Here is a 57,432-nt window from a genome sequence, read left to right as displayed (position 1 = left end):
GTGTACAGCACAGCTCTTAAAACAATGCTTTTCTATCAGGACGATGTGCTTAACGTTCGCTGCTGTCGGTTCGATAACGCACATTGCGTGCATAACCGTTATAGGGCGATCTTAAATGCTAGCGTAGGGTCCAATAGCCTCCCCATAGCCGCGTGGCAGTCGTGATTAGACAACCGGCTGCAAAGAGACCCGCTAACCATGGAAAATACTGAGGAAACAAGCAGAAGAGTACTAACGCAATAACGGTTTCTGTGCCTTCGGTTAACCCCTCTAAATAGTAAAATGCCTTTTGTGGAAAGTTTGGCCGTTCAACATTGCGTGCTTTCGCCGCAATAGCAAAGGCTAAAAACGATGTCCCTGTGCCGATAAATGCGAATAGCAATACCGCTGCTGCCAGCGCATTTTGCCCAGGGTTAGCCAGCGCGAATCCCAGTACTACCGCCGCATAAAAGACAAAATCTAACCCAATATCAATGAACCCACCCGCATCGCTTTGCTGGCCGCTTAGCCGGGCAAGCGCACCATCAAGCCCATCACCGAGGCGGTTCAATAAAATCGCCATTAGTGCCAAAACATAATATTCAAAGGCTAATAGCGGTAGCGCGCTCATACCCACTAAAAAAGCCACTAAGGTAACTTGGTCAGGGGTAATCTGCTGGTTGTTGAGATACCGAGCCATACTGGCAAGTGGCCGATGGGTCAACGGCATAGTAAAACGGTCGAGCACGTGAGCATCTCCTTGGAAAAAGACTCAAACCTACCGTGATAAAAGTGCAGTGTCACATCAGGGTAAGGAGCGCTAAAAGCTACAACTAAAGTTGTTAGACTTTGGTTGTAGTTTTCGTCAATTCGCTGGACTAATACCTGGCTGCAGTGAATAAAGGGCACCAAAAAACCAGCTAGGCTGGTTTAAATACGCCATAGGGGGTTGCTGAGAGAAGCTCCCTTTCGATCACCTGACTGCGAACGGTACTTTGATAATGCGCAGAACTGCCACCATGACACTCTGGGAGTCGCTTTGGCACTCCCATGACCAAGTCAAAAACCTACTTATGTGTGCGTTGCCAACCTCCGGCGCTGGACGCTCATCCTCTACTACGTCAGGTGAGCAACAACACTCGGGTAGCAGACCACCAAAGCCACCTGCCTATACGACAGCTCAAAAGGTTGGGCTAGTGCTAGGACCGATGCTGTTTGCCTTCGTGCTGCTGTTTTTTCACCCGGCGGAGCTTAGCTTAGAAGGCCGCATGGTACTTGCCACCACGCTTTGGGTAGCCGTGTGGTGGATTACCGAAGCCATACCTATCCCTGTTACGTCACTTTTGCCCATTGTATTACTGCCAATCACTGGGGCGCTTGAGAGTAGTGCGGTTACGGCAGCATACGGCAATCCTATTATCTTCCTTTTCCTCGGCGGTTTTATGATTGCCCTGGCGATGGAGAAGTGGGATCTGCATAAGCGTATTGCCCTCACCATTATTTCAGTATTGGGCACCAGCATTAACAGTATTGTGTTCGGCTTTATGGCGGCCACTGGCTTTTTGTCGATGTGGGTATCCAACACGGCGTCGGTCATGATGATGCTGCCTATTGGCACCGCGATTGTGTATCAGGTAACCCAGGAGCTGAATAAGAGCGAGGGTGATCACAGCGAAGACATCGATAAATTCAGTAAAGCGCTGATTTTTGGCGTTGGTTACGGCGGCACTATCGGCGGTTTGGGCACCCTGATTGGTACACCTCCCAATATCATTCTGGCAGCGATTGTGAATGAGCTGTTTGGCGTTGAGATTACCTTTGCCAGTTGGATGATGTTTGCTTTCCCGGTCGTTGTGGTGCTGCTGTTTATTGGTTGGCTAATGCTGACACGCTTTATTTACCCGATTAACTTCAGCAACCTTCCGGGTGGCAAAGCGCTCATTGCTAAGGAAAAGGCCGCGCTGGGTAAGATCACCTTTGAAGAGAAAGCCGTGCTGGTTGTTTTCCTGTTAGCGGCATTTTTCTGGATTACCCGTTCTTTTCTGTGGCAAGGCCAAATACTCACTATTCCGGGGATTAACGACACGATGATCGCCATTGTGGCGGCAATTGCGCTGTTTTTAATTCCTTCGCCAAGCAAAGGCGGCTGCCTGCTGGGGTGGGATATTGCCAAAGACGTGCCTTGGGGCATTCTGCTGCTATTTGGCGGTGGCTTGGCGATTGCTGCTGGCTTCGGTTCCTCTGGATTAGCCGCCTGGATTGGTGGTCAGATGAGTGTGCTGGAAGGTGTTAACTTCTTGCTGGTGATCTTGTTAGCCGCTGGCATGGTGTTGTTCTTGACCGAAATCACTTCCAATACAGCAACGGCCACGATGATTCTTCCGGTGCTTGCCTCGCTGGCGCTGGCGTTGGATATCCATCCGTTCGTGCTAATGGTACCTGCGGCCATGGCAGCTAACTGTGCTTTTATGCTGCCGGTGGGTACTCCCCCCAATGCGATTATTTTTGCGACCGGAAAAATCAAAATTATCGAAATGGTACGCAACGGCTTCTGGCTAAATATTTTCGCACTGCTGCTTATCGTTGCGGCGGTTTATTTCTTATTGCCTCTCATGTGGGGTATTGACTTAACCACTTATCCGGATGCGTTCCGCGACTAACAGCCAGTCACTGCTGTTGCTTCAGCCCCGCCATGTGCGGGGCTTTTTGTAGGGAGCTTTGGTAGAAAGCTTTGGTAAAAAGCTTTTTGTGCTGCGTGACGGACAGTTTGGAATGCAGATTGCTATGATGGGGCATATTTTTTGCGTTGAGCCTGCCATGCGACTACTTCATACCGCCGATTGGCACTTAGGGCGGCTGTTTCACAACCTCTCCCTGCTGGAAGACCAGCGCCATGTATTGAACCAGCTACTGGATATTATCGACCGCGATACGGTGGATGCTGTGCTGGTTGCAGGCGATATCTACGACCGTTCGGTGCCGCCATCCGCTGCCGTCACGCTGTTAGATGAGGTGCTTGGTGAGCTGTGTGAAAAGCGTGGCCTACCGGTGATTATGATTTCCGGCAACCACGACGGCGCTGAGCGACTTGGCTTCGGGGCGCGCCACCTGCGCCAAGCAGGGCTGCATATTCTGTCTGATCTATCTGCCTGCGATCATCCCGTGACACTGTCGATTAATGGGGAAGAAGTGGATGTGTTCGGTATTCCCTACGCTGACCCGGAGTATGTACGCAGCCAGTTTTCGGTGGATGTCCGCGATTTCGACAGCGCCCACCGTTTCTTAGTCGAACGTATCAACACCCAGCGCCGAGCGGGTCGACCTACTGTGCTTATGAGCCACTGCTTTGTGGATGGCGGCAGTGCCAGCGATTCAGAGCGCCCGTTAACCTTGGGGGGCGCGGAAAGTGTTGCTTGGGAGCCGATGCAGTCGTTTGACTACGTCGCCTTAGGCCATCTTCATGGGCCGCAATATCGCGGCGGTAACCATATTCGCTACAGTGGCTCGCTGCTTAAATACAGCTTCTCAGAGGCTAACCAGCGCAAAGGCGTCACGCTGGTGGATATTGGTCCCGAGGGCGTGAGCCAGATCGAGCACCGCCCGCTGACGCCGCGCCGAGAGGTACGTGTGCTGGAAGGCGAACTGGCCGAACTGCTAGCACAAGGCAGAACCGATACCCAAGCCGATGACTATTTGTTAGTGCGTATGACCGACCGCCACGCGATTCTTGACCCCATGGGCAAGCTACGCGAGGTCTACCCCAACGTGCTGCATTTAGAAAAGCCCGGCATGTTGGAAGCCCAAGGGCGTCAGCAGTTAGATCGCGAGCGGCTGCAGTTTAGCGCGTTGGATATGTTTAGTGATTTCTTTACCCAAACCAGCGGGGACACCATGAGTGATGAGCAGGCCAGCGCCATGCGCGAGCTCATCACCGCCCTAAGCCGTGAGCAGGAGAGCCAGTCATGACGCCGTTAATGCTCACCATGCAGGCGTTTGGCCCCTTTGCAGGCAGCGAAACGATCGACTTTACTGCGCTGGGCAAAAGCCCATTGTTTCTGATTAACGGCCCCACGGGCGCAGGGAAAAGCTCGATATTAGATGCCATCTGTTTTGCGCTTTACGGCCAAACCACCGGTAATGACCGCGATGCCGGCCAAATGCGCTGCGACCAAGCTGCTGCTAGCTTGTTGACCGAGGTGAGCTTGGATTTTCGCCTGCGCGATAGTGCTTACCGAGTGCGCCGGGTGCCCCAGCAGGAGCGCCCCAAGGCCACTGGTGAAGGCACAACCACACAAAGTGCTGAAGCCCAGCTGTGGCGGCTGACCCCGGAAGGTGATGAGGATGAATGTTTGGTGGCGCGTAAGGTCACTGATGCCAACAGCCAACTGCACGCTTTAATAGGTCTGGATGCTAACCAATTTCGCCAAGTCATGGTGCTCCCCCAAGGGAAGTTTCGTGAACTGTTGTTAGCGGAATCGAAAGACCGCGAGAAGATTTTTTCGCAGCTATTTCAAACCCAGATTTTTCAGCGCATTGAAGAGCGCCTGCGTACCCAGGCGAATCAAATTGAGCGAGCGGTGAATGATCACTGCCAGCATATCAGCGGCATTTTGGCCGGGGGCGAGCTGGAAAGCGAAGCGGCATTAGCGCAAGAAGTAGAGGCGCTAACCCCGCAAGTAGGGCAAGCGCGTCAGCGTTTTGAAACCGCTCAGCAGCAGCGCCGTAGTGCTGAACAGCGACGAGATGAAGCCCAAGCGTTACAGCGCCAATTTGAAGCGCGGGACAGCCTCGCCGCAGAGAAAGCACGCCACCTTGAGCAGCAAGCGCAAATAACGGCCTTTCAGAGCCGCTTGACCCAAAGCGACCATGCTCAAGCGCTGCGACCTTACAGTGCTGCGTTAGTCCAAGCGCAGCAGGCACTCACTACCGCCCAAGAAGAGCAGCGACAGGCTGATGCCGTGCTGACTACCCAGCGTACCAATACTGAACAAGCCAAGCGTACCTTTGAAGCGGCCCGCCAGCGCCAGACCGAACTACCTGCACTCCGCGAGCGCCATCGTCAGTTGGGCGAGTTTATCCATAAAAGCCAGCAGTTAAGTGAGCTTGAAGCGCGCTGGCAAGCGGCACAAACCGCTTGGCAGCAAGCCGATGGCATACTTAAGCGTGATGAAGCTCAATTAGACGGTATTCGTCAGCAAGGTGAAGCGCTAAGCGTTACTCTTGAGCAGCTGCAAACGGAAAGTCAGCAGTTGGCCAGCGCCCCTGCAGAGCTGAGCCGCCATGAGAGCCTGCTAGCTCAGCGACAGGAGTTGGAGGAGCTGATGCGGCAGGGGCGTGAACTTGCCGCTCAACAACAGCAGGTAACGACGGCGCTTAAAGGTCGGCGAAGGGAAGCAGAGCAGGCTAAGCGCCACGCAACTGAGCAAGAGATGCGCTGGCATCAAGGGCAAGCCGCACTGTTAGCGCTCACCCTGGAAGAGGACGCGCCTTGCCCGGTGTGTGGCAGCCTTGAACACCCATCTCCAGCGGTTCAGCATGCTGATATCGTTACCCAAGCGCAGGTAGAAGAAGCCCGCTCGGCTGAGGAACAGGCTCGCCACGCCTTACAAACCGCCGAGCGTCAGGAGCAACAGTTAGCACAACAGCTTAGCTATAACGCTGAGCAGGCGCAGCGCCTTAGTCATCAGCTAGGCGATTGGACCAGCCAACCACCGTTTGAGCTGCAACAGGCCTGCGAACAATTGCGCCGCCAAGTCGCGCGTCGGCAGCATGTTGAGGGTGAGATTAATCGGCAAAACGCTGCCCGTGACGAGCGTCGCCGTGACTGGGGCATGCTGGACAAACAGCTCAAAGCCCAGCGGCCTGCGGTTGAAAAGGCCAAAGAGGAGGCGTTACGGCTAGAGAGCCAGCGCGATCAATTAAGCCAGTCACTGCCAGAAGATGCCCGCAACCCGTTGGCCATGCGCCAAACGCTCACTGAACTTGATAACCAAATTGCTGAGCTTGAACAGGCCTGGGAGCGTGCACAGCAGGTGCTTTCGACGAGCGAAACTCAGCAGGCGCGGACAGAGGAGCAACTGCGCGGTGCAAACCAGCAGCTGGCGCGTAGCCAGCAAGCGCTTGAACAGGCTCAGGCTGAGTGGCAAACGGCGCTACAAGCCAGTTCATTTGAAAGTGAAGCTGCTTATCAGGCGGCTCAGCTAGAGGATAACCAACGGCAAGACCTGGCTCGCCAAGTAGAGGCCTATCAACGCCGGTTGGCTGAGCTTGACGGCGCGCTACACAATTACCACGCCCAGCTGGCCGAAAAAACGCCGCCAGATCTCGTCGCACTCACCAAATTCACTGAAGCTGCCCAAGCGGAGGAGCATACCCAGCTCGAAGCGTGGCGAACACTAGATGGGCGGTTAAATACGTTGCAGGGTATTCGCCAGAAACTTGCCGCCGCCCGTGCGGCCCAGGCCGAGCTTGAAGCCCAGTATCGGGTGTGGGGGACATTAAGCGAAGTGGCTAACGGGCGCACCGGTAATCGCATTAGCTTGCAGCGGTTTGTGCTAGGAGTGCTGTTGGACGACGTACTGATCCAGGCATCTGAACGGCTGGTGCGTATGAGCCGCGGGCGCTACCAGTTGGTGCGACGCGAAGACCCATCCAAGGGCAACAAAGCCTCGGGATTGGAATTGGACGTGGCCGATACCTACACCGGCAAAAGTCGCTCGGTAGCGACGCTTTCCGGCGGCGAGTCGTTTATGGCGGCGTTGGCGTTGGCACTAGGGCTTTCTGACGTGGTGCAGGCCTACGCAGGCGGGATTCAGTTGGATACGCTATTTATTGATGAGGGCTTTGGTAGCCTTGATCAGGATGCATTAGACCAAGCAATTGCTATGCTCAGTGAGTTACAAATGGGCGGGCGAATGATCGGGATTATCTCTCATGTCAGCGAACTCAAAGAGCAAATGCCTGTCCGTGTTGAAGTGCGTGCCAGCCGACTTGGTAGCTCGGTGGAAGTGAAGGGCGCGCTTCTTTAATGCCTGGGGTGGCGTTAATTCATGCTGCGTTCATACAGCATGTTTTATAACGGAAGTGAATCGTCTAGCGAGCCCTAGAGATACTATCCACTTAGATACTATCCACGTAGGAGTGCAAGGATGAACGCAAGCAAGATTTTACAACAGTTGATGAAGCAGGCCGGCGGTAGCAGAAGTAGTGGAAACAGTAGTGGAAACAGTGGTGGAAACAGTGGAAGCGGTATCGATGTTAAAGGCGTTATTGATGGGCTATCGCGCCAGCTAGGCGGTGGCAGCAGTAGCGCAGGCCAGGGCTCGCGGCAAGGGGGCGGCTCTAGCGGTTTTGATATTAAGAGCCTGTTAGGTGGTGGCGCAATGGGCATGCTTATTGGCTCTAAGCGTGGTCGTAGCATTGGCGGTAAAGCGCTCAAGTACGGCGCAATTGCTGGTGTGGGCATGCTGGCCTGGAAAGCATGGCAAAGCTCTCAGGAAGGGAAAAATGCGGCTAACTCGTCTAATGCTGCTCAAAATGCATCCGAGGGCGAACGGGTAGAAGTGCTTAGCGGTGAGTATCAAGAGCGGCGCAGCCTTGAGCTGTTGCAAGCAATGATTATGGCCGCCAGGGCCGATGGGCACATTGATGAGCAAGAGCAGGCACTCATCACAGAGCAGATCGATGCGCTAGGTGCCGATCAGGAGATGCATCGCTGGGTCGAGCAGCAGCTCAATGCCCCGCTGGATGCTCAGACACTAGCCCGTGAAGCTGACTCTCCCCAGGCTGCCCGCGAGATGTATCTGATCAGCGTCGCTGTCACTGATGATCAAAATCCCATGGAGCGCGCCTGGTTGGATCAATTGGCAAGTGCGCTGAATCTCTCGCCCGACATGGCTGCCGAGCTTGAACGCCAGGCGCAGCAGGCAGGTTAATGCTGGATACACTTAATTTTTGGCTAGCCATCGGCTTTGGGCTGGGGCTAGCGCCAGTCGCGCCGGGTACGGTTGGTTCGCTGCTGGGCATTCCCTTAGCGTGGTGGTTGTTGAGCCGACCACTGGTGCAGCAGGGCGTTATCATCGCTGTTCTGCTGGCACTTGCAGTGCCGATTTGCCACGTCGCTGCGTGGCACTACGCAGGATTAGATCATGGCAGCATTGTTGCTGATGAGTACTTGGCGTTCCCGCTAGCGGTTATTGGGCTGCAAGCAGCTCGCCATCCACTGGTGATGGCGCTGGCATTCGTTATTTATCGCTTCTTTGATTCGCTGAAGCCGCCGCCAATTCATTTGGCAGAGTATGTGCAGGGTGGCTTTGGAATTGTGTTAGACGATGTTATTGCGGCGTTAGTGACGTGGGTAGTGATGGCCCTAATAGTGAAGTTTTGGCAGCGCCGAACCGCTGAGCAACGTTTAAACCCATAACAATATCAGCAACAAAAAAAGCGCCGCTAGCCTGTTGAAAGCTAGCGGCGCGCTCTTTTTATGACCTATGACTCTGAGCGTTTACCACCTCACTCTTTAACAACAATTACCGACTTTACGTTAACGAACTCAAGCATGCCAAAACCGCCATGCTCACGCCCATAACCAGAGTCTTTAACGCCACCAAACGGCATTTCCGGGGTAGCGACGCCAAAGCCATTGATAAACACCATGCCAGTGTCGAAGTACTTGCTGGCAAGCTCAGTAGCACGCTTCACATCTTTAGAGATGATGCCACCGCCGAGGCCATAACGGCTGTCATTAGCAATGCGCATGGCGTCTTCGTCGTCTTTAGCGCGAATCAGCGCCGCGACGGGTCCGAATAGCTCGTCATCGTAGGCGGGCTGGCCGGGTGTCACGTTATCCAGCACGGTCACTGGGTAAAACGCGCCTTTACCAGATGGCTTTTCTCCGCCGCAGAGGATTTTTGCGCCTTTACGCACACTCTGTTCCACCTGCTCGTGGAGAGCATCGCGTAGGTCAACCCGCGCCATAGGGCCTAAGTCGGTATCATCTGCCCTGGGGTCGCCTACTTTCAGCGCCTTCATCTTTTCCACAAAACGCTCTTTGAACGCTTCATAGTTGGCATCGGTCACCACGAAGCGTTTTGCAGCCACGCAGGTCTGTCCGGTATTAAACACTCGGCCAGTGACGCAGGTTTTGACGGCAACGTCGAGATCGGCATCATCCAGCACCAAATAGGCATCGTTTGAGCCCAATTCCAATACGGTTTTTTTCAGGTGTTCGGCTGCTTTTGCCGCCACTTTACGACCTGCACCATCGCTACCCGTAAGGGTGACGCCACGAACCGCCTTGTGTGCAATCACCTCATCAGATACATCGTGAGAGATAATGATCGTGCGGAAAACGTTTTCCGGTAGGCCTGCCTCGCGATAAATCTTTTCGAGCAGTAGGCCGCTGCCAGTGACATTTTCAGCGTGCTTCAGGAGTACGCTGTTACCCGCCATAATGTTGGCGATGGAGTAACGTACTACTTGATAAGCGGGGAAGTTCCACGGTTGTATGCCGTAGATAACACCCATGGGAGAGTAAGTGACAATGCCACGCTCGCCATTGCTGGGGTTGCGCTCTTCGTCAGCTAATGTGGTGGGGCCATGCTTAGCGGTGTAATCGCATATACCTGCGCAAAGCTCGACTTCCTGGCGGGCTTGGTTGGGTAGCTTGCCCATTTCCTTCACCATCAGTTCGGCAAGCTCTTCTTTATTGGCGTTAAGCGCTTCGCCAATGGCTTTCACTACCTTAGCGCGCTGTTCAAGTGGTTTAAGCCGCCAGTCGAGAAACGCTTCATGGCTAGCCTCGACAATCTGCTTGGCATGGCTGGCATCCATTAGCGCATAAGTCTCAAGCGTTTCGCCGGTGGTTGGGTTGACGGTTGTAATGCTGTTGCTCATAAGATCTCCTATCTTTTGATCAACGGGGCGTTAAAGAATAGACCAGCTATTAGCCGACTGGTCTATTAATACTGACTCTCCACTCTAGTAGAAAAACGCTGCTTTGCCCAAATTGATTGTTAGCGTCTTAACTAAAGCGCTACCTCTAAGGCAGTCACCGATAAAATACGTTCCGTTAAGCTCGCACGTTTATGGTGGGCTACTGAAATGTTGGGCCGCCTGCTTCTTCACCCCATACTTCTTCCAAGCGATCATCACGACCACAGCTCAAGCGATAAAATCGGTAGCGCAGTGGATTTTTTTCATAGTAATCCTGGTGATACTCTTCAGCTTCCCAGAACTCGCTGGCAGGGGCTATCTCAGTCGCTATAGCCTGGTCAAAGCGTGCTTCCATTTCAGCTTTCGACGCTTCTGCTAGTTCTCGTTGTTCATCATTATGGTAAAAAATGGCTGAGCGGTACTGGTCACCGCTGTCGCAAAACTGGCGGTCTACGGCGAAGGGATCAATATTGCGCCAGAAAATCTCTAGCAGCTTTTCGTAGCTGATTTGGCTGTCATCGTAGGTAATTTGCACCACTTCGACATGGCCAGTTCCACCGCGAGAAATCTGCTCGTAGGTAGGGTTTTCAAGCTCGCCGCCCATATAACCAGAGATGGTGGCGCTGACGCCGGGCTGCTTATCGTAGGGCGGTTCCATGCACCAAAAACAGCCGCCAGCAAAGGTGGCTTCCGTATTGGATTGGGCATGGAGTGGCGTGCTGGCGAGACCTGCGGCCGCTATGACAAACAGCGTTAAGGGCTGAGATAAGAGGCGAAAACGGTGGTATCGAATCATTGTAAGCACTCCAGTAGACGTGGTGAGTTATCGCGCGATGTCTAGTCGCTTAGTGGCAACGTTGGCTAATACCTTACATAACCTATTCGCTACCCCAGCCGGTAAGGCCATACTGTGTCTAACGTATCCAATGCCGCTCTGATAGTCGGCTCCGCGGCACGTTCTTTGCGCCATATCATGCTAAGTGCGCAGGGCAGACGAACATTTTCGGCTACAGCCAAACCGCTTTCCTGGCGTTCGGCCATTGCCAGCGCGTCCCTAGCTAAGCTTAGACCCACTCCCGCACGTACTAAATCCAGCATACAAGCTTCTTGGTCTACTTGGGCAACCCTATTAGGTGTGGCGCCACTTGGGGTTAGGACGCGCTCTAGCAGCCGGTGGTGTGCCGAGACCGAGGGCGTGACTATCCAGGGAAGTCTGGCTAGAGCTTCCCAGCGAGTATCTAACAGTTTGGTTTCCCAGCCTGCTGGGGCAATTACGTGATAGTGGAAGTGGGTCAGCTCACGGCAAGCAAGGATTTCGCTTCCTGATCCTTCGCCGGGAGGGGCGAGAAAAAAGCCCACATCCAGTTCGCCTTGCTCTACTTTCGTTAATACGTTGCCACTCATCCCGTGGTGCAACTCGGTTTCCAATTGAGGGGCGCGAGCCATCAATCGGCTGAGAAATTTGCCCAGCCGAATAAATTCCGGGTCAACAATCGTGCCGATTTTTAGTTTTCCTCGCAGGGTGCTGTGCAAAGCGCTAGCGCGTTGCTCAAAGGCCAGGGCGCTGGCCAGGGCATTTTCTGCGGCGGGCAATAATGCATAGCCATCGGCGGTTAGCGTTAACCCCTGAGGGCGACGGGTGAATAGGGTTAACCCTAAGTGCTGCTGAAGTTGCTTCAACTTTAGACTGACGGCGGGTTGAGTCAGGTATAGCTGGTCAGCTGCCCGTGAAACGCTTCCGGTACGTGCGACGGCTACAAATGCCCGTAGCGCTGAGTTTTCTTGCATAAGCGAGCACCTGTTGTCGTTATGTTATTTGAAAAGCTTATATCTGGGTTAAGAATTACTCAATTGATTGCCTCGCAGAGCTGGTTAATCTGTCGATACTTAATTCGTTATTTTAATCTGCTTATAAAGGTAGCCAAATGACAACAACCACTATTCATCATTTCATTAACGGGCAGATCAGTCAGGGTAGCTCGGGTCTTTCTCAAGATGTCTTTAATCCTGCGACGGGTAACGTTACCGGAAACGTGGTTCTTGCCTCTGCATATGATGTAGATAGTGCTGTGCAAGCCGCTAAAGCGGCATTTCCTACTTGGGCCGATACCCCGCCCATTCGCCGGGCACGGGTAATGTTCAAGTTTTTGGAGCTGCTCAACGCCCATAAAGATGCATTGGCGGAAGCAATTACTAAAGAGCATGGCAAAGTGTTTACTGATGCCCAGGGCGAAGTTGCCCGAGGGATTGATGTCGTTGAATTCGCTTGCGGTATCCCTCAGTTGTTAAAGGGCGACTATACCGAGCAGGTAAGCACCGGTATTGATAACTGGACCATGCGTCAGCCATTGGGCGTGGTGGCTGGCATTACGCCGTTCAACTTCCCTGTCATGGTACCGATGTGGATGTTCCCCGTGGCGATTGCTGCCGGTAACACCTTTGTTCTTAAGCCTAGTCCGCTTGACCCCAGCGCCTCGCTGATGATTGCCGATCTGCTCAAGCAGGCTGGTCTGCCGGATGGTGTGTTCAATGTGGTTCAGGGCGATAAAGACAGCGTTGAAGCGTTGATCGACCATCCGGATGTTAAGGCGTTGTCGTTTGTTGGCTCTACGCCGATTGCTAACCTGATTTACGAGCGCGGCGCTAAGCACGGTAAGCGGGTGCAAGCACTGGGTGGCGCTAAAAACCATATGGTAGTGATGCCGGATGCCAACTTGGATAAAGCCGTGGATGCCTTGATTGGCGCTGCCTACGGCTCGGCGGGCGAACGTTGTATGGCAATCAGCGTGGCGGTGCTGGTGGGCGATGTGGCGGATGGCGTGGTGGCTCAACTGGCGGAACGTGCCAAGGCGCTGAAGGTTAAAGACGGCATGCAGCTGGATGCGGAAATGGGCCCGATTGTCACCCGTCAGGCTCACGAGCGGATTACCGGTTACATTAATAAAGGTGTAGAAGAAGGCGCACACTTGGTGGTGGATGGCCGAGAATTCGATGCCGCGCAAACCGGTGACGGCTGTGCCGAAGGCTTCTGGATGGGCGGTACTCTGTTTGATCATGTCACCCCCGAGATGACCATTTACAAAGAAGAGATATTCGGACCAGTGCTGGCCTGTATTCGGGTGCCGGATATTGCCACTGCCATTCAACTGATCAATGACCATGAATTTGGTAACGGAGTGAGCTGCTTCACTGAGAGCGGTAGCGTTGCGCGGGAATTTGGTCGCCGTATTCAGGTGGGCATGGTCGGCATCAATGTGCCCATTCCGGTACCCATGGCGTGGCATGGTTTCGGCGGTTGGAAGCGTTCGCTGTTTGGCGATTCGCATGCTTATGGCGAAGAGGGCGTGCGCTTCTATACCAAGCAGAAATCCATTATGCAGCGCTGGTCAGACTCTATTGATTCAGGCGCTGAGTTTGTGATGCCTACGGCGAAGTAACGCCATTACGTTACGGGAGCCCGTTCATGTCACATGTTACTAATAATAACTTCGATTATATTGTGATCGGCGCAGGCACCGCAGGGTGCCTGATGGCAAATAGACTCAGCGCCAATCCAAATAATAAGGTGCTGCTAATTGAAGCGGGCGGGCCAGATAACTACCACTGGATTCATATTCCGGTGGGCTATCTTTACTGCATCAACAACCCGCGCACTGACTGGCTGTTTCGTACCGAACCAGACAAAGGGCTCAATGGCCGCTCACTGATTTATCCCCGGGGTAAAACGCTAGGTGGCTGTTCCAGCATTAATGGCATGCTTTATCTGCGTGGTCAGGCACGGGATTACGATCACTGGGCCGAGTTGACCGGCGATGACGCCTGGCGGTGGGAGAACTGCTTGCCAGATTTTATGAAACACGAAGACCATCACCGTTTGGATGAAGGCGGTGATGGCGATGCCGATCATCGCCGTTACCATGGCCATGGTGGCGAATGGCGGATCGAAAAACAGCGCTTAAGCTGGCAAGTATTAGATGATTTCGCCGAGGCGGCGGTGCAAGCGGGTATTCCGCGCACTGACGATTTCAATCGTGGTGATAACGAAGGCGTTAACTATTTTGAAGTCAACCAGCGCAATGGCTGGCGCTGGAATACTTCTAAAGCGTTTTTGCGGCCGATCAAGCAACGCACCAACCTAACGATATGGCACTCTACCCACGTCAATCGTCTGTTATTTGAACCGCAAGATGGCCAACCGCGCTGCGTAGGCGCAGAGCTTCTACGCGAGGGCAAAACGCTTAGTGTGGCGGCTAATAAAGAAGTTGTACTGAGTGCCGGCGCTATCGGTTCGCCACAGATTCTACAGCTTTCCGGTATTGGCGCGCCCGAGCTATTGCAACAACACGGTATTGATGTGGTGGCAGCGCTACCTGGCGTAGGCGAAAACTTGCAGGACCACTTGCAGATTCGCTCCGTCTATAAAGTGAAAGGGGCAAAAACGCTTAATACCATGGCCAGTACTCTACTGGGTAAAGCCAAGATTGGTTTGGAGTACGTGCTGAAACGTAGGGGGCCGATGAGTATGGCGCCTTCTCAGTTATGTATCTTTACGCGCAGTTCTGACGAGTATCAGCACGCCAACATCGAGTACCACGTACAGCCATTAAGCCTTGACGCGTTTGGCCAGCCACTGCATGGGTTTCCTGCGATTACCGCCAGTGTCTGCAATCTTAACCCCACAAGCCGTGGCTCGGTAAGGATCAAAAACCGTGATCCACAAACGGCGCCCGCCATTGAGCCTAACTACCTGAGCACGGAAGAAGACCGCAATGTGGCGGCAGACTCATTACGGGTTACGCGGCGGATTGCCGAGCAGCAGGCATTCGCTAAGTATCAGCCAGAAGAGTTTAAACCTGGGTTGCAGTATCAAAGCGACGAAGAACTAGCCAAATTGGCGGGCGATATCGGTACCACGATCTTTCACCCAGTCGGGACGGCGAAAATGGGCCGCGATGACGACCCGGGGACCGTGGTGGATTCCAAGCTGCGTGTTAAGGGAGTGAGCGGTCTGCGAGTAGTGGACGCCAGTATTATGCCGACCATTACCAGCGGTAATACCAACTCACCTACCTTAATGATCGCCGAAAAAGCAGCAGGGTGGATGATGGCCGCGGACCAGTCATTACCCTGACATTTTTTTTAACTATAGTATTGACGTGCGGCTAAGTTAAGCGCATGCTGGATGCAGTTGGTTAGCAAGTCGAACGTTGTCAGCAGTATCGAAACGCCCAAGCGTTTAGTCTGGTGAAAGTTTCTTGTTCTACCCACTGCAACTCGGGTATTACCCGGCTCTACATCAAGCTACATCGAGGATTTCGATCATGGCAACTGGTACCGTTAAGTGGTTTAACGACACTAAAGGCTTCGGCTTCATTTCTCCGGACGACAATGGCGACGACCTGTTCGCGCATTTCTCTGAAATTCAAGCTGACGGCTTCAAAACTCTGCAAGACGGTCAGAAGGTTTCCTTCGACGTTACTCAGGGTAAAAAAGGCCTTCAGGCTTCTAACATCAAAGTTCTTTAATTAGAAACGATGATGTTCGCTGTTAGCGCGTAACGCTAATATGCTAAAAAACCCCGCGAAAGCGGGGTTTTTTCGTTTTTATCTAATCGGTATCCTGTTCACGCCTCACGCCTCACGCCTCACGCCTCACGCCTCACGCCTCACGCCTCACGCCTCACGCCTCACGCCTCACGCCTCACGCCTCACGCCTCACGCCTCACGCCTCACGCCTCACGCCTCACGCCTATATTCTTTTTTGTTCTTACTGTGTTTCTAAAAATAACTTTTTAGAATATCTTCGAGGCGGCACAATGCTCCTAAGATTTTAGGTTAGGGATGCAGGATATGTCGCTGGATGCTTGGATAGCCGTGGGGGTAGTGCTGACTATCTTCCCGTTAATGACACTGTCTCGACTGGGGCCAGACATTATTCTGCTTGGTGCCGTCGTGGTGTTAATGACCTTGGGGGTCATTGACCCGCAGCAGGCGCTGGGCGGTTTTTCTAACAGTGGCTTGTTTACCGTGGCCTTCATGTATGTGTTGGTTGCCAGTATTCGTGAAACGGGTGGTATTGACCTGATTATTCGCTATGTACTGGGTCGTCCTAGCAGTGAGCGGGGTGCACTTGTTCGGCTTTTGCTACCCGTGGCATCGCTGAGTGGTTTTCTTAATAACACGCCCGTAGTGGCTACCTACATCCCTGCTGTCATGAGTTGGAGTCGGCGACTAAGGCTTTCTCCTCAACGGCTTTTAATGCCGCTCAGCTTTGCTTCCATTCTAGGCGGTACCATTACACTGTTTGGTACCAGTACTAACTTAGTTGTGCATGGTTTGTTAGTAGAGCGCTATCCCGCGCTTGAGATGGGGCTATTTGATTTAGCGTGGGTAGGTGTCCCTGTTGCGCTGGCGGGCCTTGCTTACCTTATCTTCTTGGGACCACGTTTATTGCCTTCACGAGAGGGGATGTCAAAAGCGTTTGCTAACCCTCGTGAGTTCACCATCGAAATGGAAGTTGATCCTGCGGGTGTGCTGGTCGACCGTACGGTGGAAGAGGCTGGTTTACGCCACCTTCAAGAGCTTTTTTTAGTTGAAATTGAGCGTGCAGGTAATGTGGTGAGTGTAGTGGGGCCAGGCGAGCAGCTAAAGGCAGGTGACCGACTCGTTTTTGTGGGCACCTCGGACGCCGCTGTAGAGCTACAGCAGATTCGTGGACTCATTCCTTCTCGTGATGCGGCGTCGAGTTTGGAAAAAGAGTTTAAAGAGCGGCGCTTGGTTGAAGCGGTGGTATCGAACCAGTGTCAGTTTATTGGACAGCGGATTCGTGACGGCCGTTTTAGAACGCTGTATGGTGCTGCTGTATTAGCAATCTGTCGTGGTGGTGAGCGGGTAACCGGCAACTTAGGCCAAGTCCGTTTGCAACCTGCTGATGTGCTGCTGTTAGAAGCACGCCCTCCGTTCATTGAGCGCCACCGCCAATCGAAAGACTTTCTTTTAATTAGTGAGTTGAACGGTTCAGCGCGGCCTGTTCATGAAAAAGCCCCGCTGGCATGGGCGATTTTGTTGGGGGCGGTGCTGTTGGCGGCATTAGGTGTCTTAAGTATGCTCAATGCTGCCATGTTGGGCGCGGCGCTAGCGTTATTAACCGGTTGTTGTTCCGTGGGGGCTGCTAAGCGTGGCCTGGATACGCAAGTGTTGCTGACCATTGCAGCATCTTTCGGGGTAGGGGCTGCGCTGCAAACATCCGGCGCGGCGGATTTCCTGGCGGGCAGTGTTCTATCGTTGGTGGCGGGTAACCCGCTGTTGCTATTAATTGCCACTTATTGCGTCGTGGCAATGTTAACCGAGTTGGTGACCAATAATGCTGCTGCGGTGATCATTTTTCCGGTGGTCATGGCAGCAGCAGAAAGCCTGGGGGTTAACCCGATGCCCTATGTGGTGGCGGTAATGTTTGCTGCCTCGGCGAGTTTTTTGACACCGATTGGTTATCAAACGAACCTTATGGTGCATGGCCCTGGCGGCTATCGGGTCAGTGATTTCTTGCGTGTTGGTGGTGGCTTAAACCTATTGACGGGGGCCATTGCCTTAACCCTTATTCCAATGGTTTGGCCGCTTTAAGCAGGCAAATGACTCGCCCAACGCGTCACTTTACGCTAGGGTGGCGCTTTTAACGTCAGCAAGGAAAGAGCCCATGACAGCCCCAGGCGAACTGATTATTGAACCGCAAAATGGTCAACCCGCCGATGCGTGCGTGTTTATTATTCACGGGTTGGGTGCCGATGGGCACGATTTCGAGCCGCTAGTGCCAGCCCTTACGCTACCGGACTCAGCGCATGTGCGTTTTATTATGCCTCACGCGCCGCGCTTGCCGGTCACTATTAATGGCGGCATGGTGATGCCCGCGTGGTACGACATCCTCGCAATGGATTTGGGGCGTCGGGTGGATGAAGCGCAACTAAAAACGTCTGCTGAACGCATTCAGGCACTGATTGAAGAGCAGATTGATCAAGGAATCGACAGCCTCCGCATTATCGTAGCGGGGTTTTCTCAGGGAGGCGCAGTCGCTTATCAGGCGGCGCTTTCATTCCCTCAGCCTCTTGGCGGACTGTTGGCCATGTCGACCTATTTTGCGACGGCCGATAGCATCAATTTAGCTGAATCCAATCGTGATATTCCCATCGAAGTACATCATGGGAATTTCGACCCCATCGTTCCTGAAACTTTGGGCCGCAGTGGTGTCGAACGCCTAAAAGAAATGGGCTACACGGTTAATTATCGCCAGTATCCGATGGCGCATGCGCTATGCCCGCAGCAGGTAAATGATATTGGTAAGTGGCTGAGCGAGCGGTTGGGCTAAGTGGGTAAGCAGTACCGAGGTCGTGGAGCTGGCGTACCTGGTGATATCCCTCGTGAGGGGTGGCTCGATATTATTTGGCGTGTAGTGCGTGCTGCACGTCGGGACCGGATTACTATCTTTGCAGCGGGCATCGCTTTTTATGCCCTGCTGGCGCTATTTCCGACCATTGCCGCCGTTATTTCTCTTTGGGGTTTGCTGTTTGATCCTGTTGAGGCAGGCCGTCAGCTTTACGAAATTAGCCGTTTTATGCCACCGGATGCGGCAAATTTGATTGACCAGCAGGCTCAAGAGGTGGTCGAGACGACGGAGTCTGGCAATGTGACGACAGCACTTGTGGGGCTGTTAGTGGCCATGTACATCGCATCGAAAAGTGTTTCCATATTAGTGGTTGGCTTAAACGTAGTGTATGGCGAACACGAAAAGCGGCTGTTATTACTGCGTGGTGTCGTGCTGGTATCGTTGACCTCTGGTTTGATCATAATGACGCTAGTGTCACTGGGGTTTATCGCCATTGTGCCGATAGTGGTTGATGCGCTGACGATTGAGCCACCGGTGGATAGTGTTTTGAAATGGCTGCGTTGGCCCGCGCTGTTGTTACTGATGAGCGTGCTTATTGCTTTGCTGTATCGTTACGCGCCTTATCGACGTTCTGCCCAGTGGCGCTGGTTAAGCTATGGCACGCTGTTTGCCACCACTATGTGGTTACTAGGCTCAGGTGGCTTGTCGCTTTACGTACGTTACTTTTCTACCTTTAGTGAGCTGTATGGCTCTCTTGGTGCTGTTGTGGCGCTAATGCTGTGGTTTTGGCTGTCAGCGTTTGTGGTGCTGTTTGGTGCTGAACTCAACTGCGAAATGGAGCGCCAGACCTGCAACGACACAACGGTGGGGGCTGCTCGCTCACTTGGCGAACGTCAGGCATTTGCTGCCGACACGGTAGGTGTTGAAAACCCCTGGAATAGCGAAAATGTTGATACGCGACACCAGTTGCAGGATAAATGACCCCGACAGCGATATGCACCAATCAACATCGCCCAGCAAAGCTGGGCGGTGTTGTTTAGTGGAAGTGTGAATCGGTAGGGTTTTTGCGGAAAACGTTACAAAAGCTCTTCGGCAGCCAGTGCCAAGCGTGAACGTTCAACGCTTTTCAGGGTGATATGCCCAGCATGGGGCCAATCCCTAAATCGTTCTACAACAGCAGCCATGCCACAGGTGTTGGCGGTGAGGTAGGGCGTGTCGATCTGGCCAACGTTGCCTAAACAGACAATTTTGGTATTTCGGCCCGCTCGGGTTACCAATGATTTAAGCTGTTTGGGGGTAAAATTTTGCGCCTCGTCAATAATCAAGAACGTATCGTTTAAGGTGCGCCCACGCATGAAGCTCGGTGCGCGAATCTGAACCCTGGAGCCAATTAACTGCCGAGTAGCACCATTATCCCAGCTAGATTCCCCTTCTTCGTTACGCAACAGGTTGTCCATATTGTCGTGGAAGGCACCCATCCACGGCGACATTTTCTCCTCTTCGGTGCCCGGTAAGAAACCGATATCTTCGCCCATGGGAATCGGCGCACGGGTAAACACAATGCGCTCAAATAGTTTGGCATCCAGTGTTTGCTGGAACGCTGCGGCGAGTGTCATAAAGGTTTTGCCGGTGCCTGCATTACCAGCAATGGTGACCAGATCAATGTCCGGGTCCATTAGTAGGTTGAGGGTGAAGTTTTGGCGACTGTCGTGGGCATGAACGCCCCATACGCCCGCATGGTGACGGTAGTTGGTAAGTAGCTGTAGTCGGGCAGATGACGGTGAAAGCTCACGGACAATGGCTTCAAACTCGGCGCCATTTTCGCTATCGGATACCAGCATGCCGACATGCCAATGGCGAGGCATGTTGCCACTTAGCTGATAAAAGGTGTGGTGGTCGATACGCTCAACGGTGACGTCGACATTGAGCGCTTCCCACAGCGAAGCACCATCCTGTCCCGCGGTGGCGTAAACCTGCGCACCTTCAATCATCGCATCGCTGTCAGAGAAAGCGCGGTCATTCAGGTAATCTTCCACCGGTACTTTTAGCGCGGCGGCTTTTACCCGTAGGTTGATATCTTTGGTGATCAGGATAACGGAAGCATCCGGACGCTCATCGCGTAGCCGGCAGGTCTCCGCCAAAATGCGGTTATCGGGGCTGTCATCAAGGGAGTCGAAGGGTTTAAGGTCGTTGTAGCACAAAAAATGTAGGCGGCCCGATTCACCACTGATGCGGGGAATGGGAATGCCTTTCTGGATTTCGTCGAAGGTGACTTGGCTGGTTAAGTCGGAAAGCGTGCGGCTAATTTGCCGCGCCGTACGGGCGATCTCTCTGATGCCGTTTTTATGCTTATCTAGCTCCTCGAGTACAGTCATGGGGATAACGACGTCGTGCTCATCAAAGTGGTAGAGCGCGGCGGGGTCGTGGATAAGGACATTCGTGTCTAGGACATACAGCCTAGTCGCTTTCTTATCGAGTCGTACCATCGTGGAAACTACTCCTTAGTTGACGGCAACATCGACACTGGCAGATGCACTTTACGCTTAGATGACACTCACCTGCGCCGGTTCTCTAGCGTGTCCTTTTGATCTCCTTATGTAGCACTTTTTTACAAGTTCCTTAACAGAGTGGAAGGCATGAGCAATTTTTTCCAATGCTCTATTTCAACGTTATTACAAAGCATCAACGGGTAGTGCCTAAAAAGCGTGACACTTTCGTTAGCAGTGCGGTGGCGACCACTCCCAGGCTTTCTCCTTCTACGTAGCGATAATAGTGGCTGTCCAGGGCGAGATCATGATTTAGCGCGCAAAGCTGATGGCTTTCTATGGCTTCTTTCACCAATGGGTAGGGTAGCAGTGCCCAGCCAGTGCCATTGATGGCGGCATCGCGAATGACCTCAAACATGGTTAGCCCTAGATAATTTGTCGAAAAAAGTGCCTCACTGACTAGTTTATCGCCCTGCTCATAGGTTAAGCACACCTGAGTATATTGGGCGAGATCGTCGCGGGTAACACTGGGTAAGCGGCTTAGCGGGTGCGACGTTGCCGCTACTAGGCACATGCTCACCGGTGCAAGGTTACTGGCATTTACGTCGGCACCCTCAGCGGTATACAACCCAAAGGCGATATCAACGGTTTGGCGAAGGACGAACTGTGGGTGCTCTTGGGGAGGTAATAAATATACCGAGATGGCCGTAAGCGGATAGCGCTGCTTTAAATCGTGCATGACTTGTCGCCAAAATGCTTCGGGCAACGCATCATCCCTGGCAATGCACAGCTGGCTTTCTACGCCTTGCAGGTGCTGTTGGCAGTGTTTTTTGATTCGGCTGGCACTTGTCAGCAGTCGGTAGCAGTCCGGCAGCACGCTTTCACCTACCGCAGTGAGCTGTAGGCTATTGCCTGAACGCTCGAACAGCACGACCCCAAGACTATCTTCTAAGGCATTCACTGTGGCACTTAGCGTGCTGCGTTTTATCCCTGTGTGTCGCGCGGCCGCCGCAAAGGAGCCATGTTCAGTAACGTCAATAAACGCCTGCACTTGTTCTGCGCGCATAGGTTACTCCGTGGAGAGCCAAAAAAGTTGGCGCTGAGCGATTGGTGAAACGTTAGTGTACTCACTATTATGCGTTGGGTTTAACACACTTTACTGGAGTATTTCGCGTGACCCCCTTTGTCGCCGAGCGCCGTGCGCTCAGATTTTCTGCTGTCTCTGCCAGCCTGTTCGCCTTTACCGGCCTTGCACTCGGGCTTGCCAGTGGATCAATTACTATTTTATTCGATAGTGGCTATTCGCTATTAAGTTTAGTGCTGGCGTCGCTGTCGTTGTTTGCGTTAAAACAGGCGCGCAAACCGGCAGATAATCATTACCCCTTTGGGCGGCTGACCGTAGAGCCGTTGGCTGTGCTGCTTAAAGGCGTAGTGATCGCGTTAGTGTGCCTGTTCTCAATGGTGTCTGCTGTGTGGAGTCTTGCGCAAGGCGGGCGGCTGGTAACGTTAGATCTTGCGTTGATGTTTGGCGTGGTGAATGTGGCAGGCTGTTTACTGACCTGGTGGTGGTTGAGCCGTTATGCCCGAATTGCGCGCTCTTCACTGCTAGCTGCCGAGCTGCGTCAGTGGCAAATGGACACATGGCTTAGTGCCGCCGTGATGCTGGGCTTTGCGCTCACGTGGGGATTAACGCTGACCCCTTGGGCTCATCTGGCGCGTTTTGCCGATCCTGTGATGGTGCTGATTATCGCCGGCTACTTCTTGCCGATGCCTATTCGCATGATGCGTGGTGCACTGCGAGAATTGATGTTTGGCGAGCCGTTGGGTAGCGTTCGCCAGGACGTAGTGCAAGAGGTGGCAGACTTCGATATTGCTAATGACGACGTACGTTTAGCTCAGGTTGGCAGCTTCTTAATGGTTGATATTCAACTGGATATGCAACAAATCAATGATGCGGAGGAGATTGTTGAAAGTGTAGAACAGCATTGCAAACAGCGTAATCTGCGTGCTGTGACCAGCATTACATTGGTAACTTAATTTATTAGCAGCAGAATAGGCAGCAGTGACAGCGCTGCCGCAACCTGAGACGTTGCCGATAGGCGTTTAGTCGTTTGCTCTCTTTTGAGGCTTACCTTTGCGCTGGGTGCTTGCCATCTCTTCAAGTTCCTCTTCGCTCATTGAGTCATACATGTCTTTAGAGGAATCATAAAGTTCACTAGGCTTTGTTTCACCACGCTTGGCAGAAAGCGCCGCCCCCGCAGCTTTCTGCTGTGCTTTGGAAGTTGCTTTCATAGGTCGACTCCTGTCAGTTGACTTCCTTAAACCAATCACGATATTAAGCTTAGCAGAGAGAAGTGTCCTTTCCAGACGAGCTGGCGATGTTAACTTAAGAGAATTCCATGACACCGGCGATTAATAGCGCGAAACACGCGGGAATTGCATTTCAGATCCATGAGTATCAACACGATGCTGCTGCGCAATCTTACGGGCTGGAGGCAGCTGAAAAACTGGGTGTTGCCGCTCAGCAAGTGTTTAAAACCTTGGTAGTTACCCTGGATGGTAAGCAGTTGGCAGTTGGTATTGTACCGGTCACCAGCCAGCTGGGGTTAAAGCAAATTGCTAAAGCGGCAGGGGCGAAAAAAGCGTCAATGGCGGCGCCAGGTGACGTGGAACGGACCACGGGGTATGTGCTTGGTGGTGTTAGCCCGCTGGGCCAGAAAAAGCGTCTGCCTACGTTTATCGACGACTCGGCGCAGACATTTTCGACACTGTATGTAAGCGCGGGGCGACGTGGGCTGGAGATTGAGCTTGCTCCGAACGACTTAGCAGCGTTATGCCAGGGGCGTTTTGCGGCGCTAGCAACGACGCTTTCCTAATATCTGATTTACTATCTATGGGGCTAGCAACCACTCATCTATGAGCCTAGCAACCACCCATGTTGTACCGTTCGCCTATCCTTGCCAAGGCATAGGTTGGCGCTTTCTGGTATGGTGCTTCACATTATAGGTTTGCTGGGCAATATAGCCCCTTCAGGATAATTTTGTGTCTGACACTTCTTTTGCATCGCTTGCGCTCTCTCCTGCGCTTTTAAGCAACTTAGATTCCCTTGGCTATCACGCAATGACGCCTGTGCAGGCGCAAAGCCTGCCACCGATGTTGGCGGGTCGTGATGTGTTGGCTCAGGCCAAAACGGGGTCGGGAAAAACCGCTGCCTTTGGCTTGGCACTGCTGGCTGAGTTGCGCGTAGAAGCATTTGCTGTACAGGGCCTTGTGCTGTGCCCCACCCGAGAGCTCGCCGACCAGGTGGCCGAAGAGCTACGCCGTTTGGCGCGTGGGTTGCCCAACGTTAAAGTGCTTACCCTATGCGGCGGAGCGCCGTTTGGGCCGCAGCTAGGCTCCTTGGAACATGGTGCGCATATTGTCGTGGGTACGCCGGGACGTATCGACGAGCATTTGCGCAAAGGCTCGTTGACACTGGGGTCGCTTACCACCTTGGTACTTGATGAAGCCGATCGTATGCTCGATATGGGCTTTCAAGACACCATTGATGCGATCATTGATGAGACCCCAGCTGATCGCCAAACGCTGCTGTTTAGTGCGACATTCCCAGACGATCAGGCTTCAGGTGGCCTGACTGCTATGACCCGAGGCATTATGCGTGAGCCAGTGATGGTCAAAGTGGCCGAGGTTCATGATGCCACTACTATTGATCAACACTTCTATGACGTTGCCAATGAAGAGGCGCGTTTCGCGGCCCTTCAACAGCTGCTACTGGTTTATCGGCCAGCGACCAGCGTGGTGTTCTGCAACACTAAACGCGAAACTCAGGCGGTGGCTGAGCAACTGGTGGATGCTGGTTTTAGCGCCGTGGCGCTCAACGGCGACTTAGAGCAGAAAGATCGTGATCGTCGCCTAATTCTGTTTGCTAACCAAAGTGCGTCTATTCTAGTAGCAACGGATGTTGCTGCGCGCGGTTTAGATATTGCTCAATTAGATGCGGTGTTTAATTATCAGATTGCCCGTGAGCTTGATGTTCACGTGCATCGAGTAGGGCGAACCGGGCGCGCAGGGGCTAGCGGCATTGCCTGTACGCTGGTAACACCTAAAGAGCACTATCGGCTGGAGCGGTTGGAAGGTTTGCTAGAACAACCGATTACCACTGAACCCTTGCCCAAACCCAAGCATTCAGTGCCATTTGAACCGCCTATGGCAACACTACAGTTAGCGGGTGGTAAGAAAGACAAGCTGCGCCCGGGGGATATCCTGGGGGCCCTAACCAGCGAAGGTGGCCTGCGTGGTGATCAGGTAGGCAAAATTAAAGTGCTGGCCCGCAGTGCCTATGTGGCAGTGGAGCATGGGGCTGTTCAAAAAGCCCAGGCCAAACTTGAACGTGACAAACTTAAAGGGCGCGCTTTCCGCGTCCGCCGTATTCGCTATTGATCGATTAATGATTGTGCACAGATAGTAAAGAGGAGCCGACGCAGCTAACCATGAAAATCCCTAAGCGATTACAGCCTCTGGTCGATGATGGAATGATCGACGAGGTGCTGGTGCAGTTAATGAGTGGTAAAGAGGCGCAGGTGTATGTCGTGCGCTGCGGTGAAGAAGTACGTTGCGCCAAGGTCTTTAAAGAAGCTAAACAGCGTAGCTTTAAGCAGGCCGTGCAATACCAGGAAGGGCGCAAGGAGCGCAATAGTCGTCGTTCGCGCGCCATGGCCAAAAAGACCCGCTACGGTCAAAAAGAGCAGGAGCAGGCGTGGCTGAATGCGGAAGTCGATGCGCTATATCGTCTTGCTGCCGCTGATGTCCGCGTGCCTGAGCCACATGGTTTTGTTGATGGCGTACTGCTCATGGAAATGATCAGCGATGCCGAGGGAAACGTAGCGCCACGTTTGGACGAAGTGACCCTAACCGAGGAGCAAGCGCTGCGCTATCACGCCAAAGTGATTCAAGACGTAGTGCGAATGCTTTGCGCAGGTTTGATCCATGGCGACTTATCTGAATTCAACGTGCTGGTTGACGCCGAAGGGCCGGTGATTATCGATTTGCCCCAGGCGGTGGATGCGGCGGGCAACAATAGTGCGGCAGCAATGCTAGAGCGCGATGTTGATAATATGCGCGCCTACTTCGGTCGTTTTGCCCCCGAGCTACTGACTACCCACTACGGTAAAGAAATGTGGGCCTTGTATGAAGCAGGCAAGCTACACCCTGATATTAAGCTGACTGGCCATTTTGAGCTTGATAGCCACATAGCTAATGTCGATGAGTTATTGGAAGTGATTGATGATGCTATTGAGGAAGAGGCTGATCGTCAGGCGCGCATGCGCGGCGATGATGACGAAGATTAAAAATAGAGGTACTTGGCGCCTAACATCAGGTACCTAAAGCCTAGCGCTTAACAATCGGCGCTTGATAATCGCTACTTAACAAAAGGCACTTTACACCTAGCTCTTAACACCCTAAAGCCCTTAGCAGTGGTAAGCTAACGTTTACGCTTAGCAGGTTAATAATTGCGTTTTAACGTTAAAGGTTAGGGTGGAGAAGAGCGTGAAAGGCATCCGTGTCAGCGCAGAAAGTGCAAAGGGACTTGTAACATCGCTTGCCGTAGGCGCCGTGGGCGGTGTCGTTTTTCACCTAACCGGTTTACCGCTTGCCTGGATGCTAGGCCCGCTGATCGCTAACCTGCTGGTATCGGCAAAAGGAATTAACGTTGGCGTACCGGAGCCGCTGCGCAACGTGTTTTTAGCGGTTATGGGATTGGTGCTGGGCAGCCAAGTAACCCCTCAACTTGCCCATCGTGTACTGGACTGGCCAATCTCGGCAGCACTCTTGCTGGCAGGTGTTGCGGCATCCACCGCTGTTGCTGCGGCGTGGTATCGTCGCTGTGGCTTCGACCCGGTCAGTGCTTGGTTTGGTGCATCGCCAGGGGCAATGACGGCAATGATCATGCTCGGCGATCAATGTGGCGGTGACCCGCAACGCATCGCCATTGCCCAGTCGCTACGAATTATTCTCGTCATCCTATTTCTTCCTCCCCTGTTTTGGGCATTTGAAGGCGGTGCTGGTGACATTGGGCCAGCCCAGGCTATCCTTGAGCACGGCTGGATGCTGCTAACTATTCCTTTCTTATTACCCGTGGGTCGGTGGCTGCGCATTCCAAGTTCGGCGTTACTTGCGCCGCTTATTATGGCGGCCTTGCTATCTGGGTTTGGGCTGGCAAGCCTTACGTTGCCTAGTTGGGGAATGAACCTCATGTTATGGGTGCTAGGCAGCGCGATTGGCTCGCGTTTTCAAGGCATGACACGACGCCTGCTCGGGCGTTATTTATGGCAGTCGGGGGTGGCGACGCTGCTTGCACTGGTGGTGTTAGCACTGTTTGCTGAACTTATCCATCAGCTGTTGGGCGTGCGCCGTGACGTAGCCCTATTAGCGCTGGCTCCCGGTGGCATCGGTGAAATGGCTATTCTTGCTGTCGCGCTTAATATCGATCCTGTGTTTGTAGCATTTCACCACTTACTGCGTATGGTCACACTGATGATCTTGGCCCCTTTTTGGGCTCGTTGGCTATTGCGTCGCCAATCTTCTTAACTACATCTGTCTATTAAGGTAACGAAAGGACTTTCTATGTTGTCACGTACGCTAGCGCCGCTGTTCCGTTACTTTGAAAGGCGGGTGAATCCCTATCCCGAAGGCGAGGTTGCCACGCCACCGAAAGGACTGCTGCCGTTTATTTGGCATTTTTCGCGCCCTGTATGGCCGTGGCTATTGCTGATGTCGGTCGCGACTGCCTTGGTTTCTGCGGCGGAGGTGGTGTTTTTTAGTTATATGGGCGACTTGGTCGATTGGCTGGGTAACGTAGAACGCGCGAATTTCTGGTCGGATCACGGGCTTTGGCTGGCAGGCGTGGGCTTGTTAGTGATTATCGGCCTGCCGCTACTGGTACTGGCGCAGTCTCTGGTGACCCACCAAAGCATCTTCGGTAACTACCCGATGATCGGCCGCTGGCTTTCTCACCGCCATATGCTTAGCCAAAGCTTGGCCTTTTATCAGGATGAGTTTGCAGGGCGAGTGTCGCAAAAAGTCATGCAAACAGCGTTGGCTATTCGTGAGACTGTCACCAAAGTGATGGATCTAATGGTTTACGCCATTGTGTACTTCACTGGGGCGGCAATTTTATTAGGCCGCGCAGACCCGTGGCTGTTGCTGCCGCTGGGGCTTTGGTTGATCGGTTATTTAGGCATTATGCGCTTTTTTGTCCCGCGCCTGCGCGACGTTTCGATGGCTCAGGCCGATGCTCGTGCCCAGATGACGGGGCGCGTGGTTGATAGTTACAGCAATATCCAAACGATTAAGCTGTTTGCTGATACCGAACGTGAACAGGGCTACGCCAAGGATGCGATGCAAGGTTTTATGGACACGGTGCATCGTCAAATGCGGCTAGTCACCATCATGAGTGTTTGCCTGACGCTGCTCAATACGCTGCTACTGGTGGGAACGGCGGGTATGGCGATTAGCGCTTGGTATTTTGACGCTATTTCTCTGGGCGTGTTAGCGATTGCGATAGCCCTGGTCATGCGTATCCGCTTTATGTCGGATTGGATTTTATGGGAAGTGGCCGGCCTGTTTGAAAATATTGGTACGGTGCAGGATGGTATGAATACCATCGCCCAGGAGCCCACGATCAAAGATGCGTCGAATGCCAAAGCGCTTGCGGTGCCCTATGGCGAAATTGTGTTTGATGCGCTGCGCTTTCAGTACGCCCAGGCTAAAGGTGAAAGTAAAAACGTCTTTGACGGGTTGAGCCTGACGATTAAACCTGGCGAAAAAATTGGCTTGATTGGCCGATCCGGAGCGGGTAAATCCACCCTGGCCAATCTGTTGCTGCGCTTTTATGACTTACAGGGCGGGCGTATCCTGATTGATGGACAGAATATTGCTGACGTCACCCAGACTTCATTGCGTCATCAGATTGGCATGGTGACTCAGGATACCTCGCTGCTGCACCGTTCGTTGCGAGATAATATTCGCTACGGTAGCCCTCATGCCAACGATGATGATGTGTGGCAAGCGGTGTGTCGCGCCCATGCAGATACGTTTATTAACGAGTTGGTTGACCCTAAAGGGCGGCGCGGTTTAGACGCCCATGTCGGCGAGCGCGGCGTTAAACTCTCCGGTGGACAGCGCCAGCGTATTGCCATTGCTCGCGTGTTGCTTAAAAACGCCCCGATTCTGGTGTTGGACGAGGCCACCTCAGCGTTGGATTCCGAAGTGGAAGCCGCGATTCAAGAGCAGCTCGATTCGCTGATGGAAGGCAAAACGGTGATCGCCATTGCGCACCGACTCTCTACCATTGCGATGCTTGACCGGTTAATTGTGGTCGATGAAGGTCGTATAGTGGAAAGCGGCACACACCAGGAGTTGCTGGCACAGAACGGCATTTACGCCAGCCTGTGGCAGCGCCAGTCCGGGGGCTTTTTAGGGCACGATCTTGATCTTGGCCTTGATACTGACCCCAGTGCCCTCATTTCATATTAGACCAGTCGTTTACTAGGCTTTTTAGTACTCTTTTAAGTACTAGGCGTTTTAAACGACATGTGTTCAATAGGAGGTAGTGATGCAAGCCATTCAGCTTCGAGAGCCCGGCGGTTTAGCTAAACTGGACGTGGTTGAACTAACGGCGCCAGGTGAGCTTGGTCCCGGTGAAATTAAAGTACGGCTGCGCGCCAGCTCACTTAACTTTCATGACTATGCCGTGGTGGCGGGGATGATTCCCACCGCAGATGGCCGTATTCCCATGTCGGATGGTGCCGGTGTGGTCGAAGCGGTTGGGGAAGGCGTTAGCGAGTTCGCAGTCGGTGATGCAGTTGTGTCGACGTTTTTCCCTGATTGGCTGGAAGGGCCCGCGCGAGTAGGCGACTTCACCACCACGCCAGGGGATGGCATTGATGGCTATGCTCGCGAGCAAGTAGTGGCCGCCGCTACCTCGTTCACCCATCAGCCGCAAGGTTATAGTCATGCGGAGTCTGCGACGCTAACGACCGCAGGCTTGACCGCTTGGCGGGCATTAGTCGTTGATGGTGGGTTAAAAGCAGGAGACACCGTGCTGGTGTTGGGCACTGGGGGTGTTTCCATTTTTGCGCTACAGTTTGCCAAAATGATGGGCGCGCGGGTAATTGCCACATCGTCTTCTAATGAAAAACTAACCCGCCTGCGCGAGCTGGGCGCTGAACACACCATCAACTATAAAGAAACGCCTGACTGGGGTAAGGCCGTTAAGGCGTTAACGAATGGTGAAGGTGTCGACCATGTTGTTGAAGTAGGCGGCCCTGGTACGCTGCCGCAATCAATTGAGGCGGTGAAAATTGGCGGGCATATCGCGCTGATTGGTGTGCTAACCGGTCGGGAAGGCGAAATACCAACAGCCAAGCTGATGGCTAAGCAAGCTAAGCTGCAAGGTCTTATTGTGGGAAGTCGTCGTCATCAAATCGAGATGATTCGTGCTATCGAAGCGGCTAATTTGAAGCCGATTATTGACCGTGAGTTTGCACTGAGTGACATTGCCGACGCTTTCCGCCATCAGGAGTCCGGTGAACACTTCGGTAAGATTTGCCTGACTTTCTAGCTAGGCAGTACTTATTACTGGATTGAGTTAACTTTTTTGATTTTGGAGTGTTGCCATTGCACGCCCACCGAGGGGTGGGTGTGCAAAAAAGATCACGTTTCCAAGCGGCTGTACACGACCCCCTTGACTTCAAGTTCCCAAATATCATCATAAGGAACGGTTACTCCGTCGATATCGCCTGGGTCACCCGTGCTGTTTTTGATCTGCGTTTCAGGAATGACCTTTAACCCCGTGAAGCCTACATGTTGAATACGTGCGCTAAATCGATTTCCCTCATGGTCGATCAGCACCCGTTCGCCTGCAATGCACTTTGAAAGCTTTTCATGCAGTTCTGCCATAGTGACGTTAACTACGCTCATTGTCGCCTCCTGCGCTTTGCTCTCATATTAGTTAGCTACTGTATAACGACTTTATTTTAGTCGATAAGTTCGGCTAACCCCTCAATGACAATATGAGGCATGCTAACCTTAATCCACTAATTTATGTTCGAGGCGGCATATGACGCAGCGCTCAACGAAGACTGCTTTTTCGCCATGGGAAATGGTGGCACTTGAGTCGTTTCAAACACCAGAACACACCCAAGCCAGCCAGTGGCGGCGTAGTTGGCGAGCAGCGACTACGTGGATAATGGGCAGAGAAGCCTCCGAACACCAAGCAAAAGAAGAGAGTGAGCTACGTAAGTTATCTGAAGTCGCACTTTCGCACTGGGTGCCTGCTATTGATTGGACACCGGCGGCTCGTGCTCTCAGCCAAGTAACGGAAGGGTATGTTGATGCGCCAGTCGTGTTGTTTATTTCACCACCTCATGGTGGCCACGCAGCTGTAGTTAGCCATTGGGCGCAGCAGCAGGGCGTCAATTGCATATCTGCACCCACCCTCAACGAGCTCACAGAGGGTTGTCTAGAGTGGGTCGAGCGCTGTGGTTCCCAGCGTCAGTGGGTAATTCCCGCCTTAGAGCGGCATTTTTTACGCCATACCCAAGGACTGCAGGGCGTCCGTGAATTGTTAGAGCGGGCGTTAAGCGGTCGTTTGGGGCAGGGCGTGATTGGTTGTGATAGCTGGACGTATGCTTATTTGCAGCATGCGGTGGGGTTGGAAGGCGTACCCGTGGTTACCCTTCAGGCATTAGAGGGTGAGCAGCTGGCACACTATTTTGCCCAGTTGGCGGGTGATGGTGGCGTCCGCCCGACGGTGTATAGCTCCCGTACGGGGCAGCCGATTCTTGCTGACGTTAGTGAAGATAGCGCTGATGGTGAGCGTTCCTATAAAGAGTTGCAACGTCTAGCAGCCCATTGTCGAGGGCATTTAGGTATTGCTTGGCACTACTGGCGAGAGCGACTGCGCGAACCGGTGGGAAATGACGAAAGTGGCCGTTCACAAGAGCAGTCTGAAGGGCAGCCAAAAGAGCCGTCAAAAGAGTCTTCAAAAGAGCTATGGCTATTGGATGCGTTGGCAGAAGCGGAGTTAGCGTCGGATACGGGGGATGTGGCAACGCTGTTGCTGCATACACTGCTCATTCATGGGGGACTAGAGGATCAAGCGTTAGGGTATGTGCTGCCATTCTCAAGTCATGAAGCGCTAAACGCACGGTTAGCACTTGCTCGCCAGGGAATTCTCCGTTGCCATCAAGGGCGCTGGCAAGTCGCCCCATTAAGCTACGCAAGCGTGCGACAACTGCTGGAATCGCGAAACTATCTAGTTGACCCGCTTTAGGAGCTTATATGGACGATCAAAAGCAGTACGCCAAGCTGTTTAATGAGTTTGATAGTCAAGCGCTGATTACCTTAGGAGTCATTCTAGCGAGTACGGTGCTATTGATTATTGTCAGCCAGAGAGGATTGAACTGGTTAGCCAATCGCTTGCATGGCCAAGTACGGTTTAGAGTATTTGCGCTGGTGCCACTCACCCGGTTATTGATTTTAATTACCGCACTGGCTGTGGCTGTACCTATCGTTATTGAGCCTTCATTGCGCAATATGGTAACGCTGCTGGGGGCCATTGGCCTAGCGATTGGCTTTGCCCTAAAAGATTACGTAAGTAGCTTGATTGCCGGAGTAGTATCTGCCGTTGAATTGCCCTATCGGCCAGGGGATTGGGTCAACATTGAAGGGACTTACGGCGAAGTAAAGCACGTTGGTATGCGCACAGTAGAAATAGTAACGCCCGACGATGATTTGGTGGCGGTGCCTCATCTTAAACTTTGGGATTCTGCTATTTATAACGCTAACAATGGCGACGTTAGTCTTCAGTGCGTGGCAAGTTTTTATCTTCACCCGGAGCACGAAGCTGGCTGGGTGCGTAAAGCGTTACGAGACGTCGCGTTAACCAGTGCTTACCTTAAGTTTGATAAGCCGATTATTGTCGTAGCGGAGGAGAAACCTTGGGGCACGCATTACCGTATTCGCGCTTATCCGGTGGATCCTCGGCAGCAGTTTTTATTTATCACCGATTTGACCGTGCGCGGTAAACAAGTGCTAAGCGCAGCGGGCGTTACTCCGGCGTTGTTACCGCCTGATGCAGCCTTGGACTCACAGGGCGCCGCTAGTTAATGACAGGCGACCTGTGGTCGCCGACGATATAGGTGCCGGCGACCACAAGGGGGCTAACCGAATGACGGTTTAAGCAGTTGCTTCCGGTAGTTCGGCACTGTGGAAGACACTCTGAACATCGTCCAGCTCTTCGAGCATGCCCAGCAGTTTCTCAAACATCACCACGTCATCGCCGTCGATGGGCGTGGGGGTTTGTGGTAAGAATTGGATTTCGTCTACTTCGAAATCAATCTCACCGAAAGCATCCAGCAGCGCTTGTTTGGCTTTAGCGTAATCGGTATGCGGCGCAAACACCGTGATACGTTCCTCTTCCTGCTCAATGTCGGTAACGTCGACATCGGCTTCCATGAGTGCTTCAAGCACAGCTTCTTCATCACTGCCCGCAAACGAAAAAATCGCGCAGTGATCAAACATGTGACTAACGCTACCGGGAGTGCCAATTTTGCTTTTCGTTTTGGTAAAGCAGCCGCGCACATCACCAAAGGTGCGGTTGGGGTTGTCGGTCAAACAGTCGACGATCACCATCACGTTACCGGGACCAAAGCCTTCATAGCGCGCTGGTGAAAAGTCTTCGCCGCCTGCGCCGCTCGCTTTATCCAAGGCTTTATCGATAACGTGAGACGGCACCTGATCTTTCTTAGCACGCTCCATTAAACCGCGTAGCGCAAGGTTACCGTTTGGATCTGTGCCGCCTGCTTTAGCGCAGACGTAAATTTCACGTCCATACTTGCTGTAAACCTTGGTTTTCGCAGCGGCCGTTTTGGCCATGGATTCCTTACGGTTTTGAAACGCCCTACCCATATTGAAGTCCTTTATTAGCCATGAACCGCCTGCATAGCAGGCGTCATCGTTTTCAAAAAGGGGAAAATTTTACCCAACAGCGTACCATGCTAACAGCGTTATTTAAGGGGATGGATTTATTCGCTAAACGCTTGTGCGACTGTCGTATACTCAGCCAACCTACATTGTTGTCTTTCAAGGAGAGAAAAATGCCGTTGTCACTCTGGCTATCGCTGGCCGCTATCTGTGCCATGGGGGCGATGTCACCAGGACCTAGCCTGGCACTGGTACTGCGCCATACGTTAGGAGGTGGTCGCTTACCCGGCATGACGGCTGCGATCTTTCATGCGCTGGGCGTTGGGTTCTATGCGTTGCTCACCGTATGGGGCTTAGGTGCGCTTATTGTGCGCCATCCAGATTTATTTCAACTAGTGACATGGTGTGGGGCGGCCTATTTAGCCTGGCTTGGAATAAAAGCACTACGGGCGGGCAGAGGTGGAGCGCTATCCCCCGATGCCGCAGTGACGACGCCGCGACAAGCTGCCAAGGAAGGGGTGCTGGTGGCGCTGGGTAATCCCAAGTTGATCATTTTTTTTGTGGCGCTATTAAGTCAGTTCGTGACGCCTGAAATGAGTGTCCTTGCCAAGGCAATTATCGTCGCAACTGCGATTATTATTGATGGGGGCTGGTATGTTTTAGTAGCAGTAGGGCTTTCACACTCTCGTGTATTGCCTTGGCTCCAGCGCCATGCCCACTGGATCAATCGAATCACTGGGGTGCTGCTTATTGCACTGGCGCTGCGCGTTGTTGCAGGGCCGATTAGTTGATAAGCCGCACTGGTGTAACTGCCAATGCCGTGGCATGGTAAAGCCTATGCTGGTGGAGTCATTTAGGGGGCCTTGCGATGATGATTTATGAGCAGGATTGTTATACCCATCAAGGCAAGCCATTTAACTTGCGGGCGCTGCGCGGGCAAGTGTTGTTGGTCGTTAATGTGGCCAGTAAGTGTGGCTTTACCCCGCAGTTAAAAGAGCTGGAAAGTTTGTACCAGCGCTACCGAGACCGTGGCTTTACGGTGCTTGGCTTCCCCTGTAACCAGTTTGGTAAGCAGTCGCCGGAGAGTGCAGAGGCTTTCTGTATCTTCGGCGAACAGCAGTTTGGCGTCAGCTTTCCACTAATGGAAAAAGTGTCAGTGAATGGTCCAAACGCCCACCCACTGTTTGTGGTGCTTAAACAACAAGCACCGGGCGTGTTAGGCACCAAAGCGATCAAGTGGAATTTTACCAAGTTCTTGGTGGGACGCGATGGCAGGGTGATCGCGCGGTTTGCTCCCAAGGATCATGGTCTGTCACTGCGGCTTGCGCTGGAAGCCGCCCTTGATAAAGAGTAAAGAGCAAGCTAAACGGTTAGAGCTCGCCACGGGTAACCATTAGTCGCTGCATTAACTCTACCCAGCGATGACGAACCATCATCGTGGTTAATCCAGAAAACAGCGCCCAACTTTTGCGCCGCCAGCCTTTCAGGCGCAAGTTGTGGCTTACCAACTGCTTCATCAGCGCATAGTCATCGAATTTTCGCCATTCACTGGCAATAGACAGCTGGTGCCTCGCCATCACTGGAGCAAGCTCCAAGCGGAACATCCACTCTAGCTCTTTCAGCGACATATCATGCTGTTCGATCATCTCAATCATATGGGCGTAGTCACGCTCGCTCGGCTCACGGTCCAGCCATAGCGGCGCAAGAGCAAGCCATAGGTCGCCGCGTTCATCGACTAGCTGCTGTGCGTTCATCAGGGTCTCGTCGGCAAGGAGTTGTCTGGTCGCTATCCTGCCGTGAATGGCGAAGAAGCTCAAGAGCGGACAGGGCGCGTCTAGACCGCTAGAATACCCCCACACGGTAATGGCACTGCCATGCTGATAGCGACATCAATCTGATAAAGGGGTCCAATGTGATCATTAAACCAAAAGTGCGTGGCTTTATCTGCACCACCACTCATCCTAAAGGCTGCGAGCAAAACGTTCTGGAACAGATCGAAGCGACCCGTGCTCGTGGTTTAGATAGAAGCCAAGGCCCAAAAAAGGTATTGGTGATTGGTGCTTCTAGCGGCTACGGCTTGGCAGCGCGTATAACGGCTGCCTTTGGTTATGGCGCTGATACCCTAGGCGTCTTCTTTGAAAAGCCTAGTAGTGAGAAAAAAACCGGCACTGCTGGTTGGTACAACAGTGCCGCATTTGACAAGTTTGCCAAGCAAGAAGGCCTGTACAGTAAATCAATCAATGGTGATGCGTTCTCTAACGAAGCGCGTGAAAAAGCCATCGAGTTGATCAAACAGGACATGGGTGAAGTTGACCTGGTGGTGTACTCCCTAGCTTCACCAGTGCGCAAGTTGCCAGATACTGGGGAAGTAAAGCGCTCGAGCCTGAAGCCGATTGGTGAAACGTATCGCGCTACCGCGATTGATACGAATAAAGACGCCATCATCGAGGCAGAAGTCGAGCCTGCCACTCAGCAAGAGATCGACGATACCATCACAGTAATGGGCGGTGAGGACTGGGAGCTATGGATGAGCGCCCTGGACGACGCGGGTGTGCTGGCGAAAGGCGCGCGTAGCGTAGCGTTTAGCTATATCGGTACTGAAATTACCTGGCCGATTTACTGGCACGGTGCGTTGGGTAAAGCGAAAGAAGATCTTGATCGCGCCGCGGCTGCGATTGATGCCAAGCTGAAAGAGACAGGCGGTGGTGCCAATGTTGCCGTACTTAAGTCGGTCGTTACCCAGGCGAGTGCCGCGATTCCAGTCATGCCGCTGTATATCGCCATGGTCTACCGCATCATGAAAGAGCAGGGCCTGCATGAAGGTACGATTGACCAATTAAACCGTTTGTTTGGTGAGCGTCTCTATTCTGGTCAGCATGACGATATGGCTACTGACGACCAAGGCCGCCTACGTCTTGATGACTGGGAGCTGCGTGACGACGTACAAAAAGCCTGCCAGGACCTATGGCCAGCCGTCACGACAGAGAACCTATTCGAAATTACCGACTATGCTGGATATAAGCACGAATTTTTGAAGCTGTTTGGCTTCGAACGTGATGACGTAGATTACGACGCAGATGTGAACCCTGATGTTCACTTTGATGTCGTTACACTATAGCGCTAAGCGTGACGAGGAGAGTTAATCGCCGCGCTGTTGATCATCTAACCGGAAAGCGAGAGGTGTTGTATGGATACCAAGGAAAGCAAAACCCGGGAAGAAGAGATAGAGCACGTAATGAATGAACGTCTGCCTGAGGACTATGAAACATCTCAGCCGCAACGGCAGCCAGAAGCGAAAAAGTCCCCTAACGGGCTACATAAGGTGCTTCCTTTAGTCATTATCGTGATGGGCATTATCGTTGCGGGAATTGTCATCCTGGGGCTTGGCAATAGCGGCGGTTAACCAAGACACATACTCCTTCTGTTGCCGGGCCTAGTGCCCGGCAATTTTGTATTTATGCCTCCTATTTTAGTTTTAAGAGCCATAGCGCTGCCTTCACTTGCGCAATTGGGTAAGATGGCTTTTTCTCTAGCAATTTATCTAAGTTGGCGGCGATTTCTATGCAGCAAAGCAACTTGTTATGTCCTCAAGTACGTTGATGTCATCCGCCAGTGAACGTCGGCGGGTGGCCTTTGTGTTGCTGCCTGGTTTTTCGCTGTTGGCCCATGCGAGCGCTATCGAGCCGCTGCAGATGGCCAATCAGCTAAGCGGGCAGATGCTTTACCACACCGTTACGTTAAGCTTAACCGATGAGCCTGTGCGCAGTGGCGCACAACTTTCCTTACTCGCTCAACATGTCTTAGGCGCGCCGCTTGGTCCGCTTGATATGCTGTTGGTATGTGCCCCTACACCACTACCCTATGCACTGCCCGCCAAGCTAAATGAGTGGCTGCGCAGTCATCAGGGCAGAGGTGTGGCTATTGGTGGCCTTGCGGGAGGCACGGAAGTGCTTGCCCGTTGCGGGCTATTAGAAGGCTACCGCGCCACATTGCCCTGGCAGCGCTTCGATGCGTTTGCACAGGCTTATCCTCAGGTCACGCTTTCTCAGCAACTGTTTGAAATTGACCGCGATCGGATAACCTGTGCCGGTGGCACTGCGGCAATGGATATGATGCTAACGCTGATTGGCAAGCATCACGGCCAGCGCCTTGCCGAGCAGGTTTCAGAGCAGTTCGTTTGTGATCGCATTCGCTTAGCCGATGAACGCCAGCATGTACCACTGCGTAATCGCCTTGGCCATGCGCCACAAAGCCTGGTAGATGCCGTCACGTTGATGGAAGCTAATATTGAAGAGCCGCTTTCTACGCTAGAGCTGGCCGAGCATTTGGGTATTTCTCGACGCCAGCTAGAGCGACTGTTCAAAAAGTATCTGCAGGCAGTACCTAGCCGCTATTACCTGGATTTGCGCCTACAAGATGCGCGTAAACAATTAAGAGAGAGTGATCGGCCGGTAGGTGATATCGCGCTGATGACCGGATTCTCTTCTGGTGCGCACTTTTCTACTGCCTATCGTAATCACTTTGGCATTACACCGCGGGAAGAACGGCTTGGATAAGCGCGGCTTTTCATAATTTACCGTCCCAATACTGAAAGCACGGCGTCTATTGCCCCCCGTATACTGAATCAATCCTTTACTCCACCGGAGGTATCGTCCCATGAGCTACACCCCAAGCCGTCAGGATTTCGATAACTACATGGCGCCAAACTACTCGCCACAACAGATTATTCCAGTGCGTGGCAAAGGCAGCCGCTTGTGGGATCAGCAGGGGCGTGAATATATCGACTTTGCTGGTGGTATTGCAGTGAACTCGCTTGGCCACTGTCACCCGGTGCTAGTGAATGCGCTTAAAGAGCAGGGCGAAAAGCTTTGGCACCTGTCTAACGTATTTACCAACGAGCCAGCACTGGCGCTTGCCAAAACACTCACTGAGCGTACTTTTGCCGATAAAGTGTTCTTGTGCTCATCCGGTGGCGAAGCTAACGAAGCGGCGCTGAAGCTAGCTCGCCGTTGGGCGGTAGATCACCATGGCGAGCAGAAAGATAAAATTATCTCGTTTTATCAGTCTTTCCATGGCCGCACTTTCTTCACCGTGAGTGTGGGTGGTCAACCCAAGTATTCTCAAGGCTTTGGCCCAGTGCCAGGCGGCATTCTGCATGCCAACTTCAATGACCTGGAAAGCGTACGCAAGCTAGTGGGCGACGATACCTGTGCCATTATGGTTGAGCCGATGCAGGGCGAAGGCGGCATTGTTCCCGCGACCCAAGAGTTCCTTCAGGGCCTGCGTGATCTGTGTGACGAACACAACGCGCTGCTGATTTTTGACGAAGTACAAACGGGCGTTGGCCGCAGCGGTGAACTTTACGCCTACAAAAATTTCGGTATCACTCCGGATATTCTCACCAGTGCCAAGTCATTGGGCGGCGGCTTCCCGATTGGTGCCACCTTAACCACGGATGCGATTGCGAAATCTCTGGCAATTGGCACTCATGGCTCTACCTATGGTGGCAATGCGTTGGCATCTGCGGTTGCTCTAGCGGCTGTGGAATTCATTGATACTCCTGAAGTACTTAACGGCGTTAAGCACCGTCACGACCTGTTCCGCGAGCATTTAGAAACCATCAACCGCAAATATGGCGTATTTAAAGAAATTCGCGGCATGGGAATGCTGATGGGCGCACAAATGTCAGATGCCTTTGAAGGCCGCGCTAAAGACATTCTGCCGTTGGCTATTGAAGAGGGTGTGATGGCCCTGATTGCTGGTCCCAACGTGCTACGCATGGCGCCATCTTTAGTCATTCCGGAAGAAGATATTGCTGAGGGTATGGCGCGTTTAGAGCGTGCTATTGAGCGGCTAGTTGCCAGCGCATGAGTAGGCAAGAAGCCACACAAGAGGGGGCGTTAAGGATGCTGGTAATTCGACCGGTAACAATGGCTGATCTTCCAGCCCTGGAGCAGTTGGCTGAGCACGCGGTGCCGCGGCTCACCAACCTGCCCGCCAACCGTGATCGGCTTGAGGAGCGCATCGTGCGCTCCCAGGAAGCCTTTAATAGTGAAATAGAGTTCCCTGGTAACGAGCATTATATGTTTGTGCTGGCGGATGATGACCGCGAGGAAGTGCTAGGCACGGCGACTATTCGTGCCCAGGCAGGCGCAGCAGAAGCCTACTACACCTATCGCCAGGAAACGCTGATTCATGCTTCTCAACAGCTGAATGTGCGCCGGGAAGTGCAAACCTTGGCGCTTTCTCATGAAGCCTCTGATGCCACACTGCTCTGCGCGCTATCGCTTAACCCGCGCTACAAAGGCACCAGTGCTGAAAGCCTGTTACGCCGTGCGCGACTAATGTTCATTGCTCAATACCCCGAGCGTTTTTCACGCATTCTGGCGGTCGCCTTTCCGGGCTATCTGGATGGTAAAAACGAATCGCCTTTTTGGGAAAGCGTCGGTCGCCACTTTTTTGCGCGCAGCTTCCAAGAAATGAATCACATTGCAGGCGTTCGCTCGAAAAGCTTTATTGCTGAAGTGATGCCGCAATTTCCGCTTTATCTACCGCTGCTAACGCCTCAGGCACGCGCTGCCATTGGCCGAGAGCATCCCGCCCATGAAGATGCACTAGCAGAAATGCTGGCAGAAGGCTTTGTGCGCTCTCGCCATGTCGATATTTTCGACGCAGGGCCGATTGTAAAAGCCGAGCGTGAGCGATTGGAAACCTTCCGTCGTGCTGCCTGGCATCCTGTCAGGGTACGCCCTGAACACGCATTGCCCGATGCAGAGCCAGCGATGATTGCCAACCAAACCTTAGGTGATTTCCGCTGTATTGTGGCGCGTTATGCGCTTTCGCCTACTGGGCAATTAATGCTTTCACCACAGCACGCTAAACGGTTGGCTGTTGAAGAGGGGCGCGCGGTGCTGGTAGCGCCGTTAAGCCTGCCAGGCGCGGTAGATGCGCTTGATGAAGGAGAAATGTAATGCGCATTCGACCCATTGCCCGAGACGATTTGGATGGGCTCCAGGCGCTTGCGCAACAGGCAGGCGTTGGCTTTACCTCACTGCCGGATAACCGTGAGTTTTTGGCTGGAAAAATTGAAGCCGCTGCCCGTGCCTTTGAAGAGCGCACGCCAGCTGATGATCGACTCTATTTCTTTGTACTGGAAGATGAACAGAGCGGAGAATTAGCGGGCTGCTGTGCTATTGAAGGCCAAGTAGGTCGTGAAGTGCCATTTTATAATTACCGGTTAGGTACATTGGCGCACTCCTCGGTGCAGTTAGACTTGCACCGTACAATCGACACGCTATTTTTAAGCTCTGATCATACCGGCGATGCGGAAGTATGCTCGCTGTTCTTACGCCCTGAATATCGCGGCGAAGCAAATAAGCACCTACGTAATGGTGCGCTGCTTTCCAAAGCTCGCTGGCTGTTTATTGCTCAGTTTCGTGACCGTTTTCCGCAAAAAGTGCTGGCGGAAATGCGCGGTGTGTTTGATGAGAATAACACCAGCCCCTTTTGGGAAAGCCTGGGTAAACACTTTTTTCCCATGGACTTTAGTGAGGCTGATCGGTTAACCGGGCTAGGCCAGAAAAGCTTTATCGGTGAGCTGATGCCTAAGTTCCCGATCTACACCACCTTTATGTCTGAAGAGGCACGTGCCTGTATTGGCCAAGTGCACCGCCATACTCGGCCAGCCCTTGAAATGCTTAAGAAAGAGGGACTGCGCTGGGAAGGCTATATCGATATTTTCGATGGTGGCCCCACGGTGGAAGCCTATATTGACGACGTGCGAGCGATTCGTAATTCGCAGCTCTGCCAAGTGGAAGTTTCTCAAAATGCTCCCGACGAAAGCGTCAGCCGCTGGCTGGCAGCCTCTACCGAGATGCTTAACTTCACCGCCAGTTGGATAGGCCGCGGACCCAGCGAGGAAAACACCATCGTGCTTAACCCGCAAGAAGCGGATCGCCTGGGCGTGACGACGGGTGACTACCTACGCTTATTGGAAACCTAGTTTTTCAAGAACCGTTTTTCAAAAATAGCTTTTCAAGAACGGTTTTAAACAGTCTTTCAGAATAAATATACATAACAAGCTCGCACAACAAGCACGCATACGGGAAGGAGATAAACATGCACGCCCAACAGCAGCAACTGATTAACGGCGCCTGGGTAACGGGCGATGCCGATACCTTCACAAAGCACGATCCGGTTTCAGGAACACTGCTGTGGCAAGGTGCTTCGGCTTCAAGCGCACAGGTTGGCGCCGCTATTGATGCCGCGCGTGTAGCTTTTCCTGAATGGGCGCGCACTACGTTTGCTGAGCGCCAAGCACTTGTTGAGCGTTTTGTTGAGGTACTTACCGCCCGTCGTGAAGAGTTAGCGGTAGCGATTGCCTCTGAGACCGGCAAGCCGCTTTGGGAAGCACGCACTGAAGCTGGCGCGATGGTCGGAAAGGTGGCGTTGTCTATCAAGGCTTATCATGAGCGCACTGGTGAGCGGGAAAAAGAGGTGGGTAGTGCGAAAGCTGTACTGCGCCATCGCCCCCACGGTGTCATGGTGGTCTTTGGCCCCTACAATTTTCCCGGCCACCTGCCCAATGGCCATATGGTACCCGCGTTGCTCGCCGGTAATACCGTGGTGTTTAAGCCTAGCGACCAAACCCCGCTGACCGCCGATTTAACCCTGCAGTGCTGGGTGGAAGCGGGGCTGCCTGCAGGGGTGATTAACTTAGTGCAGGGTGGTGTCGCTGTAGGCCAAGCTTTGGCAGCGCACCCCGGCATTGACGGCCTGCTGTTTACGGGCAGCGCTAAAGTGGGTGGCATGTTGCAGCAGCAGTTCGCCGGGCAGTTGGATAAAATCCTGGCGCTGGAATTGGGCGGCAACAACCCGCTGGTGGTGAAAGATGTCGACGACGAGCGTGCTGCCGTACTGACTATTCTGCAATCGGCATTTTTATCCGGTGGTCAGCGCTGCACCTGCGCCCGCCGCTTGATGGTGCCGCAAGGGGACGTTGGCGATCGCCTGATCGACGCGCTTTCCGACGCTATCGCCAAGCTACACGTGGCAGGGCAATTTGAAGAAGCACCGGCGGCGCCGTTCTATGGCGGCTTGGTCAGCGTGGCGGCTGCCGATGGCTTGCTTAAGGCGCAAGACGAGTTGGAAGCCCTGGGCGGTACGGTGATTAACCGGATGCAGCGCCTTAAAGAGAACACCAGTCTATTAAGCCCGGCGCTGATTGATGTCACAGGGTTGGACGTGCCCGATGAAGAGCATTTCGGCCCACTGCTGAAAATCCATCGTTACAGCGATTGGGATGAAGCGTTAGCCCTTGCCAACGATACACGCTACGGCTTGTCTGCAGGACTCATCGGTGGTGATAAAGCTGACTGGGACGACTTCCTGCTGCGCATTCGTGCGGGCATCGTGAACTGGAACCGCCAAACCACTGGGGCTTCTGGCGACGCTCCCTTTGGTGGCGTAGGTGACAGCGGTAACCACCGCCCCAGTGCTTACTATGCGGCGGACTACTGCGCTTATCCAGTGGCGTCGATGGAGGCCGATAGCTTGGAAATGCCGGAAACGCTACCGCCAGGAGTCAACCTATGAGCGACGTGGTGAATAGCAACGCGGTTAATAACAGTGTCAGAGAAGTCAATTTTGACGGCTTGGTCGGGCCCACCCACAACTACTCAGGGCTGGCTCATGGCAACGTGGCGTCGATGAGTCATGGTGGCCTGGTGTCCAACCCTAAAGAGGGCGCACTGCAAGGGCTTCTGAAAATGAAGTCACTGATGGATGCTGGCTACGCTCAGGGCGTATTACCCCCTCAACAGCGCCCTGATGTGGGCGCATTACGGGATTTAGGCTTCAGCGGTAGCAATAGCGACGTGCTGAACCGTGCCGCCAAAGAGGCACCCCAACTGCTGAGGGCGGTCTGCTCAGCTTCCAGTATGTGGACGGCCAACGCAGGCACCGTTACCCCGAGTGTTGATGCGCCTGACCGCCGAGTGCATTTTACGCCGGCTAACCTGCAGTCCAGTTTTCATCGCTACCTCGAGCCGCAAACCACCGGCCGTGTGCTGCAGGCTATTTTCCATGATGAGCAGCACTTTGCTCATCACCCGGTACTGCCAGCAACGCCTGCTTTTTCTGATGAAGGCGCGGCCAATCACACCCGGCTATGCGGGGAACATGGCGAACCAGGCGTTCACCTTTTTGTGTATGGTCGTCAAGCATTTGGTGACGTGCGTAGCGGCGAACGTGAGCCAAAACGCTTCCCTGCTCGGCAAACCCTGGAAGCCAGTCAAGCAGTGGCCCGCCAGCATGGGTTAACGGATGCACAAACGGTGTTTGCTCAGCAGCATCCGGATGCTATCGATGCGGGTGTCTTCCACAACGATGTCATTGCCGTGGGTAATGGCCCCGTATTGCTCTATCACGAAATGGCCTTTTTGGATGAAGCGCGCACCTTAGATGAGCTGCGTAGCAAAATGTCCACACCACTGATTCCTGTGCGGGTGTCGCTAGATGCGGTGAGTATGGAAGATGCGGTAGCGTCGTACCTGTTTAACTCCCAGCTCCTTTCCAATCCGGATGGCACCATGACGCTGGTCGTGCCCAGCGAATGCCAAGAGCGTGACGCGGTTTGGCGCACGATCCAGGACTTTATTCTGGCGGGCAATAATCCGATTAGTGATGTGGTCGTTAAAGATGTTAAACAGAGCATGCGCAACGGCGGAGGCCCCGCTTGCTTGCGCCTGCGGGTTGCCCTATCCGAAGCCGAACGGGCAGCGTTGACCGGCCGCGTATTAATGAATGATGCGCTGTACGATGATCTGACTGCTTGGGTCAATCGCCATTACCGTGATCGCCTTGCGGCAGATGACCTGGCCGACCCTAAGCTCGCCACAGAAGTGCTCACGGCGTTAGATGAGCTGACGCAATTGCTAAAAGTGGGATCAGTTTACCCGTTTCAGTTGGGGTAAGAAGTACACCCAGCAAAAACGCCAAGGCACAGCCTTGGCGTTAATCGTATATGACTGCAACTTATTGGTCTTGCAGGTTTTTTTATTGCGTGGTAAGCCTATGGCGCACCTGCAATGTTCTCGGCTCAGGGAGAGTGGTTAGGAGGGGAGTGATAGTATTCGCTAAGTGCTCTAACGACTAACCACCAAAACTAGAGATCGATATTTTGAAAAAAGTATTAATGAGTGCCTGCCTCTTAGGGAAAAAGGTTCGCTATGATGGTGGAGCTCTTCCCGTGGCTGACCAGATTATTGAGCAGTGGCATTCTGAAAGGCGAATCGTTTCTGTCTGCCCTGAGGTTGAGGCGGGGATGAGTATTCCCAGACAGCCTGCAGAGATTTTTGAAGGCAGTGGTCAGAGCGTAATAAATGGCGAAGCCGATGTGATTGAAAAAGAGGGAGCCAATGTCACTGCCGAGTTTTTGGCGGGGGCTTCCGTTGCTCTAGATTTATGCCTTAAATTTAATATAAACGTCGCGGTACTCGCTGAATCTAGCCCATCATGCGGAAGTTCCGCTATCTATGATGGCAGTTTTTCCGGTAAAAAAGTGCCAGGCATGGGAGTAACCGCCGCACTGCTCCGCCAGCATGGTATACGGGTGTTTAATCAGTATGAAATAGCGGAAGCCAATCAAGCGCTTCTCGCTAAACATGATGATTAAAGCGTCGAGAGCTAACCAGAGGCTCCCTAGCACTCGGTGTACCGCGTCTTATCGGCTTAATATCCTACGGTAAATGCCTGTTGAATATGTGTTGGCGTTTCTGCTTCATCAAGCATCGCCACTGCAAAATCCTCCATTGAAATACGCGATTCCCCGTTCTTATCCATGACAAGAGTGTCCGAGCCAAGACGAAAGGTGCCTGTCCGTTTTCCAGGGACGAGCATGGCGGCAGGAGAGAAGTAGGTCCATGCTGTGCGAGTTTCGGCAAGGCACCGTTGATACTGTGCTTGGCAAGCCTTGGCAATTTCTAGTGCCGTTGCCGGTAGAAAGTCGGGGGCGGTTAACACCGTTTCTCCGTTGCGTCCGGGAATTAGCAATCGAGCGGCTCCGCCCACTAATAGCACACGTTGTTCGGCGAGGGCGCTGTTGAGAACCACATCCGTGAGTGTCACCAGCAGCGCTTCCTGCCCCTCTGGTGGGCGAACAGCGCTGATCAATAAATCCTGGCCTTCGACCACCTGTGCTAGCTGGCGCGGGTCTGATATATCGGCAACACAGTAGCTTGCCTCAGCAGGTAGCTTATTACGCTGACTTTCAGCTCTTACTACGCCTGTGACGTGATGCCCCCGCGCTAACGCCTCACTCATAATGCGTGTTCCGACGTCACCTGCGGCACCCAGTATCGCGATTTTCATGCTAGTTATTCCTTGGTTTAGTGGATCTTGATTGAGTAGATATTCAGTTAGTACGAGAAAGCTGTTTGGCTTTGCCAATATTGAGCAGGAGAATACCTGCGCCAATTAAGACAATGCCTAGGAGTAGGCCCTCTGGGGCGGCTTCTCCCTGCAGGAAGATAGCAACAGGCACCCCCACGACAGCGCCGACGGAACCCAATAAGCTCAGGAATACGGGGCCACCGCTTTTCTGTAGCAGGAACAGTAGAAAGAACTGGCCAGCGAACACTAGCGCTTGGAGTGCAATCAGCATGATGGGCAAGTGGTGTTGAGTTGGAACACGCAACGAAAAGCCTGGTAAGAAGCCTATTCCTAGCAGGATTACAACGGCGGCAATCAGCATGCCGGGGGCCAGAGCACCGCTCGACACACCTGCAGGCCAGCGCAGAGTCCGGTAGATGTTGCCGGTGGCTAAGAGTACTGGGCCAGCCAGGGCAATCAGAATCCAGAGGTGATTGGCATCAGGTGACGATAGCTTATTGGCTGCTAAGGTGATGGCACCCAACAGCGCAGACATAACACCAGCCGCTCGAATAAATTGAAATTTTTCTATTTTCAATAACAGCGCACCAATGTAGGTGAGCAGCGGCGGTAGCGTAATGATCAAGGCAACGAACCCAGCACCCACATGTGGGATAGCGGAGAAAAAGATCAAGTTAGAGCCAGCCACGCCAAGCAGTGCAGATACGGAGTAGTACTCAACCGAACGCAAGCTAATAGGCGGTAAATGACCACGCAGTGCTGAGACGGCCAACAGAATTAACGCCGCCCCAGTGATTGACCAAAACAGAAATGCGAGTGCAGATAGCTGCATTTCACCAGCAAATTTAGCCAAGTTTGTTGATAGGCCTAGTAGTGCGCCGCCTGACAGTAGGTAAATCAGTGGTGCAAGCCAGACCCTTTTTGGTGAGTGTGTAGCAATTGTGTTTGATAATGCCATTAGATATGCTCTCAATTAATGTCTTGATATCAAGATATATGCAGGTTATCTTGACGTCAAGATAAATGAGCTAAGTAATAATCAGGAGCGCGGTACTTATATGGATAATATGGATATAGATCATGTAGATAGGGATCATGTGGATAGGGATCATGTGGATAGAATTCTTAATCAGTGGCGACAGGAAAGGCCTGACCTTAATGTTGCACCGATGGCCACCCTTGGGCGGATTAAGCGACTGAGCTACTGCTTAACCCGTGAACTGGAAAAGACCTGGACAAAGTACGGGCTGAACGGTGCAAGTTTTGACGTTTTGGCGACCCTTCGTCGAGAAGGCCCCCCTTTTGCGCTATCGCCAGGGGGGTTAATGGCTTCCACGATGGTGACCTCTGGCACCATGACTCACCGTATCAACCTGTTGGAAAAGGCTGGTTTGATTGAGCGGGTCAAAAACCCAGAGGATGGGCGCGGTTTTTTGATCTCTCTTTCACAGCGTGGATTTGAATTGATTGATGAGGCGGTTACCGCTCATGTGGAAGCGCAGGCGCAACTGGTGAGTGGCCTAAGTGAAGAACAATTGGCGCAATTAGATGCTCTGCTGAAGCAGTTTTTAGCGGGATTGGAGCAGTAGTGATGTGTGCCATAACTGCTTACACATCGATATCTGCTGCGCCCATTTGTTAAAGCGTTGAGGTGTTGGAATGAGCGAGCAGATATATCTCGAAAAGTCACTCAGCGCTGCGGTTTATCCGCCATTAAAGCGGGCGCTTGGTGTTGTGGACACTACCTTGCCTATGGTCGCCGTTGATGCAGGCTGCGGAGCAGGGCGCGATGCACTATTCATGGTAGAACACGGCTATACAGTGCATGCCTATGATAAAAGCGATGAAGCGATAGCGCGTCTGGAGGAGGTTGGAGGGCGTTATATTCATCAAACTCTATTTCCTAACGTGTCCTGCTTTGAACAGTTTGTGTATCCCAGAACTGCGCTCATTAATGCATGCTCAAGCCTGTTTTTTTGTGACCCTGGGCTATTTGCCAGCGCTTGGCAAAACCTTACGCGTTCACTACTGAAGGGCGGTGTATTTTGTGGCCATTTCATGGGGCCTGATGACAGCTGGGCAAAAATGGGGCGAGGAGATTTATCGATACACACCCATTCTGACATCCAAGCGCTTTTTAAGGATGCGTTCGCCCTGGCCGGTGATGTTGGCGGGCTGGGGCGTTAGCAGGTATATGGCAGTTGATAGAGCGTGTATTCCAGATCATACGACTCACCGCTGCTTGGAATCTAACTCTGTATTGCTCTATTCATGAACGCAGCGAAGTTCTGGGGTAGGCTGCACCTATATTTGTATTATCAAAGGCCTTACACCCAATGAGTACCCCGAGTCACCACTTTTCAGATGCTGAGAAGCGCGGGTTATACCGCGCCATTTATGAACGGCGCGATGTGCGTTCACAGTTCTTGCCCGACCCGATTGCCCCGGAAATTCTGGCCAAGCTTTTAAAGGCAGCCCACCATGCTCCCTCGGTAGGCTTTATGCAGCCCTGGGATTTCATTGTGATCGAAAGCCGCGAGGTTAGAGCGGCGATAGTGGCGATGTTCGAGCGAGAAAACCAAAAAGCCGCTGAGCGGTTTGAGGGAGAGCGCAAGGAGCGCTACAAAGGATTGAAGCTCCAAGGCATATTAGAAAGTCCGATTAACCTCTGCATTACTTGTGACCGCAGCCGGGGAGGCCCCCATGTGCTAGGGCGCAATAGCATTGTGGATACCGACCTATTTAGTACGTGTTTAGCCGTGCAAAACCTCTGGCTGGCAGCGCGGGCAGAGGGCATTGGTGTTGGCTGGGTAAGTATTCTTGACCAAGATCAGCTAGGCACGGCGTTGAAGTTGCCTGAACATGTTTATCCGTTGGCTTATCTTTGCCTTGGCTACGTCAGCACGTTTTTAGATCAGCCCGAGCTGGAGGCAAAAGGCTGGCGCTCCCGGCTTTCATTAAATGAGTTGGTGCACAGCGATGGCTGGGGCGGTTCGTTGGCAGAAAGCCCGCTTTTAGCTGCTTTGCAAGAACACGAATAGCCGAGCTTTTGAGCGGTGGGGCGTTCGTGAGTGTCTGCGTTGATTTGCTGTCGTTGTGATGGGGGCTCATCAACAGAATAATCGAGGCTCAAGGAAAGGAGCAAAACACTCATGTTGAATAGAAAGGCTAGCGCACCTCGGCACGTGAAAGGCACTGTGGGGCGGTCACTGGTCATAACGCTGACATTTTTTGCGCTACTGGCCGCCGCGGTCGTCATCGAAAAGCTACCTATGTGGTTGCTGTTCATCTACCTAGCGGTCAGCGTGGTGACATGTCTTACTTATGTGGTAGATAAATCCGCCGCACAAAAAAACGCGCAGCGGATTTCCGAAAATACCTTGCATGTGTTGTCACTATTGGGCGGCTGGCCTGGGGCAATGGTTGCACAGCAATGGCTTCGCCACAAAACACAAAAGCGCGCCTTCAGGCGTATATTCTGGATGACTGTTTTGGTCAATCTGGCGGTGCTAGTTAGCTGGACATGGGCATAATCTGCTAATGACTTATTCTGTTAACGTTTATCGCCTACGCTAATAGCAGACTGCTTTTTACGCACCGATAAAGGCACCGCGATGAGCCATGCATTAACCGGGCATAACCGCCCACAACAAGTGATTGAGGCAATTCAGCAGGTGAATGCGCCGCTCAATGCAGCGCACCGCCAAGCAAAGTACGCCAAAATGGCCGTGTCTCCCTACCGATTCTTTCGTGGAACTAATCACTTGTATTGGCAAGACGTTTGGCACGACTGGCGCTTTGCGCTATTCGGTGGATGGCCTAATACCCAAACGTGGCTTCAGGGCGATGCGCACGTTTATAACTTCGGCGCTTATGGTCATCACGATGACCAAGTGCGCTACGGTATGGATGACTTCGATGACGCGTTGATAGGTGACTATCAATACGATGTATGGCGGTTGGCGATCAGCGTGGTACTGGATAGCCGTGAAAACGCCGCGTTAAGTTCTAAAGCGACGAATAAAGCGCTGAAAAAGCTGTTAGAGGGGTATATCCATACGCTAGCTGTTTATAACCAAGAAGCTTATGAAAAAGATAAGCTGACAAACGAGCAACCCATTGAAGCGGTGACTCTGGATAGCGCCAAGGGACCATTGAAGGCCTTCATGGGCAACGTCGCAGATAAGCAGAGTCGGGCGCGTATGCTGGAAAAATGGACAACCCTCGATAGTCAGAAAGGGCGCATGTTCGCTGAGCGCTCTGGGAAGCTTGCGAACTTACCAGCAGATGTCGCCAGCCAGCTGCGTCGTTTGATTGAGCAAGAATATCAACAGACGTTACAGCACCCGATCAAAGAGAGTGACCCAAAACATTTTCGTGTCAAAGACACCGTTCGCCGCCTTGATGCGGGAACGGGGTCGTTAGGCGTAGAGCGTTATTATGTTTTGATTGAGGGTGGCGCGGATCATGAACACGACGACGTTATATTAGATGTTAAAGAACAAGTAGCACCGGAAGCTTATGGCTTAATGAATAAAGCCCAGCAACAGGCGTGGCGAAAGTTATTTCCTAATGAAGGCATTCGCCATGCAGCGGCATTTCATGCCATTGCCGAACACCCCGATGCCTACTTGGGTTGGCTGACCATGAATGGCAAAGTTTTTTCGGTGCGGGAGCGCTCTCCGTTTAAAAAAGATGTGCCTACTCATAAGCTTTCAGGGGGAAAGTCTTACCGTAAATTAGCGCGCCAATGGGGTGAAATTCTCGCACGTGAACATGTGCGCGGTGCTCAGGCGCTTCACCGTGGTCAGTCAGCACCATTTGCTAACGCGGTATGCCAACGTTTAGAAGGTCGCGAAGCGCAGTTTATTGAGGTAGTGACGACCCTGGCAATTGCCTATGCCGACTGTGTATCTCAAGACTATAAGGTGTTTGTGGAGCACTTTTTGAAGACAGATTCTGCTTAACAATCCACGCCATTAACGTTCATAGTGTTTGCTGTTTACTGAATAAAAAGCCTTTATCTTCAAGAGAGTCTTCCCAAACAACACAGCGGTTTCGCCCGCTGTGTTTTGCTTGATAAAGTGCCTCGTCGGCAAGTCGTAGCAATGTCTTGGGGTCTTGGGTGTGATCAGGGTAAGTGGCGATACCGCAGGAAAGCGTGATCTGCCGAAGCGGTATACCCTGATGAGCAAATGCCGCTTGCGAGATGGATATTAGCAGTGCTTTTGCTCTGGATTCGGCAACAGTTCGCGATGTGGCAGGCAGCAAGGCAACAAATTCCTCCCCACCAAAACGACAGATGACGTCGAGATCACGTAGATGTTGTCGCAGCAACTGTGCAATATCCACCAGAACGGCGTCTCCTGCATCATGACCAAAATCGTCGTTGATCTGTTTGAAATAGTCCACATCCAGCATCAGTACAGAGAGTTGGCTGGTAGGCTGTCGTACTCGCTGGCACTGGTGCTCAAATGCTGAGTCGAAGTGGCGACGATTATGCAGACCCGTCAATGGATCTTTGCGGGATAGGCTATCTAACTCCTGAACGAGTCGGTCAAGATCAGCGGTACGGGACGCTACTTGTTGCTCAAGAGTTTCATTTGCAAGGGCAAGTTGTTGTTGAGTATGGCGATAGTGCCACAGAAAAATAGCAGCGTTGGCGACAGTGAAAGCTAATGTTCCATAGCTTAAAGGAACGCTGCGCCAGGCTACAAAACCATGGGCGACGGCCATGTCGGCTAACAGCAGTGGGGCGAAGAAAGTAAAACTCACTACTAGTAGTCGCTGCTCCACATTCAGCCATTGAAAGCGCATGAGTGCTAGCACCAACATGACAGGGAGCGAGATGGCTAGCATGACGTCAAAGATGGGAAAAGTAAGCGAAAGACTGATCACGCCCAACAAAACTAAACCCATAGCGAAAACGAGGTATAGCAGATGGGTAACCCATAGCCGTGTGATCCAGTGTTTGGCCGTGCCTTCCAGCCAGTTGCTGAGTAATAAGCCCAATGCCACTGGCAGTGTATAGTAGCTGCCCGCTCGCAACATGTCCCAACCCAGAGCGCCATCTGAAATTAGCTGGCGAGCAGGAGTTTCAGCAAGCAACATCAACCCTGAAGCATAGGCAAACAGCGCAATGGCACCAAAGCCTTGGCGTTGCGGCCCTATCAACGCGAAAATAGTTGCCAGAATTGCCAGCACCAACACCAGCGCACTCACGCCAAGATCCTGAGCGGAGTCGTGAATAACCTGATTTAGTACATCACTACGTTCCATCACTTGTACTTGGCCCCATAGACCGATGCTGGTGTAGTAAGAGTAGAAGCGAAAAGTGAGCAATTGCCCGGCAGCATCGTCGGGTAAGTCGATCATATGCCAGGGCCAACCTGCAAAGCTCCCCTTACCCTGAGCGTCAAACTCGCCGTATTGGTAAATAAGTTTGTCACCTAGATAAACCTGTCCGATAAGATTCATGCTAGTGATAAAGAGAACTGGATCGTTCCAGTCTCCGGAGGGTAGCGTCGTGCGTAACCAGAGATGTTCGTGCCCCTCGCGGCCAGGCGGGTTAAGTGGAGAGTCAATCGCCTGCCACTCGCTTGCGTTGCTGTGCAGCCATAGAAGGCGATTATTTGAATCCTGAGGAGAATCGCCCCAGCGATATTCCCAACTTTGCAGTGGTTGTGGCGGGGAAGCAGCGAAAAGCCCGCTTGGAAGCATCACAAGCGTGGTCAGTATTAGGAGCAGCTGAGTGTAATGACGTATGGCAAGCCAACGAGGCAGCATGATGAACGTCTAATCCTCTGATTATGATCCTTCTTCTTGTAAGTACTTCAATCAAAGCCTACGAGTTGATTGAGGCGCACATGAGGCAAACAGCAAAGATTCTTCCCAGTTTAACTAAAAATATGCCCAAGGCGATGGTTGTTTCGTCAACGTTAATAAATGTTTCTAGGAAGTGGCGAAATGAGCTGGGCCTCTGTTGGCCCAGCCTTGGCAGGTTTTGCGTCGCTGATAGAAATAGCTGATAGAAGTAGTTGATAGAAATAGTTGATAGAAATAGTAACTAGCGCAGTATTATTAAAAGCATACTTTTTAAGTGGATGCGGCGCCGCCTACGATGCCGCTGCGGAAGCCGCTCTCGCTGCTGTTGCGATTTTTGAGATGGTTGGCGACAGTATCTTCAGGTGATCCTGCCATTTCGCGGAACATACCCATTGAGCCCAGTAGAGCAGAGGACTCGTAAGGCACGAATACCCGCTCACCATCTTTCGCCATGTTGGGCAGCCCTTTGATATAGCTTTGGCCAAGTAGATAGCCAACTACGGTGCGCTTGTTCTCTTCGCTATCGCCGATGGCACTAAGCACGAGTTTGATGGATTCCTGCTCACCTTGAGCGCGTAAAATCGCCGACTCTTTATCCCCCTGGGCGTTAAGAATGGCCGACTCACGCTGTCCTTGAGCCATTGCAATGGCTGCAGACTTTTCACCTTCTGCTTCTGTCACTGTGGCGCGGCGTTTACGTTCAGCAGCCATCTGCAGGCGCATCGCAGACTCTACCTCTTCTGGCATGGCGATATCCTGCACCTCTACCCGAGAGATTTTGACACCCCATTTGGAAGCGGGCTCTTCCATCGCTGCCTGGATTTCATTGTTAACTTCGGCACGAGACTCAAACAGTTTATCTAGCTCCATCTTACCGACCACTGAGCGAAGCGTGGTTTTAGCCAAAACCTCGACTGCTTGGCTCATATTCTCTACTTCATAGACAGCTCGTTTAGGGTCGATAATTTGATAGTAAAGCGCGCCGTTGATCCTCACGGTGACGTTATCCGTGGTGACGACTGGCTGGCCCGGGAAGTCCATGACCGTTTCACGGCGGTCAATGCGGATTTCATCGCTGGTAATGGCTGTGTAGTCTTCGCCCATTTTGCGATAGCGCAGCATTGTGATCGCGCGTGGCTGCTCAATAAACGGAATAATGATGTTGATGCCGCTTTCAAGTACGCGATGAAACGAACCTAATCGCTCAATCACCATCACTTCTGACTGGCGAACAATGACCAATCCTTTCGAGATGATGAGCACGCCAATAACGACAATAATCAGGCTGATAAGCAGGCCTGGGCTAATTGATAAATCCATGAGATTATTCATGCTTATGGCTCCTTGCGTGGGGAAATTGCATCCTGGGGGCTAGCGTTATCTGGAGGTGTCAGCGTCACTAAGGCCGTCGTACCTTCAAAGCGCTTAAAGATGACTCGGGTTCCTGGCGGCAAGTCGGTATCACCGCTCTCAATGACACGCAAACGGTAGAAATCACCGTTCACTTTAATGCCAGTGGCGTTGTCAAAGTCGCGAACCAGTGTTTTGTAATGATTACCTTTTTCAACGCCCGTGCCGGTCGTGCCGTAGGCCACACCTTTTGGCGAAAAGCGCGGACGAATAACCATAACGCCTAAAGGCACTAAGACACCCGCGAAAATCCCCATACTAAGTAACTGCCACGGCAGCGATAACCCTAGTGCAGTTACCGCAGCGGTCAGCGCCGCAGCAATTCCCAGCGCAAGCAGTAACATTGCGCCAGACGTCAATTCTGCGAGACTTAGCAGCAGAGCAATCACCAGCCAAGTATAAGCAGGGTTCCAGTCCATGTGTGCTCCTTGCTGTTTATGGATGAAGCTGTCCACTAGCCTAACCTACTCAGCGTATATTGGCCTGCGTACTGCATGACAGCCACTGATTAGTGATCTCATCTTCTTCGCTATGACCCGAGTACTCATAGGAGTGCTATCCTGCTCGCCTTATTAGCATGTCTCCAAGGAGAGTCGCGTGTCGGGTGTGATTTATTGGTTGGATATGGCGGGTGTCATCGTATTCGCCTTGTCAGGTGTGATTTTAGCCTGTCGTTCGCGAATGGACCCCTTCGGCATGCTGGTGCTGGCGGCGGTGACCGGCATTGGCGGCGGCACACTCAGAGATTTGGTGCTGGGCGTCCGTCCGGTCTTCTGGGTGACTGATCCGACCTATTTGTGGGTGATATTAGCCACAGTGGGTGTGTCTTTGGTGGGGTTTCACTATATTCATCGCCTCTCTCGGGGCTTTTTGCCCGTTGCGGATGCGTTTGGGCTGGCGCTATTTACTGTCATAGGCACCCATAAAGCACTGCTACTGGGCACATCAGGCGTTGTGGCGGTGTTAATGGGCATGATGACAGGGGTAGCGGGTGGTATGATTCGTGATGTGCTAGCCCAGCGGGTGCCCATGGTGCTCCGTGAAGAGATCTACGCAACGGCAGCCTTGGCGGGTGGCATGGTGTATGTGGTGTTCGATGCGTTAGAGGCGCCGCTAACCTTTGCGATTGCAGCTGCATTAACGGTGACACTTGGGTTGCGCCTAGCGGCGATTCACTGGCATCTGGCGCTACCGGTATTTGCCTGGGTTACGCTACCACCGAAAACGCAAGATGAGGCTTCGGCACCGCTATCAACCCCTCAGAAAGCTAAAGAGCGGGTACGGATGATCCGGCGAGAGCGTAAAAAACGTTAGCCGGGTGGCCTTCCTTTGGTGATGCCGCGAAAGGAAGGCGTGTTTGCCTCTGCTTCCTTCTTTTTCTTTGTCTTTCAAAACGCATTTGCTTCTCGCCAGCGATCAAACCAGCGTTTTGGTTGCAGTACCTTTAACGTGGGTTCGCTGTCGATCAGCTCTACACCTATCCCTAGAGCGCCAAGGTGTGCATAGAGCGCACCATTGGCGCTTTTTTCAGCTAAGGTGACATCGGAAAGCAGCAAAAGTGGTCCGCCGCTAAGCGTGAGATCATGTAGGCGTATGCGTTCGCCGTTGATCTGAAGCTGCGCGCTACCGTTAATGTCATGCACGTTTAATAACCGCCCCAGCCAATCACTTTGTCTGGCGCGGGCGAGAAAGAGCCGGGCCAGTAGCCCGGTGTCGCGCATGCCAAGACGCAGTTGGCTGGTTAGACGAATTGGGTCGTCCCACTCAAGCTGCGCTTCTTCCATCGTGAGTTGTACCCACCAGCCAGCATCTTGTGTGCCTTCCGAGCTTTGCCGAAAGACGTTTTCAAGACGCAGAAACGAGTCATTGGCGTTGAAACGCCGTGTCTCTAAATCACCTTCGGTGAGTTGCAGATGCAGTTCAACATCGCCTTTTAGCTGCTGATCAAGTAGCGCTAGTTCGGCACCAAACGCACGCAGTGTCATGTCACCCTGGGCGGTAAGCCCATCCAGCAGCCATTCGCTGGTTAGGCTAGCTTGGCCGCCCAATAAGATAACCCCGGCATTTTCAGGTAGGTAACGGTTATAGCGGGTGAAGTCGGGCACCTCCGTAATAGGCAGTGCGATGCGAGTAGTGAAGAAATCGGGCTCTGGCGAGTCCAGCACGTCACTGAAACGTTCAGTTTCGGTTGTGAGGGCAAAGTGGCGGCCTTCCAAATGGGGGCGGTCATCGTCCTGGCGCATAAGCGCAAAGTGTGGAATGCCTAGTGAAAGCTGGGCCTGCTCAGACGTGTCGAGCTGGGCAGTCAATTCGCCACGCCCAGTGGCGACGTAATCTAAAAATGCCACCTCAAGCTGATTGGCATTCACTCGTAGGCGGGTGGGGGCAAGTAAATGGTCATTACGAAAAGCCCCTTGAGCGAACAGTTGGCCGTTACCCGCAATTGCCAAGCCATGGGCGTCGGGTAAAAAGGTATTTAAGAATCCCAGCTGCTGAATGCTACCTTCGAGTGAAAACTCACCACTGAGCGGTTTATCTTCATCACCGTTACTGTCGCTGCGCTGAAAACGGCCGTCATTGAGCACTAAAATACTCTCTAAACGCTCATTGGTAGACTGCGTATCCGCCACTTGCCAGCGCAGACGTGATCCGCTGATATCAAGCCTTGTGCCATCAAGAGCAGCTTGGCGAATGGCTAACCTAAGCTGTGCGTCGCTTTCCAGTACGCCGTTCTGTTCAGTGTGTTGCCAGCGGGTGGCTAGTTGCTCTCCTGTTAAAAAGATCTCACCGCGCATTTGATCGGCGGTGAAGTCGAGCTGTCCACGGCTAGTCGCTTGGCCGCTAAGCAATTGTAATGGAGCCGGGTCGGGCAGGGCGGCTTTAAGATAAGTTTGTAACACGCTGATGTCAGGTAAGCGCGCGGACTGCCAGGTTAGGCGGGCAGTGGCGTTTTCTCGCGCTAGCGCGGGGTTCAGTGGGCTAAGCGCATTCAACGTAATGGCCGCGTCCGCCATCAACGTTCGCTGATGGTGGCTAAGGGTGGCGT

Annotated in this window: 53 protein-coding genes (1 of these 53 running past the window's edge); 37 read left to right on the top strand and 16 right to left on the bottom strand. The window is 52.8% G+C overall.

The annotated features are described in order from the left end of the window. Nucleotides 1-118: 118 nt before the first annotated feature. The gene (locus K7H08_RS07250) at nt 119-727 is read right to left on the bottom strand and encodes a CDP-alcohol phosphatidyltransferase family protein (RefSeq protein ID WP_231657576.1); all 609 of its coding nucleotides are present in this window, start codon (nt 725-727) and stop codon (nt 119-121) included. A 271-nt stretch (nt 728-998) separates the two neighbouring features. Between K7H08_RS07250 and K7H08_RS07245 the strand changes: the two genes are divergently transcribed. The 5 genes from K7H08_RS07245 (at nt 999) to K7H08_RS07225 (ending at nt 8,401) form a co-directional block, all read left to right on the top strand. Further along, nucleotides 999-2,639 carry an SLC13 family permease gene (locus tag K7H08_RS07245; protein WP_331460283.1) on the top strand — a complete coding sequence of 547 codons (1,641 nt, stop codon included), beginning with the start codon at nt 999-1,001 and terminating at the stop codon, nt 2,637-2,639. A gap of 157 nt (nt 2,640-2,796) precedes the next feature. Next, nucleotides 2,797-3,945, top strand: coding sequence for an exonuclease SbcCD subunit D (locus K7H08_RS07240; protein ID WP_231657682.1), 1,149 nt, complete (start codon nt 2,797-2,799; stop codon nt 3,943-3,945). Continuing rightward, complete coding sequence (locus K7H08_RS07235; RefSeq protein ID WP_231657574.1) at nt 3,942-7,007, top strand: AAA family ATPase; 3,066 nt, start codon at nt 3,942-3,944, stop codon at nt 7,005-7,007. The genes K7H08_RS07240 and K7H08_RS07235 overlap by 4 nt, the downstream gene beginning before the upstream one ends. Before the next feature lie 120 nt (nt 7,008-7,127). After that, nucleotides 7,128-7,913, top strand: coding sequence for a tellurite resistance TerB family protein (locus K7H08_RS07230; RefSeq protein WP_231657573.1), 786 nt, complete (start codon nt 7,128-7,130; stop codon nt 7,911-7,913). Beyond that, nucleotides 7,913-8,401: a phosphatidylglycerophosphatase A family protein gene (locus tag K7H08_RS07225; RefSeq protein ID WP_231657572.1), complete on the top strand. Its 489-nt coding sequence runs from the start codon at nt 7,913-7,915 to the stop codon at nt 8,399-8,401. The genes K7H08_RS07230 and K7H08_RS07225 overlap by 1 nt, the downstream gene beginning before the upstream one ends. Before the next feature lie 89 nt (nt 8,402-8,490). On the opposite strand, the gene K7H08_RS07220 is transcribed toward K7H08_RS07225, so the two are convergent. From K7H08_RS07220 to K7H08_RS07210, 3 genes are all read right to left on the bottom strand, one after another. Beyond that, entirely contained in the window at nt 8,491-9,873 is a 1,383-nt protein-coding gene (locus K7H08_RS07220; RefSeq protein WP_231657571.1) for an NAD-dependent succinate-semialdehyde dehydrogenase, read from the bottom strand. A 199-nt stretch (nt 9,874-10,072) separates the two neighbouring features. Further along, entirely contained in the window at nt 10,073-10,708 is a 636-nt protein-coding gene (gene msrA / locus K7H08_RS07215; RefSeq protein WP_231657570.1) for a peptide-methionine (S)-S-oxide reductase MsrA, read from the bottom strand. An 89-nt stretch (nt 10,709-10,797) separates the two neighbouring features. Beyond that, nucleotides 10,798-11,700: a LysR family transcriptional regulator gene (locus K7H08_RS07210; protein ID WP_231657569.1), complete on the bottom strand. Its 903-nt coding sequence runs from the start codon at nt 11,698-11,700 to the stop codon at nt 10,798-10,800. 137 nt (nt 11,701-11,837) lie between these two features. Here K7H08_RS07210 and K7H08_RS07205 point away from each other — a divergent pair, with 137 nt between their 5' ends. From K7H08_RS07205 to K7H08_RS07180, 6 genes are all read left to right on the top strand, one after another. After that, nucleotides 11,838-13,349 (top strand): CoA-acylating methylmalonate-semialdehyde dehydrogenase, encoded by a 1,512-nt coding sequence (locus tag K7H08_RS07205; RefSeq protein ID WP_231657568.1) that lies wholly within the window; start codon nt 11,838-11,840, stop codon nt 13,347-13,349. A 26-nt stretch (nt 13,350-13,375) separates the two neighbouring features. Continuing rightward, nucleotides 13,376-15,043: a GMC family oxidoreductase gene (locus K7H08_RS07200; protein ID WP_231657567.1), complete on the top strand. Its 1,668-nt coding sequence runs from the start codon at nt 13,376-13,378 to the stop codon at nt 15,041-15,043. A gap of 190 nt (nt 15,044-15,233) precedes the next feature. Beyond that, on the top strand, nt 15,234-15,437 hold the full coding sequence (locus tag K7H08_RS07195) for a cold-shock protein (RefSeq protein ID WP_009101184.1): 204 nt from the start codon (nt 15,234-15,236) through the stop codon (nt 15,435-15,437). Between the two features lie 324 nt (nt 15,438-15,761). Then, nucleotides 15,762-17,531 (top strand): SLC13 family permease, encoded by a 1,770-nt coding sequence (locus K7H08_RS07190; RefSeq protein WP_231657566.1) that lies wholly within the window; start codon nt 15,762-15,764, stop codon nt 17,529-17,531. 73 nt (nt 17,532-17,604) lie between these two features. Continuing rightward, the gene (locus tag K7H08_RS07185) at nt 17,605-18,270 is read left to right on the top strand and encodes an alpha/beta hydrolase (RefSeq protein WP_231657565.1); all 666 of its coding nucleotides are present in this window, start codon (nt 17,605-17,607) and stop codon (nt 18,268-18,270) included. Then, complete coding sequence (locus K7H08_RS07180) at nt 18,271-19,269, top strand: YihY/virulence factor BrkB family protein (RefSeq protein ID WP_231657564.1); 999 nt, start codon at nt 18,271-18,273, stop codon at nt 19,267-19,269. A 95-nt stretch (nt 19,270-19,364) separates the two neighbouring features. Here K7H08_RS07180 and K7H08_RS07175 read toward each other — a convergent pair whose 3' ends face one another. Beyond that, the gene (locus K7H08_RS07175; protein WP_038477386.1) at nt 19,365-20,774 is read right to left on the bottom strand and encodes a PhoH family protein; all 1,410 of its coding nucleotides are present in this window, start codon (nt 20,772-20,774) and stop codon (nt 19,365-19,367) included. Nucleotides 20,775-20,970: 196 nt separating this feature from the next. Beyond that, a complete protein-coding gene (locus K7H08_RS07170; protein ID WP_038477383.1) occupies nt 20,971-21,840 on the bottom strand; it encodes a LysR family transcriptional regulator in 870 nt (289 codons plus the stop codon). A gap of 107 nt (nt 21,841-21,947) precedes the next feature. Between K7H08_RS07170 and K7H08_RS07165 the strand changes: the two genes are divergently transcribed. Continuing rightward, nucleotides 21,948-22,811, top strand: a complete 864-nt coding sequence (locus K7H08_RS07165; RefSeq protein WP_038477380.1) for a cation diffusion facilitator family transporter — start codon at nt 21,948-21,950, stop codon at nt 22,809-22,811. A 66-nt stretch (nt 22,812-22,877) separates the two neighbouring features. Here K7H08_RS07165 and K7H08_RS07160 read toward each other — a convergent pair whose 3' ends face one another. After that, on the bottom strand, nt 22,878-23,066 hold the full coding sequence (locus K7H08_RS07160) for a DUF3008 family protein (protein WP_038477378.1): 189 nt from the start codon (nt 23,064-23,066) through the stop codon (nt 22,878-22,880). A gap of 107 nt (nt 23,067-23,173) precedes the next feature. Here K7H08_RS07160 and ybaK point away from each other — a divergent pair, with 107 nt between their 5' ends. From ybaK to K7H08_RS07130, 6 genes are all read left to right on the top strand, one after another. Next, complete coding sequence (gene ybaK / locus K7H08_RS07155) at nt 23,174-23,650, top strand: Cys-tRNA(Pro) deacylase (protein WP_038477375.1); 477 nt, start codon at nt 23,174-23,176, stop codon at nt 23,648-23,650. A gap of 166 nt (nt 23,651-23,816) precedes the next feature. Beyond that, nucleotides 23,817-25,214, top strand: a complete 1,398-nt coding sequence (gene dbpA / locus K7H08_RS07150) for an ATP-dependent RNA helicase DbpA (protein ID WP_038477372.1) — start codon at nt 23,817-23,819, stop codon at nt 25,212-25,214. Nucleotides 25,215-25,264: 50 nt separating this feature from the next. Continuing rightward, entirely contained in the window at nt 25,265-26,122 is an 858-nt protein-coding gene (locus tag K7H08_RS07145) for a PA4780 family RIO1-like protein kinase (RefSeq protein ID WP_231657563.1), read from the top strand. Between the two features lie 199 nt (nt 26,123-26,321). Next, nucleotides 26,322-27,362: an AbrB family transcriptional regulator gene (locus tag K7H08_RS07140; RefSeq protein ID WP_120386515.1), complete on the top strand. Its 1,041-nt coding sequence runs from the start codon at nt 26,322-26,324 to the stop codon at nt 27,360-27,362. A gap of 36 nt (nt 27,363-27,398) precedes the next feature. Continuing rightward, entirely contained in the window at nt 27,399-29,309 is a 1,911-nt protein-coding gene (locus K7H08_RS07135) for an ABC transporter ATP-binding protein (protein WP_269438820.1), read from the top strand. A gap of 79 nt (nt 29,310-29,388) precedes the next feature. Further along, nucleotides 29,389-30,396 (top strand): zinc-dependent alcohol dehydrogenase family protein, encoded by a 1,008-nt coding sequence (locus K7H08_RS07130; protein WP_231657562.1) that lies wholly within the window; start codon nt 29,389-29,391, stop codon nt 30,394-30,396. 92 nt (nt 30,397-30,488) lie between these two features. On the opposite strand, the gene K7H08_RS07125 is transcribed toward K7H08_RS07130, so the two are convergent. Further along, nucleotides 30,489-30,755, bottom strand: a complete 267-nt coding sequence (locus K7H08_RS07125) for a hypothetical protein (protein WP_038477356.1) — start codon at nt 30,753-30,755, stop codon at nt 30,489-30,491. Nucleotides 30,756-30,894: 139 nt separating this feature from the next. Between K7H08_RS07125 and K7H08_RS07120 the strand changes: the two genes are divergently transcribed. Further along, nucleotides 30,895-32,109: a hypothetical protein gene (locus K7H08_RS07120; protein WP_231657561.1), complete on the top strand. Its 1,215-nt coding sequence runs from the start codon at nt 30,895-30,897 to the stop codon at nt 32,107-32,109. An 8-nt stretch (nt 32,110-32,117) separates the two neighbouring features. Further along, on the top strand, nt 32,118-32,945 hold the full coding sequence (locus K7H08_RS07115) for a mechanosensitive ion channel family protein (protein WP_231657560.1): 828 nt from the start codon (nt 32,118-32,120) through the stop codon (nt 32,943-32,945). A gap of 69 nt (nt 32,946-33,014) precedes the next feature. On the opposite strand, the gene K7H08_RS07110 is transcribed toward K7H08_RS07115, so the two are convergent. Continuing rightward, nucleotides 33,015-33,746, bottom strand: a complete 732-nt coding sequence (locus K7H08_RS07110) for a YebC/PmpR family DNA-binding transcriptional regulator (RefSeq protein WP_231657559.1) — start codon at nt 33,744-33,746, stop codon at nt 33,015-33,017. A gap of 188 nt (nt 33,747-33,934) precedes the next feature. Here K7H08_RS07110 and K7H08_RS07105 point away from each other — a divergent pair, with 188 nt between their 5' ends. Both K7H08_RS07105 and K7H08_RS07100 read left to right on the top strand, forming a co-directional pair. After that, on the top strand, nt 33,935-34,552 hold the full coding sequence (locus tag K7H08_RS07105; protein ID WP_051626348.1) for a LysE family translocator: 618 nt from the start codon (nt 33,935-33,937) through the stop codon (nt 34,550-34,552). Between the two features lie 77 nt (nt 34,553-34,629). Further along, nucleotides 34,630-35,115 carry a glutathione peroxidase gene (locus K7H08_RS07100; protein WP_231657558.1) on the top strand — a complete coding sequence of 162 codons (486 nt, stop codon included), beginning with the start codon at nt 34,630-34,632 and terminating at the stop codon, nt 35,113-35,115. Nucleotides 35,116-35,131: 16 nt separating this feature from the next. Here K7H08_RS07100 and K7H08_RS07095 read toward each other — a convergent pair whose 3' ends face one another. Beyond that, nucleotides 35,132-35,515: a DUF7079 family protein gene (locus K7H08_RS07095; RefSeq protein WP_038477342.1), complete on the bottom strand. Its 384-nt coding sequence runs from the start codon at nt 35,513-35,515 to the stop codon at nt 35,132-35,134. A 158-nt stretch (nt 35,516-35,673) separates the two neighbouring features. Here K7H08_RS07095 and fabV point away from each other — a divergent pair, with 158 nt between their 5' ends. The 9 genes from fabV (at nt 35,674) to K7H08_RS07050 (ending at nt 45,435) form a co-directional block, all read left to right on the top strand. Beyond that, nucleotides 35,674-36,879, top strand: coding sequence for an enoyl-ACP reductase FabV (fabV, locus tag K7H08_RS07090; RefSeq protein ID WP_038477340.1), 1,206 nt, complete (start codon nt 35,674-35,676; stop codon nt 36,877-36,879). Nucleotides 36,880-36,948: 69 nt separating this feature from the next. Next, a complete protein-coding gene (locus tag K7H08_RS07085) occupies nt 36,949-37,164 on the top strand; it encodes a hypothetical protein (protein WP_038477338.1) in 216 nt (71 codons plus the stop codon). Between the two features lie 178 nt (nt 37,165-37,342). Then, nucleotides 37,343-38,317, top strand: a complete 975-nt coding sequence (locus K7H08_RS07080) for a GlxA family transcriptional regulator (RefSeq protein ID WP_174412707.1) — start codon at nt 37,343-37,345, stop codon at nt 38,315-38,317. A 100-nt stretch (nt 38,318-38,417) separates the two neighbouring features. Further along, nucleotides 38,418-39,632, top strand: a complete 1,215-nt coding sequence (locus K7H08_RS07075) for an aspartate aminotransferase family protein (RefSeq protein WP_095603918.1) — start codon at nt 38,418-38,420, stop codon at nt 39,630-39,632. 35 nt (nt 39,633-39,667) lie between these two features. Next, nucleotides 39,668-40,732, top strand: a complete 1,065-nt coding sequence (locus K7H08_RS07070) for an arginine N-succinyltransferase (protein ID WP_038477333.1) — start codon at nt 39,668-39,670, stop codon at nt 40,730-40,732. Beyond that, the gene (gene astA / locus K7H08_RS07065) at nt 40,732-41,763 is read left to right on the top strand and encodes an arginine N-succinyltransferase (protein ID WP_231657557.1); all 1,032 of its coding nucleotides are present in this window, start codon (nt 40,732-40,734) and stop codon (nt 41,761-41,763) included. Before K7H08_RS07070 ends, astA begins: the two co-directional genes overlap by 1 nt. 116 nt (nt 41,764-41,879) lie before the next feature. Next, nucleotides 41,880-43,355, top strand: a complete 1,476-nt coding sequence (gene astD, locus K7H08_RS07060) for a succinylglutamate-semialdehyde dehydrogenase (RefSeq protein ID WP_231657556.1) — start codon at nt 41,880-41,882, stop codon at nt 43,353-43,355. Continuing rightward, the gene (gene astB / locus K7H08_RS07055; RefSeq protein ID WP_231657555.1) at nt 43,352-44,734 is read left to right on the top strand and encodes an N-succinylarginine dihydrolase; all 1,383 of its coding nucleotides are present in this window, start codon (nt 43,352-43,354) and stop codon (nt 44,732-44,734) included. Before astD ends, astB begins: the two co-directional genes overlap by 4 nt. Nucleotides 44,735-44,940: 206 nt before the next feature. Next, a complete protein-coding gene (locus K7H08_RS07050) occupies nt 44,941-45,435 on the top strand; it encodes a DUF523 domain-containing protein (RefSeq protein WP_231657554.1) in 495 nt (164 codons plus the stop codon). A 56-nt stretch (nt 45,436-45,491) separates the two neighbouring features. Here the strand turns inward: K7H08_RS07050 and K7H08_RS07045 are convergent, their stop codons facing one another. Both K7H08_RS07045 and K7H08_RS07040 read right to left on the bottom strand, forming a co-directional pair. Continuing rightward, nucleotides 45,492-46,130, bottom strand: a complete 639-nt coding sequence (locus K7H08_RS07045; protein WP_231657553.1) for an NAD(P)-dependent oxidoreductase — start codon at nt 46,128-46,130, stop codon at nt 45,492-45,494. Between the two features lie 43 nt (nt 46,131-46,173). Beyond that, nucleotides 46,174-47,109: a DMT family transporter gene (locus K7H08_RS07040; protein WP_231657552.1), complete on the bottom strand. Its 936-nt coding sequence runs from the start codon at nt 47,107-47,109 to the stop codon at nt 46,174-46,176. A 100-nt stretch (nt 47,110-47,209) separates the two neighbouring features. On the opposite strand from K7H08_RS07040, the gene K7H08_RS07035 reads away from it, so the two are divergent. The 5 genes from K7H08_RS07035 (at nt 47,210) to K7H08_RS07015 (ending at nt 51,118) form a co-directional block, all read left to right on the top strand. Continuing rightward, entirely contained in the window at nt 47,210-47,740 is a 531-nt protein-coding gene (locus tag K7H08_RS07035; RefSeq protein WP_231657551.1) for a MarR family winged helix-turn-helix transcriptional regulator, read from the top strand. Nucleotides 47,741-47,810: 70 nt separating this feature from the next. Next, complete coding sequence (locus K7H08_RS07030) at nt 47,811-48,338, top strand: class I SAM-dependent methyltransferase (RefSeq protein WP_231657550.1); 528 nt, start codon at nt 47,811-47,813, stop codon at nt 48,336-48,338. 149 nt (nt 48,339-48,487) lie between these two features. After that, on the top strand, nt 48,488-49,192 hold the full coding sequence (gene bluB / locus K7H08_RS07025; protein WP_038477298.1) for a 5,6-dimethylbenzimidazole synthase: 705 nt from the start codon (nt 48,488-48,490) through the stop codon (nt 49,190-49,192). 111 nt (nt 49,193-49,303) lie between these two features. Continuing rightward, the gene (locus K7H08_RS07020; protein ID WP_038477295.1) at nt 49,304-49,684 is read left to right on the top strand and encodes a DUF1294 domain-containing protein; all 381 of its coding nucleotides are present in this window, start codon (nt 49,304-49,306) and stop codon (nt 49,682-49,684) included. A gap of 81 nt (nt 49,685-49,765) precedes the next feature. Next, nucleotides 49,766-51,118: a DUF2252 domain-containing protein gene (locus K7H08_RS07015; protein ID WP_231657549.1), complete on the top strand. Its 1,353-nt coding sequence runs from the start codon at nt 49,766-49,768 to the stop codon at nt 51,116-51,118. 19 nt (nt 51,119-51,137) lie between these two features. Here the strand turns inward: K7H08_RS07015 and K7H08_RS07010 are convergent, their stop codons facing one another. The 3 genes from K7H08_RS07010 to K7H08_RS07000 all read right to left on the bottom strand — a co-directional run bounded on the left by K7H08_RS07010 (nt 51,138) and on the right by K7H08_RS07000 (nt 54,805). Continuing rightward, a complete protein-coding gene (locus K7H08_RS07010) occupies nt 51,138-52,937 on the bottom strand; it encodes a GGDEF domain-containing protein (RefSeq protein WP_231657548.1) in 1,800 nt (599 codons plus the stop codon). A gap of 309 nt (nt 52,938-53,246) precedes the next feature. After that, nucleotides 53,247-54,296, bottom strand: a complete 1,050-nt coding sequence (locus K7H08_RS07005; RefSeq protein ID WP_038486155.1) for an SPFH domain-containing protein — start codon at nt 54,294-54,296, stop codon at nt 53,247-53,249. A 14-nt stretch (nt 54,297-54,310) separates the two neighbouring features. Next, nucleotides 54,311-54,805 (bottom strand): NfeD family protein, encoded by a 495-nt coding sequence (locus tag K7H08_RS07000; protein ID WP_231657547.1) that lies wholly within the window; start codon nt 54,803-54,805, stop codon nt 54,311-54,313. A gap of 178 nt (nt 54,806-54,983) precedes the next feature. Here K7H08_RS07000 and K7H08_RS06995 point away from each other — a divergent pair, with 178 nt between their 5' ends. Further along, the gene (locus K7H08_RS06995) at nt 54,984-55,700 is read left to right on the top strand and encodes a trimeric intracellular cation channel family protein (RefSeq protein WP_084183582.1); all 717 of its coding nucleotides are present in this window, start codon (nt 54,984-54,986) and stop codon (nt 55,698-55,700) included. 74 nt (nt 55,701-55,774) lie between these two features. On the opposite strand, the gene K7H08_RS06990 is transcribed toward K7H08_RS06995, so the two are convergent. Continuing rightward, nucleotides 55,775-57,432, bottom strand: partial view of a hypothetical protein gene (locus tag K7H08_RS06990; protein ID WP_231657546.1) — the 3' portion only. The gene runs 1,306 nt beyond the window's last position; only the last 1,658 of its 2,964 coding nucleotides appear in the window; its start codon lies off the right edge, out of view; it ends in the stop codon at nt 55,775-55,777.

The organism is Halomonas sp. IOP_6 (genome assembly GCF_021151565.1).
Classification (GTDB): Bacteria; Pseudomonadota; Gammaproteobacteria; order Pseudomonadales; family Halomonadaceae; genus Vreelandella; species Vreelandella alkaliphila.
The sequence above is the reverse complement of the archived record's forward strand: the minus strand, read 5'-3'. Positions and strand labels throughout refer to the sequence as shown.

Bases quoted from the DNA above. Each gene is read 5' to 3' on its own strand.
- K7H08_RS07245 (WP_331460283.1), top strand. From the start codon at position 999: ATGACACTCTGGGAGTCGCTTTGGCACTCCCATGACCAAGTCAAAAAC.
- K7H08_RS07240 (WP_231657682.1), top strand. From the start codon at position 2,797: ATGCGACTACTTCATACCGCCGATTGGCACTTAGGGCGGCTGTTTCAC.
- K7H08_RS07235 (WP_231657574.1), top strand. From the start codon at position 3,942: ATGACGCCGTTAATGCTCACCATGCAGGCGTTTGGCCCCTTTGCAGGC.
- K7H08_RS07230 (WP_231657573.1), top strand. From the start codon at position 7,128: ATGAACGCAAGCAAGATTTTACAACAGTTGATGAAGCAGGCCGGCGGT.
- K7H08_RS07225 (WP_231657572.1), top strand. From the start codon at position 7,913: ATGCTGGATACACTTAATTTTTGGCTAGCCATCGGCTTTGGGCTGGGG.
- K7H08_RS07220 (WP_231657571.1), bottom strand. From the start codon at position 9,873: ATGAGCAACAGCATTACAACCGTCAACCCAACCACCGGCGAAACGCTT.
- msrA (WP_231657570.1), bottom strand. From the start codon at position 10,708: ATGATTCGATACCACCGTTTTCGCCTCTTATCTCAGCCCTTAACGCTG.
- K7H08_RS07210 (WP_231657569.1), bottom strand. From the start codon at position 11,700: ATGCAAGAAAACTCAGCGCTACGGGCATTTGTAGCCGTCGCACGTACC.
- K7H08_RS07205 (WP_231657568.1), top strand. From the start codon at position 11,838: ATGACAACAACCACTATTCATCATTTCATTAACGGGCAGATCAGTCAG.
- K7H08_RS07200 (WP_231657567.1), top strand. From the start codon at position 13,376: ATGTCACATGTTACTAATAATAACTTCGATTATATTGTGATCGGCGCA.
- K7H08_RS07195 (WP_009101184.1), top strand. From the start codon at position 15,234: ATGGCAACTGGTACCGTTAAGTGGTTTAACGACACTAAAGGCTTCGGC.
- K7H08_RS07190 (WP_231657566.1), top strand. From the start codon at position 15,762: ATGTCGCTGGATGCTTGGATAGCCGTGGGGGTAGTGCTGACTATCTTC.
- K7H08_RS07185 (WP_231657565.1), top strand. From the start codon at position 17,605: ATGACAGCCCCAGGCGAACTGATTATTGAACCGCAAAATGGTCAACCC.
- K7H08_RS07175 (WP_038477386.1), bottom strand. From the start codon at position 20,774: ATGGTACGACTCGATAAGAAAGCGACTAGGCTGTATGTCCTAGACACG.
- K7H08_RS07170 (WP_038477383.1), bottom strand. From the start codon at position 21,840: ATGCGCGCAGAACAAGTGCAGGCGTTTATTGACGTTACTGAACATGGC.
- K7H08_RS07160 (WP_038477378.1), bottom strand. From the start codon at position 23,066: ATGAAAGCAACTTCCAAAGCACAGCAGAAAGCTGCGGGGGCGGCGCTT.
- ybaK (WP_038477375.1), top strand. From the start codon at position 23,174: ATGACACCGGCGATTAATAGCGCGAAACACGCGGGAATTGCATTTCAG.
- K7H08_RS07145 (WP_231657563.1), top strand. From the start codon at position 25,265: ATGAAAATCCCTAAGCGATTACAGCCTCTGGTCGATGATGGAATGATC.
- K7H08_RS07135 (WP_269438820.1), top strand. From the start codon at position 27,399: ATGTTGTCACGTACGCTAGCGCCGCTGTTCCGTTACTTTGAAAGGCGG.
- K7H08_RS07130 (WP_231657562.1), top strand. From the start codon at position 29,389: ATGCAAGCCATTCAGCTTCGAGAGCCCGGCGGTTTAGCTAAACTGGAC.
- K7H08_RS07125 (WP_038477356.1), bottom strand. From the start codon at position 30,755: ATGAGCGTAGTTAACGTCACTATGGCAGAACTGCATGAAAAGCTTTCA.
- K7H08_RS07120 (WP_231657561.1), top strand. From the start codon at position 30,895: ATGACGCAGCGCTCAACGAAGACTGCTTTTTCGCCATGGGAAATGGTG.
- K7H08_RS07115 (WP_231657560.1), top strand. From the start codon at position 32,118: ATGGACGATCAAAAGCAGTACGCCAAGCTGTTTAATGAGTTTGATAGT.
- K7H08_RS07110 (WP_231657559.1), bottom strand. From the start codon at position 33,746: ATGGGTAGGGCGTTTCAAAACCGTAAGGAATCCATGGCCAAAACGGCC.
- K7H08_RS07105 (WP_051626348.1), top strand. From the start codon at position 33,935: ATGCCGTTGTCACTCTGGCTATCGCTGGCCGCTATCTGTGCCATGGGG.
- K7H08_RS07100 (WP_231657558.1), top strand. From the start codon at position 34,630: ATGATGATTTATGAGCAGGATTGTTATACCCATCAAGGCAAGCCATTT.
- K7H08_RS07095 (WP_038477342.1), bottom strand. From the start codon at position 35,515: ATGAACGCACAGCAGCTAGTCGATGAACGCGGCGACCTATGGCTTGCT.
- K7H08_RS07085 (WP_038477338.1), top strand. From the start codon at position 36,949: ATGGATACCAAGGAAAGCAAAACCCGGGAAGAAGAGATAGAGCACGTA.
- K7H08_RS07080 (WP_174412707.1), top strand. From the start codon at position 37,343: ATGTCCTCAAGTACGTTGATGTCATCCGCCAGTGAACGTCGGCGGGTG.
- K7H08_RS07075 (WP_095603918.1), top strand. From the start codon at position 38,418: ATGAGCTACACCCCAAGCCGTCAGGATTTCGATAACTACATGGCGCCA.
- K7H08_RS07070 (WP_038477333.1), top strand. From the start codon at position 39,668: ATGCTGGTAATTCGACCGGTAACAATGGCTGATCTTCCAGCCCTGGAG.
- astA (WP_231657557.1), top strand. From the start codon at position 40,732: ATGCGCATTCGACCCATTGCCCGAGACGATTTGGATGGGCTCCAGGCG.
- astD (WP_231657556.1), top strand. From the start codon at position 41,880: ATGCACGCCCAACAGCAGCAACTGATTAACGGCGCCTGGGTAACGGGC.
- astB (WP_231657555.1), top strand. From the start codon at position 43,352: ATGAGCGACGTGGTGAATAGCAACGCGGTTAATAACAGTGTCAGAGAA.
- K7H08_RS07045 (WP_231657553.1), bottom strand. From the start codon at position 46,130: ATGAAAATCGCGATACTGGGTGCCGCAGGTGACGTCGGAACACGCATT.
- K7H08_RS07040 (WP_231657552.1), bottom strand. From the start codon at position 47,109: ATGGCATTATCAAACACAATTGCTACACACTCACCAAAAAGGGTCTGG.
- K7H08_RS07035 (WP_231657551.1), top strand. From the start codon at position 47,210: ATGGATAATATGGATATAGATCATGTAGATAGGGATCATGTGGATAGG.
- K7H08_RS07030 (WP_231657550.1), top strand. From the start codon at position 47,811: ATGAGCGAGCAGATATATCTCGAAAAGTCACTCAGCGCTGCGGTTTAT.
- bluB (WP_038477298.1), top strand. From the start codon at position 48,488: ATGAGTACCCCGAGTCACCACTTTTCAGATGCTGAGAAGCGCGGGTTA.
- K7H08_RS07020 (WP_038477295.1), top strand. From the start codon at position 49,304: ATGTTGAATAGAAAGGCTAGCGCACCTCGGCACGTGAAAGGCACTGTG.
- K7H08_RS07015 (WP_231657549.1), top strand. From the start codon at position 49,766: ATGAGCCATGCATTAACCGGGCATAACCGCCCACAACAAGTGATTGAG.
- K7H08_RS07010 (WP_231657548.1), bottom strand. From the start codon at position 52,937: ATGCTGCCTCGTTGGCTTGCCATACGTCATTACACTCAGCTGCTCCTA.
- K7H08_RS07005 (WP_038486155.1), bottom strand. From the start codon at position 54,296: ATGGATTTATCAATTAGCCCAGGCCTGCTTATCAGCCTGATTATTGTC.
- K7H08_RS07000 (WP_231657547.1), bottom strand. From the start codon at position 54,805: ATGGACTGGAACCCTGCTTATACTTGGCTGGTGATTGCTCTGCTGCTA.